The organism is Niallia nealsonii (assembly GCF_002835805.1).
Lineage (GTDB): Bacteria > Bacillota > Bacilli > Bacillales > Cytobacillaceae > Niallia > Niallia nealsonii.
Genome location: NZ_PISE01000009.1, coordinates 1 through 51997 on the forward strand (window position 1 = coordinate 1; position 51997 = coordinate 51997).

At 35.8% G+C, this 51997-nt stretch carries 48 protein-coding genes and 2 pseudogenes; all 50 read right to left on the bottom strand.

The genetic code is table 11. From position 1 onward, the window contains the following. Positions 1–57 precede the first annotated feature (57 nt). Positions 58–1296, bottom strand: a complete 1239-nt coding sequence (locus CWS01_RS04135) for a M16 family metallopeptidase (RefSeq protein WP_101175788.1) — start codon at positions 1294–1296, stop codon at positions 58–60. 318 nt (positions 1297–1614) lie between these two features. Beyond that, a complete protein-coding gene (locus tag CWS01_RS04140) occupies positions 1615–2571 on the bottom strand; it encodes a polysaccharide deacetylase family protein (RefSeq protein WP_101175789.1) in 957 nt (318 codons plus the stop codon). 280 nt (positions 2572–2851) lie between these two features. Beyond that, on the bottom strand, positions 2852–4972 hold the full coding sequence (gene pnp / locus CWS01_RS04145; protein ID WP_101175790.1) for a polyribonucleotide nucleotidyltransferase: 2121 nt from the start codon (positions 4970–4972) through the stop codon (positions 2852–2854). 600 nt (positions 4973–5572) lie between these two features. Beyond that, positions 5573–5842 (bottom strand): 30S ribosomal protein S15, encoded by a 270-nt coding sequence (gene rpsO / locus CWS01_RS04150; protein ID WP_101175791.1) that lies wholly within the window; start codon positions 5840–5842, stop codon positions 5573–5575. A gap of 209 nt (positions 5843–6051) precedes the next feature. Next, the gene (gene ribF, locus CWS01_RS04155) at positions 6052–6990 is read right to left on the bottom strand and encodes a riboflavin biosynthesis protein RibF (RefSeq protein ID WP_101175792.1); all 939 of its coding nucleotides are present in this window, start codon (positions 6988–6990) and stop codon (positions 6052–6054) included. A 110-nt stretch (positions 6991–7100) separates the two neighbouring features. Beyond that, entirely contained in the window at positions 7101–8015 is a 915-nt protein-coding gene (gene truB / locus CWS01_RS04160) for a tRNA pseudouridine(55) synthase TruB (protein WP_101175793.1), read from the bottom strand. Between the two features lie 202 nt (positions 8016–8217). Next, positions 8218–8577 (bottom strand): 30S ribosome-binding factor RbfA, encoded by a 360-nt coding sequence (gene rbfA, locus CWS01_RS04165; protein WP_101175794.1) that lies wholly within the window; start codon positions 8575–8577, stop codon positions 8218–8220. An 18-nt stretch (positions 8578–8595) separates the two neighbouring features. Further along, entirely contained in the window at positions 8596–8877 is a 282-nt protein-coding gene (locus CWS01_RS04170) for a DUF503 domain-containing protein (RefSeq protein WP_101175795.1), read from the bottom strand. Then, positions 8874–11045: a translation initiation factor IF-2 gene (gene infB / locus CWS01_RS04175; protein ID WP_101175796.1), complete on the bottom strand. Its 2172-nt coding sequence runs from the start codon at positions 11043–11045 to the stop codon at positions 8874–8876. The genes CWS01_RS04170 and infB overlap by 4 nt, the downstream gene beginning before the upstream one ends. 19 nt (positions 11046–11064) lie before the next feature. Next, positions 11065–11367 carry a YlxQ family RNA-binding protein gene (locus CWS01_RS04180; protein ID WP_101175797.1) on the bottom strand — a complete coding sequence of 101 codons (303 nt, stop codon included), beginning with the start codon at positions 11365–11367 and terminating at the stop codon, positions 11065–11067. Then, entirely contained in the window at positions 11364–11654 is a 291-nt protein-coding gene (gene rnpM, locus CWS01_RS04185; protein WP_407938533.1) for an RNase P modulator RnpM, read from the bottom strand. Before rnpM ends, CWS01_RS04180 begins: the two co-directional genes overlap by 4 nt. 9 nt (positions 11655–11663) lie before the next feature. Further along, on the bottom strand, positions 11664–12794 hold the full coding sequence (nusA, locus tag CWS01_RS04190) for a transcription termination factor NusA (RefSeq protein WP_101175799.1): 1131 nt from the start codon (positions 12792–12794) through the stop codon (positions 11664–11666). A gap of 51 nt (positions 12795–12845) precedes the next feature. After that, a complete protein-coding gene (rimP, locus tag CWS01_RS04195) occupies positions 12846–13316 on the bottom strand; it encodes a ribosome maturation factor RimP (RefSeq protein WP_101175800.1) in 471 nt (156 codons plus the stop codon). 398 nt (positions 13317–13714) lie between these two features. After that, positions 13715–15118 (bottom strand): annotated as a pseudogene (locus CWS01_RS04200) (PolC-type DNA polymerase III); the annotation flags it as partial. A gap of 630 nt (positions 15119–15748) precedes the next feature. Continuing rightward, positions 15749–16864, bottom strand: coding sequence for a group II intron reverse transcriptase/maturase (gene ltrA / locus CWS01_RS22860; protein ID WP_235851967.1), 1116 nt, complete (start codon positions 16862–16864; stop codon positions 15749–15751). Further along, positions 16845–17060 (bottom strand): hypothetical protein, encoded by a 216-nt coding sequence (locus tag CWS01_RS22865; protein WP_235851968.1) that lies wholly within the window; start codon positions 17058–17060, stop codon positions 16845–16847. The genes ltrA and CWS01_RS22865 overlap by 20 nt, the downstream gene beginning before the upstream one ends. Before the next feature lie 728 nt (positions 17061–17788). After that, positions 17789–20713 (bottom strand): annotated as a pseudogene (locus CWS01_RS04215) (PolC-type DNA polymerase III); the annotation flags it as partial. Positions 20714–20951: 238 nt separating this feature from the next. After that, on the bottom strand, positions 20952–22652 hold the full coding sequence (locus CWS01_RS04220) for a proline--tRNA ligase (RefSeq protein WP_101175802.1): 1701 nt from the start codon (positions 22650–22652) through the stop codon (positions 20952–20954). 103 nt (positions 22653–22755) lie between these two features. Further along, positions 22756–24024, bottom strand: a complete 1269-nt coding sequence (rseP, locus tag CWS01_RS04225) for an RIP metalloprotease RseP (protein ID WP_101175803.1) — start codon at positions 24022–24024, stop codon at positions 22756–22758. Positions 24025–24039: 15 nt separating this feature from the next. Beyond that, on the bottom strand, positions 24040–25182 hold the full coding sequence (dxr, locus tag CWS01_RS04230) for a 1-deoxy-D-xylulose-5-phosphate reductoisomerase (protein ID WP_101175833.1): 1143 nt from the start codon (positions 25180–25182) through the stop codon (positions 24040–24042). Between the two features lie 53 nt (positions 25183–25235). Beyond that, a complete protein-coding gene (locus tag CWS01_RS04235) occupies positions 25236–26033 on the bottom strand; it encodes a phosphatidate cytidylyltransferase (protein ID WP_101175804.1) in 798 nt (265 codons plus the stop codon). Between the two features lie 20 nt (positions 26034–26053). After that, positions 26054–26830, bottom strand: a complete 777-nt coding sequence (locus CWS01_RS04240) for an isoprenyl transferase (RefSeq protein WP_101175805.1) — start codon at positions 26828–26830, stop codon at positions 26054–26056. Positions 26831–27177: 347 nt separating this feature from the next. Then, entirely contained in the window at positions 27178–27735 is a 558-nt protein-coding gene (gene frr / locus CWS01_RS04250) for a ribosome recycling factor (RefSeq protein ID WP_101175807.1), read from the bottom strand. Then, on the bottom strand, positions 27735–28460 hold the full coding sequence (pyrH, locus tag CWS01_RS04255) for a UMP kinase (RefSeq protein WP_101175808.1): 726 nt from the start codon (positions 28458–28460) through the stop codon (positions 27735–27737). The genes frr and pyrH overlap by 1 nt, the downstream gene beginning before the upstream one ends. A gap of 79 nt (positions 28461–28539) precedes the next feature. Next, a complete protein-coding gene (gene tsf / locus CWS01_RS04260; RefSeq protein ID WP_101175809.1) occupies positions 28540–29424 on the bottom strand; it encodes a translation elongation factor Ts in 885 nt (294 codons plus the stop codon). 144 nt (positions 29425–29568) lie between these two features. Then, entirely contained in the window at positions 29569–30270 is a 702-nt protein-coding gene (gene rpsB, locus CWS01_RS04265; protein WP_101175810.1) for a 30S ribosomal protein S2, read from the bottom strand. A gap of 155 nt (positions 30271–30425) precedes the next feature. Then, positions 30426–31019 carry a hypothetical protein gene (locus tag CWS01_RS04270; RefSeq protein WP_101175811.1) on the bottom strand — a complete coding sequence of 198 codons (594 nt, stop codon included), beginning with the start codon at positions 31017–31019 and terminating at the stop codon, positions 30426–30428. Between the two features lie 77 nt (positions 31020–31096). After that, positions 31097–31861, bottom strand: coding sequence for a FliA/WhiG family RNA polymerase sigma factor (locus CWS01_RS04275; protein WP_101175812.1), 765 nt, complete (start codon positions 31859–31861; stop codon positions 31097–31099). 648 nt (positions 31862–32509) lie between these two features. After that, positions 32510–33007: a chemotaxis protein CheD gene (locus tag CWS01_RS04280; protein ID WP_101175813.1), complete on the bottom strand. Its 498-nt coding sequence runs from the start codon at positions 33005–33007 to the stop codon at positions 32510–32512. After that, entirely contained in the window at positions 33000–33641 is a 642-nt protein-coding gene (locus tag CWS01_RS04285) for a chemotaxis protein CheC (RefSeq protein WP_101175814.1), read from the bottom strand. Before CWS01_RS04285 ends, CWS01_RS04280 begins: the two co-directional genes overlap by 8 nt. A gap of 2 nt (positions 33642–33643) precedes the next feature. After that, complete coding sequence (locus tag CWS01_RS04290; RefSeq protein WP_101175815.1) at positions 33644–34114, bottom strand: chemotaxis protein CheW; 471 nt, start codon at positions 34112–34114, stop codon at positions 33644–33646. Positions 34115–34144: 30 nt separating this feature from the next. Then, positions 34145–36208, bottom strand: a complete 2064-nt coding sequence (locus CWS01_RS04295; RefSeq protein ID WP_101175816.1) for a chemotaxis protein CheA — start codon at positions 36206–36208, stop codon at positions 34145–34147. Between the two features lie 20 nt (positions 36209–36228). After that, on the bottom strand, positions 36229–37335 hold the full coding sequence (locus CWS01_RS04300; protein ID WP_101175817.1) for a protein-glutamate methylesterase/protein-glutamine glutaminase: 1107 nt from the start codon (positions 37333–37335) through the stop codon (positions 36229–36231). Between the two features lie 9 nt (positions 37336–37344). Then, positions 37345–38208, bottom strand: coding sequence for a MinD/ParA family protein (locus CWS01_RS04305; RefSeq protein ID WP_101175818.1), 864 nt, complete (start codon positions 38206–38208; stop codon positions 37345–37347). A gap of 1 nt (position 38209) precedes the next feature. Continuing rightward, positions 38210–39370, bottom strand: a complete 1161-nt coding sequence (gene flhF / locus CWS01_RS04310) for a flagellar biosynthesis protein FlhF (RefSeq protein WP_101175819.1) — start codon at positions 39368–39370, stop codon at positions 38210–38212. Continuing rightward, positions 39367–41403 carry a flagellar biosynthesis protein FlhA gene (gene flhA, locus CWS01_RS04315; RefSeq protein WP_101175820.1) on the bottom strand — a complete coding sequence of 679 codons (2037 nt, stop codon included), beginning with the start codon at positions 41401–41403 and terminating at the stop codon, positions 39367–39369. Before flhA ends, flhF begins: the two co-directional genes overlap by 4 nt. Before the next feature lie 125 nt (positions 41404–41528). Further along, the gene (gene flhB, locus CWS01_RS04320) at positions 41529–42614 is read right to left on the bottom strand and encodes a flagellar biosynthesis protein FlhB (protein WP_101175821.1); all 1086 of its coding nucleotides are present in this window, start codon (positions 42612–42614) and stop codon (positions 41529–41531) included. Between the two features lies 1 nt (position 42615). Further along, the gene (fliR, locus tag CWS01_RS04325) at positions 42616–43392 is read right to left on the bottom strand and encodes a flagellar biosynthetic protein FliR (RefSeq protein WP_101175822.1); all 777 of its coding nucleotides are present in this window, start codon (positions 43390–43392) and stop codon (positions 42616–42618) included. Positions 43393–43398: 6 nt separating this feature from the next. Next, a complete protein-coding gene (fliQ, locus tag CWS01_RS04330) occupies positions 43399–43668 on the bottom strand; it encodes a flagellar biosynthesis protein FliQ (RefSeq protein WP_101175823.1) in 270 nt (89 codons plus the stop codon). A 15-nt stretch (positions 43669–43683) separates the two neighbouring features. Next, entirely contained in the window at positions 43684–44349 is a 666-nt protein-coding gene (gene fliP, locus CWS01_RS04335) for a flagellar type III secretion system pore protein FliP (RefSeq protein ID WP_101175824.1), read from the bottom strand. Continuing rightward, positions 44342–45019, bottom strand: a complete 678-nt coding sequence (locus tag CWS01_RS04340) for a flagellar biosynthetic protein FliO (protein WP_235851969.1) — start codon at positions 45017–45019, stop codon at positions 44342–44344. Before CWS01_RS04340 ends, fliP begins: the two co-directional genes overlap by 8 nt. A gap of 26 nt (positions 45020–45045) precedes the next feature. Further along, complete coding sequence (locus CWS01_RS04345; protein ID WP_101175825.1) at positions 45046–45408, bottom strand: response regulator; 363 nt, start codon at positions 45406–45408, stop codon at positions 45046–45048. 27 nt (positions 45409–45435) lie between these two features. Then, positions 45436–46662, bottom strand: a complete 1227-nt coding sequence (fliY, locus tag CWS01_RS04350; RefSeq protein ID WP_101175826.1) for a flagellar motor switch phosphatase FliY — start codon at positions 46660–46662, stop codon at positions 45436–45438. Next, on the bottom strand, positions 46652–47650 hold the full coding sequence (gene fliM, locus CWS01_RS04355) for a flagellar motor switch protein FliM (protein WP_101175827.1): 999 nt from the start codon (positions 47648–47650) through the stop codon (positions 46652–46654). The genes fliY and fliM overlap by 11 nt, the downstream gene beginning before the upstream one ends. A 174-nt stretch (positions 47651–47824) precedes the next feature. Beyond that, positions 47825–48253, bottom strand: coding sequence for a flagellar basal body-associated protein FliL (gene fliL, locus CWS01_RS04360; protein WP_101175828.1), 429 nt, complete (start codon positions 48251–48253; stop codon positions 47825–47827). Then, positions 48243–48464 (bottom strand): flagellar FlbD family protein, encoded by a 222-nt coding sequence (locus CWS01_RS04365; protein WP_101175829.1) that lies wholly within the window; start codon positions 48462–48464, stop codon positions 48243–48245. Before CWS01_RS04365 ends, fliL begins: the two co-directional genes overlap by 11 nt. 59 nt (positions 48465–48523) lie before the next feature. Continuing rightward, a complete protein-coding gene (gene flgG / locus CWS01_RS04370) occupies positions 48524–49330 on the bottom strand; it encodes a flagellar basal body rod protein FlgG (RefSeq protein WP_101175830.1) in 807 nt (268 codons plus the stop codon). 77 nt (positions 49331–49407) lie between these two features. After that, the gene (locus CWS01_RS04375; RefSeq protein WP_101175831.1) at positions 49408–49791 is read right to left on the bottom strand and encodes a TIGR02530 family flagellar biosynthesis protein; all 384 of its coding nucleotides are present in this window, start codon (positions 49789–49791) and stop codon (positions 49408–49410) included. Positions 49792–49803: 12 nt separating this feature from the next. Beyond that, positions 49804–50433 (bottom strand): flagellar hook assembly protein FlgD, encoded by a 630-nt coding sequence (gene flgD / locus CWS01_RS04380; protein WP_101175832.1) that lies wholly within the window; start codon positions 50431–50433, stop codon positions 49804–49806. Between the two features lie 18 nt (positions 50434–50451). After that, positions 50452–51997: flagellar hook-length control protein FliK (locus CWS01_RS04385; protein WP_168714355.1), on the bottom strand; the 1546-nt coding region annotated here is incomplete at its 5' end.

Consider the following 51997-nt stretch of genomic DNA (forward strand, 5'->3'; position numbering starts at 1 on the left):
TAGAAAAAAGCTGCGGTTTTTGCGTAATTTTTATTTTTCAGAAACACTCCAATAAAATTATTGCAGTGTTTTTGGCAAAATGCCATCTGGACTGATAAGGGAAACAGAAAATTTATTTGTAAATATTTGATGCGCCATGTTATTCACATCATCTTTTGACACACGGTCAATTTGCTCAACAATTTCATCCAATGAGCGATGTTTGCTTAACAATAATTCGTTTTTGCCATTTCTGCTCATGCGGCTGTTGGTACTTTCCAAACTTAGCATTAAGCTTCCTTTTAGCTGTTCTTTGCTGTTGTATAATTCTTTTTCCATGATTCCTTCACGTTTTAATGTGGCAAGGCTGGTTTGAATGGTTTCATATAATTCATCCAATTGATTAGCGCCCGTTCCACCATAAATAGTGACGATTCCGCTGTCTTGAAAAGCTGAATGGTAAGAGAAAATCGAATAGGCAAGACCTTTTTGTTCCCTTACATCTTGGAATAATCTAGAGCTCATGCTGCCCCCTAGAATATTATTTAAAGAAATTAAACTATACATATCCTTATGGCCAACAGGCAATCCATTAAAGCCTAGACATAGATGAGCCTGCTCTGTTTCTTTTTTCCGCGCTATATTATTAGCATGAAATGTTGGAATAGTTAACTCTTGTTTTCTTTTTCCTGCCTCATAATTTCCGAAATATTTTTCTGCTTCGCTAATAAACGTTTCGTCTATATTGCCAGCAATCGAAATCACTACATTTTCAGGTGTATAATAGTCAAACATATACTCTCTTAACGTATCTCCATTAAAAGTAGCCAATGTTTTTTCTGTTCCAAGGATAGGATAGCCTAATGGATGTTTTTCATAAATGGCCTGACTTAATAAATCATGCACAATATCATCTGGTGTATCATCATACATTTTTATTTCTTCATACACGACATTTTTTTCTTTTTGCAACTCTTTTTCTTCAAAAGTAGAATTAAAAAACATATCTGCAAGAACTTCTAATGCCATAGGAGCATGCGCGTCCAATACTTTTGCATAGTAGCATGTATATTCTTTTGAAGTAAATGCATTGACTTGACCGCCAATGCTATCAAAAGACTCAGCAATTTCTCTAGCATTTCTTGTTTTTGTTCCTTTAAAAAACATATGCTCTAAAAAGTGAGAAACACCATTATTTGTTTCATCCTCTTTACGAGAACCTGTTCCAATCCATACACCAATAGCAACAGAGCGCACAGTCGGTATATTTTCTAACACAATGCGTACTCCATTTTGGCAAGTATACTTTTTAATCAAGTAGGTTCCTCCTGTTCTAAACGCCAATTAAATTAGCTTATGCGAATGATAGTATATCTTATTCTTATTATTTTTACCAAAAACTTGTTTCAGTATCAGAAATTTCGTATTAAATTATAAAGTAAAATTTAAATGAAAAAGTTTTTCCTTATCTCCACTAACCTCAATCCCTAAAGCAAGATAGGAGGATATAGATTACACAGACATTACTACAGGACGTTTATATCCTTTCACGGGCATTTCCACCTAGCTAGATTTCTCCTAATCTAATCTTTGAGATAGAGTCTTACTCTCATAAATAGGAATAAAATCTACTATTTACTTAAGGACTTTGCCATTCCGTTCTTCGCTTAATAGTTCTGTCACCGTATTTATTTCATATCCTTTTTCCTGAATTTGCTCTATTAATTGATCGAGTGAGCTGGTAGTAGATTCTGTTGGATGCATCAAAATCATTGCTCCATTATGTACTTTTTCCACTACCCTGTTAATTAGTTCCTCTTTCGAAGGTTTTCTCCAATCAATTGTATCAATAGACCACATCAATGTTCCCATTTTATGTTGGCTTGCGATATTTACGACTTCATTTGTATAACTGCCGCTTGGCGGTGCAAACCAAGTAACTGTTTTGCCAGTTGTCGCTTCTATCACATCATTTGTTTTCTTTAGCTCTTGGTTTATTTGTGCCGAACTGATTTTACTCATATCAGGATGAGAATAAGAATGGTTTCCAACTTCATGGCCTGCATCCACAATCATTTTAGCAAGTTCTGGATTTTTTTTTGTCCAGCGTCCTTCTAAAAAAAAGCTTGCTTTAACATGATGTTTTTTTAATGAAGCAAGAATATCTGGCAAATACTCATTGCCCCATGCCACATTGATAATAAAACTGACCATCTGCTTATTTGGATTTCCTTTATAAATGGGAGATGGCGGCAGATCTTCTAAATGCACAGATGGTTTCAGCTGCTTATATACAAGATTTTTCTCTTTAAAGGCACCAGAAGTCTTCATCTTTTTATAGGATGCATCCACATCCACTTCTAACCCATTAATGCCAGGAATCGCTTTCCAAACAGGATCTATTTTTGCATCTTCTGGTGCAATATTATAACTTTTGGCTTTTTTTTGGATTTCTTCATATAAAGGATCCTTATTTGCACCAACAAGCATTGTTTCCTCTTTCAAACTTGCTACATATGTATTAGATAAAGGATTATTTGCAATAAGCCATGATATTAGCACTAATATTATTAAAGGAACAACCTTTTTCATTTTACCTTCCCCTCCTTCTTAAATTTTTATGTTTAAAAAGGACAAGGTAGAACATATCTTATGAAGAAAGCCCAAACCTATGGGGAACTTTTAAAATTAGAATACTAGCATAATTAGCCCGTTAAAATATTACATTTTTTTCCATTTTTACATCTAAATAAAAAAGGTTGACTCTTTTAGAAAGAATCAGTTTCCAAGAAAATTAAATCAAGGAATAATTCTTTTTGAGTCAGCCTCCTATTTTTTTAAAACTACACTGTTGTCAGCATCATGATATGCCTTAATTTTTAGCATTTTCTGCTTGTTCTCTTTGTTCACGCAAAACAGCTTTACGAGAAAGATTTACTCTGCCTTGTTTATCGATTTCTGTTACTTTTACAAGTATTTCATCGCCTAAAGCAAGCACATCTTCTACTTTTCCAACTCTTTCTTCTGCAAGTTCAGAAATATGAACAAGTCCATCTTTACCATTAAAAATTTCTAAAAATGCACCGAATTTTTCAATGCGTTTTACTTTTCCAAGATACATTTGTCCTACAACTACTTCACGAACAATATCTTCAATGATTTGTTGCGCCTTTTTATTCATTTCATCGTCAACAGATGAAATGAATACTGTTCCATCTTGTTCGATGTCAATTTTAACGCCCGTTTCTTCGATGATTTTATTAATTTGTTTACCGCTTGGCCCGATTACATCACGGATTTTATCTGGATTAATGCTCATCATCAGAATCTTTGGTGCATAAGAAGACAATTCTTCTCTTGGTGTATTAATAGTATTTAGCATAGATTCTAAAATTTGCATACGTCCAATTTTTGCTTGTTGCAATGCTTCTTCCAGAATTTGTCTAGAAAGTCCATCTATTTTAATATCCATTTGCAGTGCTGTTACACCTTTTGCCGTTCCAGCTACTTTAAAGTCCATATCGCCTAAATGATCTTCCATTCCTTGAATGTCTGTTAAAATGCTGTAGAAGTCTCCAGATTTAATTAAGCCCATCGCAATCCCTGCAACTGGCGCTTTAATTGGAACACCTGCATCCATCATCGCAAGAGTACTTGCACAAATACTTGCTTGTGATGTAGAACCGTTTGATTCTAATACTTCTGAAACCAAACGTATTGTGTACGGGAAATCTTTTTCGGATGGAATTACTGGCTCTAATGCTCTTTCGCCAAGTGCTCCATGCCCAATTTCACGACGGCCAGGTCCACGCATTGGGCCTGTTTCCCCCACACTAAAGTTTGGAAAATTATAATGATGCATAAAACGTTTTTCTTCTTCAACACCTAAACCGTCAAGAATCTGTACATCTCCTAATGCTCCTAATGTACAAATGCTTAATGCTTGAGTTTGTCCACGTGTAAATAATCCTGATCCATGTGTTCGTGGCAGTAAGTGGACTTCTGAAGATAGTGGACGAATTTCTTCTAAACCACGTCCATCAGGTCTTACTTTATCTTCTGTGATTAAACGGCGAACTTCATTTTTCACTAGCTTATCTAAAATTTGTTTCACTTGTTTTAATTCTTCGTCGCTTACTTCTTCTGCCTCATATTTTGCGATAACAGAATCTTTAACTACTTTAATTGCTGCTTCTCTTGCATGTTTTTCTTGAACACGGATCGCATTAAGCATTTCTGTTTCACATAATGCGCGAACTTCGGCTTCAATTTTTTGATCTAATTCATACAGAACAACTTCCCTTTTTTCTTTGCCGATTTCTTCAACAATTTTTTCTTGGAAAGCAATTAAGCGTTTAATTTCATCATGTCCGAATACAATAGCTTGCAGCATTACTTCTTCCGGTACTTCATCTGCTCCAGCTTCTACCATATTAATCGCATCTTTTGTTCCTGCAACAACTAAATTAATATCGCTTTTTTCTGCTTGTTCTACTGTTGGGTTAATAACAAATTCTCCATCAATGCGGCCAACATATACACCTGCAATTGGTCCTCCAAAAGGTATATCTGATACAGACAATGCAAGGGATGATCCAAACATTGCTGCCATTTCTGTTGAACAGTCTTGGTCCACACTCATCACTAAGCTGACTACCTGCACTTCATTGCGGAAGCCATCAGCAAATAGCGGGCGAATTGGTCTATCGATTAAACGACTTGCTAAAATCGCCCGTTCGCTTGGTCTTCCTTCCCTTTTGATAAATCCACCAGGAATTTTCCCAACTGCATATAACCTTTCTTCATAGTTCACAGTCAACGGGAAAAAATCTAGATTTTTTGGCTCTTTTGATGCAGTTGCCGTACTTAATACAGCAGAATCTCCGTATCTTACCAATACTGCACCATTTGCTTGTTTCGCTAATTGACCTATTTCGACTGTCAGCTTCCTGCCAGCCCAGTCAATGGAATACACATGTTTCTCTTGTCCCATTCATAAACCCCTCTCTACTCATTCACTTATTAGAGGTTTTGGCTTTAAAAAAGTACTACCTAAACCTGCTTACTTTTTTGTTGAAGGAAAAATCCCCTCAACATGTATGTTTCTCTTCTGTGGAAAGCACAGCTGCCTTTTCGCAGCTTTCAAGGCGCCTTCGCTTTTCTTTGTCCAGCTGCTGCGCCTAGCTGCTTGATCACTTCGTTTCAGCAGATGAAGTCAAAGTACAACTTCTTCTACTGAAGCTCCAGTGTCTTTCACAGCTTTCAAGACGCCTTCGCTTTTCTTATAGTATACACAATTTGTGTTACTTAAAAACTATTCTTATGTAATCTTTAAGTTGGGTATATTATATAAGTATCAAGTATTTATCCAGCAGTAACGGGCAGTAAGACCACCACCTCAAAATTATGAGAAGAAAAAAGAAATTTCGGTGAGGGATAACTGCCCATAAAAGCCCAATTGGTTCAACTAACAATCAGTGGATAATAAAAAAACAAGGATTGAAGTTTCACTTTATTTAAACTGATTTGAACACCATTATTATGTTGTTCTTGCACAATAAAAAAGCGGGAAAAAGTATCCCGCTTTTTTAAACTATCTACGTAGACCAAGTTTGTTAATTAAAACACGGTAACGTTGAACATCTTTATTACGTAGGTATGTTAGTAGATTACGACGTCTACCTACCATTTTTAAAAGACCACGACGTGAGTGATGATCCTTTTTATGTGTACGTAAATGATCATTCAAATTGTTAATTGACTCAGTAAGGACAGCGATTTGAACTTCTGGAGATCCAGTATCGTTCTCATGCGTTTTGTACTCATTGATAAGTTCGTTTTTACGTTCTTGAGTGATTGCCATCCTGTTTCACCTCCTATATCCTATTACACTAATCCCCAATTACCGAGCAAGACGTTGGTGAATCGATTTGCCAAGCAATGGTTGTCTTTAGTACGTTTATAAGAATAACCTTTTTCTATAAAAAAATCAAGTTAAACATTCTTTTTCTTTAATTTTTAATTTCTTGTAAACAATATTCCCTAAAAGCTTTTAGGTTAAACCTAGGACCTTTAATTTTCATGAAAATATTCAAGAGCTTGTTGTTTATCTTTTTGAATTTGGTTCACCAATTCTTCAATTCCTGCAAATTTCTGTTCACTTCTTAAGCGGATATGCCATTCTACAGCGACTTTTTCGCCATATATTTCCCCCTTAAAGTCAAAGATGTGAACTTCTATCGATTGTCTGTTATTATCCTTTTTAAAAGTAGGTTTCGTTCCTACATTACAAACCCCGTTATGCCACACATTTCCTGCTTTAATTTTCACTGCATATACACCCTGCGGCGGCAAAAGAAGGGTTGAGTCACTTTCAATATTAGCAGTCGGAAATCCGATTGTTCTTCCTCTTTTATCTCCATGGATGACAATGCCCTCACTAATATAAAATCGTCCTAAAAGAGAAGGGACCTTATCCATTTCTCCTTTTTGAATATAAGAGCGAATAAGAGTAGAACTGACCTTTTCCCCATGGTAGGTTTCTTTTTTTATTATAGTCGTCTCGAAAGCATCACGTGACTGCTCCTTTAATGTTTCCGCAGTACCTTTAGCCAGTTTTCCATATGTGTAATCAAATCCTGCTACTACATGCCGAACATTTAAATTAATTAAACACTGATCAACAAATTGTTGTGGAAGAAGGTTTGCAAAGTCTTTGGTAAAATGAATAATAAAAACATAATCAATGCCGAGTCTTTCCATTTGCTCTATTTTTGATTGATAAGAAGTTAAAAGAGAAATAGACTTGGCATCTCCTAACACAGCAGAAGGATGAGGAGCAAATGTCATTACACCACTTTTCCATCCTTTTTTCTCTGCAATTTCTTTTGCTTTTCCAATCACTTTCTGATGTCCTAAATGAACACCATCAAAATAACCTAATGCCATGACTAATGGCGGAAAATTATTATTTTTAAAGTTTTCAGGGTTATTAATTCTCACAACTTCCACTACACTACTCACCTTTTCTAGCTATATAATTATATTTATCCTCAAATAATGTATTCTTTTCTTGAGACTCTAATCAGCGAGGTTCTTTTTGCCAATGAGACAAAGATAAATCAAAGTACTTTCAAAATTTTGCTTGGTTTGATTTTTCCTATCTTTGTAGGATGATGCACATAGATAGCTAATGCCTCTCCTTCTTCAGACTCCATGACAATCGGACCTTCTACTCCCTTTAATTCAAATGGCAGCTCAAGCACCATACCGTTTCGTACCTTCATAGCTAATGTATCATTTATTTGGAATTTCGGCAAATCACATAAAGCATCTTCTAATGGTCGCAAATCCTTTTCTATTGTCCCACTTTGCTGTTTTTCTGCTACTTCTTCTATTGTCAAACAGTCTTTTTTCGTCATTGTTGCTGATCGTGTCCTCGTAAGCTTAGACATATGTGCAGGATATCCCAGCATTTCTCCGATCATCACAGCTAGTGTTCGAATATACGTTCCTTTGCTGCAATCGACAATAAATCGAAAGGAAATAGTTTCCCCCACAAGTTCTTCCCAATCGTCCAATAAATTTAATGAATAAATGGTTACTTCACGTGTTGGGCGTTCCACTTCTATGCCTTGTCTTGCATATTCATAAAGTCTTTTTCCATTTACTTTCACCGCAGAATACATGGGAGGTGTTTGTTTAATAGGACCTGTTAATGTTTTTAAAACATCTTCCACCATTGCTCTTGTGATTGTTTGTGTAACCTCTTTTTGATTTACGACTTCCCCTGAAGCATCTTCAGTTGTAGTAGAAAAGCCAATGGTTACTTCCCCTTCATACGTTTTTCCCGCATCGGTAATATATTCTGCTACTTTTGTTGCTCTTCCTAAACAAATAGGCAGCACTCCGTCCACCTCTGGATCTAATGTACCTGTATGGCCTATTCGTTTCATATGTAGAATTTTGCGCAGTTTAAATACACAATCATGTGATGTCATCCCTTTTGGTTTCCATAAAGGCAATATTCCTTCCATTTCAAGAACTCCTTTTCCAAGTTATTGCAGTTATTTATTTTTCAGACCTCTTTTTAAAAAATTATCCGTACTTGCTATATAAAAAGGGCGGCTTTTTTATATCATTCTTCTCCATGCAATATCGAAAGAAGGGATGCCTCTTTCTTATTGCATGGGGAATTTGACATAATAAAAAGCCACCCCTCATGTAAGCAAAATTTGTTTAATTCTCTTCTGATTGTTCTTCTTTTGCAATTTGATGAAGCAATGTATCGATGCGATTTCCGTAATCAATAGATTCATCAAATTCAAACGTAATTTCAGGAGTTTTGCGCAAACGAATTCTTTGTCCAATTTCAGAACGAATAAATCCTTTTGCTTTTGCTAATCCTTTTAACGTATTTTCACGCTGTTCCTGATCTCCTAAAACAGAGATATAAACCGTTGCTTGTTGAAGATCACCTGTAACATTTACATCGGTTACAGTAACAAAGCCAATGCGAGGATCTTTAATCTTGCGACTAATAATCTCGCCAAGTTCTTTTTTCATTTGTTCTCCAACACGATTTGGTCTAAGGCTCATCTTATTCCACCTCTTTTATTAAAGCCATTCTATATCTGTTAGTGTTCTCTCCATTTCTGGAAATGAGTCAATAAATTTTAAAACATGTTGAAGCTCTTTTTCCACAGACACTTTAATAGAAGCAACAGCTGCAATAGCTATTTTTGTGCGCTGCCAAGTGTCCTGAAAGTCTACTTCCGATACAGAAATATTATATTTTTGTTTTAAGCGGGTTGTAATTCGCTGAAGTACAGCCCGCTTTTCTTTTAACGAATGGGCATCATAAATGATTGCTTCAACAGTTAAAAGGCCTATAATCATTTGCGTTCAATTTCTTCCATAATATAGGCTTCGATAATGTCGCCTTCTTTAACATCATTGAAGTTCTTGATAGTTACACCACACTCGTAACCTTGACTTACTTCTTTTGCATCGTCTTTAAAACGTTTTAATGCATCAATTTCACCTTCGAAAATAACAACACCATCACGAATTAAACGAATTCCGCTATCTCTTGTAATTTTTCCGTCTGTTACATAAGAGCCAGCAATTGTTCCAATTTTTGATACTTTAAATGTTTGACGGATTTCTGCTTGACCGATGATTTTTTCTTGGAATTCTGGATCTAGCATTCCTTTCATCGCTGCTTCGATTTCTTCAATTACTTTATAGATAATGCGGTGAAGACGTACATCTACTTCTTCAGCATCTGCTGCTCTTTTTGCATTTACATCTGGACGAACGTTAAATCCGATAACAATCGCATTTGACGCTGCTGCAAGCGTAATATCTGATTCATTAATTGCACCAACTGCTGTATGAATAATCTTAACGTTAACGCCTTCTACTTCAATTTTGTAAAGTGCTGCTGCCAATGCTTCTGCAGAACCTTGAACATCCGCTTTTAAGACGATATTAAGATCTTTCATTTCTCCTTGTTTCATATGCTCAAATAAATTATCTAAGCTAATGCGTGTTTTTTCAGATCTTTGTGCTTGAATGGCTTGCGTAGAACGCGCTTCCCCTACTTGCCTTGCTGTTTTTTCATCTTTAAAGACAACAAAACGGTCACCAGCTTGAGGCACTTCGTTTAATCCTGTAATTTCAACAGGTGTAGATGGTCCAACACTTTTCACACGACGGCCTAAATCATTTACCATGGCACGAACACGGCCAAATGTGCTACCTACTACGATTGGATCTCCAATATTTAATGTTCCGTTTTGAACTAAAAGTGTTGCAACAGAACCTTTTCCTTTATCAAGCTGTGCTTCGATAACTGTTCCAACCGCATTGCGTTTAGGATTAGCTTTGTATTCCTCTACTTCACCTACAAGCAAAATCATTTCCAATAATGTGTCAATTCCTTCACCTGTAAGAGCTGATAGAGGAACAAAGATAGTATCCCCACCCCATGCTTCTGGTACTAATGCATGTTCTGTTAATTCTTGCATAACACGATCAGGATTAGCTGATGGTTTATCCATTTTATTCACAGCTACAATAATTGGCACTTCCGCAGCTTTAGCATGGTTAATTGCTTCGATTGTTTGTGGCATTACACCATCATCTGCTGCTACTACTAAAATAGTGATGTCCGTGATTTTTGCTCCACGTGCACGCATCGTTGTAAATGCAGCATGTCCAGGTGTATCTAAAAATGTGATTTTTTTGCCATTTTCTTCTATTTGGTATGCACCAATATGCTGTGTGATACCTCCTGCTTCTCCAGCAGTTACTTTCGTGTTGCGGATGCTGTCAAGCAATGTTGTTTTCCCATGGTCTACGTGTCCCATAATTGTAACAACAGATGGACGCTCTACTAATTCTGCATCTTCATCATCTGTAAAGTATACTTCTAAATCTGTTGCATCGATTTTAACTTCTTCTTCTACTTCTACTCCATAGTCACTTGCAATCAGTTCAATAGAATCTTTATCCAAGTCTTGGTTGATAGTAGCCATTACACCAAGCATAAACAACTTTTTAATAATTTCAGATGGTTCACGATGTAATTTTTTTGCTAGTTCGCCAACTGTTAAAGATTCGCTAAATGTAATCTTTGTCGGTAATTCCTTTTCCTTTTTAGGAGCAGGCGGTGCAGCAGGCGCTTGATTTTGCGGCTTGCCTTTACGGTTATTAGTTTTATTATTATTATTAGGACGGTTATTAGTTTTTGATTTATTAAAGGTTGATTTATTATCTTTCGTATTCTTCACAGATTGATTTACTTTCCCCTTTTCGACCATTGCATTTGTCTCCTCCTCGTAGCTGTCTGCTATATTTTTCGCAGGATTTGTTTGCGATGGTTTATTTTGGCTGCTTCCAGCACTCTTATTATATACCTTATCCAACTGTTTCACTGCATCTTCTTCAAGTGTTGTCATGTGGTTCGATACTTCGACGTTCATCTCTTTTAATTGCGTAATAACATCTTTACTGGAAATATTGAATTTTTTAGCGTATTCATAAACTCGCATTTTACTCATCATTTCACCCCCGCTAGAATTAATCGAGCAGCGTTAAAAGTTTTTTTGCAAATCCATTATCTAAAACAGCGACAACTACTCTCGCCTCTTTACCGATAGACTGTCCTAATAATTCTCGATTTGGCACTAAACGTACCGGCACAGCATATGACTTGCATTTATCGGTAATTTTTTTCGTCGTGTTTTCCGACGCATCTTCTGATAATAAAATAAGCTTTGCAGTTCCGCTTCTAATTTCCTTAACGGTTAGTTCCTCACCTGAGGTAATTTTCCGTGCTCGATTTGCTAAGCCAAGTAATGACATCCATTGTTTTTGATTCATTTGGATTGTCTTTGCTCCTTCTCTATTAATTCCATGAGCTCTTCATAGATTGTATCTTCAATAGCAACTCCAAGCTGACTAGAAAGAATATTTTTTTTCTTGGCTAAAAGCACTGCGTCTTTATCCTTAGAAAGATATGCCCCACGTCCGGATTTCTTTCCTGTTAAATCCACAGTTACTTCTCCTTCTTTCGAGCGAACGATGCGAACTAGTTCTTTTTTCGGCCTCATCTCACCGGTAGCAACACATTTACGCATTGGAACTTTTTTCGGTTTGTTCACACACATTCACCTCAATTAATCCAAATCTTCTGTAGTTAAATGGAATTCATCTTGCTCATCTTCTACATCATCAAATGTGATTAGGGAAGACTCAGTCGGATAAATTCCAACTTCTCTTGCTTCACTTTCTGACTTAATATCAATTTTCCAGCCAGTAAGTTTCGCTGCTAAACGAGCATTTTGCCCTCTTTTCCCAATTGCTAAAGATAATTGATAATCAGGGACAATAACAGTTGTTGCTTTTCCCTCTTCGTTTACGATTACTTCTAGTACCTTAGAAGGACTTAGAGCATTCGCAACAAATATGGTTGGGTCTTCGGACCATTTCACGATATCAATTTTTTCGCCTTTTAATTCATTGACGATTGTTTGCACGCGTGTTCCTTTTGGTCCAACACATGAACCTACTGGATCCACTTCTTCATTAGCAGAATGAACAGAGATTTTGGATCTGTCGCCAGCTTCACGTGCAACGGATTTTATTTCTACTGTACCATCAAATATTTCCGGCACTTCCATTTCAAATAATCTTTTTAAGAGGCCAGGATGTGTTCTTGAAACATAAATCTGTGGTCCCTTTGTTGTTTTTTCTACTTTTGTGATAAAAACTTTAATACGATCATGAGGTTTGTAGAATTCATTTGGCATTTGTTCATTAGCAGGTAGGATCGCTTCAATTTTCCCTAAGCTGACATAAATAAACTTGCTGTCTTGACGTTGAACAATTCCTGTCATAATATCTTCTTCACGATCGATAAATTCAGAATAGATAATGCCTCTTTCTGCTTCACGAACACGTTGAGTCACTACTTGTTTTGCTGTTTGTGCAGCAATGCGGCCAAAATCTTTTGGCGTCACTTCCAACTCCACAACATCTTCTACTTCGTAGTTTGGATTAATTTTTTGTGCGTCCTCAATAGATATCTCAAGACGTGGGTCAAAAACCTCATCTACCACTTCCTTGCGAGCATAAACACGCATTGTACCAGATCCTAAATTTAAATCAATTCGAACATTTTGTGCTTGGTTAAAGTTGCGGCGATATGCCGAGATAAGGGCTGCTTCAATAGCATCCATAATCACATCGCGTGATATCCCTTTTTCTTTTTCAAGCAATACAAGAGCATCCACTAATTCACTGCTCATAAAGATTGTATCCCCCTTTTAATCTCCTAAAAACAAGGCTGCTTTCATTATTTACGAAAATGTTACTGCAAGGCGAGCTTTAGCCACTTTTTCGTATGGAATGACTACTGTTTTTTTTCTGGTTTTAATTTTTATTTCTACTGATAAGCTTGTTCCATCAAAACTTGTCAAAATACCTTCAAATGCCTTTTCATTGTCAATCGGTTCATAGGTTTTAACAAACACATTTTTTCCGATGGCTCTTTCAAAGTCCTTATCCTTTTTTAAAGGCCTTTCAGCACCTGGCGATGATACCTCTAGAAAATAATTTTCCGTAATCGGATCGACTTCATCTAGTTTTTCACTTAGCTTTTCGCTAACGGCTGCACATTCATCTATATCTACACCATTTTCTTTATCAATGGCAACACGCAAAAACCAATTAGGACCTTCTTTTACATACTCTACGTCCACTAATTCTAAATGAAGTTCTTCCAAAATGGGAGTCACCATTTCTTCTACTAATTCTGTTACTTTGCTCAACTTTTTCCCTCCTTGTACAAGGAACCGTTCTTTTGTAAAAAGTTCCTAAAATCAGGAATCCACTATACTTTTAGACAATACGCTCTTAGTTTCACCGGTTTTTAAAGGTCGATGATGTTCTTACTATACCTTTCCTTCAATAAATACATGCAAGTGGTATAAAGGTTTTTATGTAGTGCCACATCCAAGCATGTTGCCCATCATAAACAGGCAATCACTCTTTTCTTTTTGGAAAAAAATGTGAACACAATAGGAAAGAGTGGGTTGCCCCACTCTCATTTTGCGAAAGTTATCTTTAGTATCTCCAAACTAACTATACCATAACCATAGCTTTTATGCAAATAGAGCTCATGTTTCATAGGACTTTCTAGCCCTTCCTCCATTCACTTCCACTATCATCAGAATAAAGACAGTTGGTTTTGGTCTGGCATACCTGCTAAACATCCATGGTTATCTAGATATTCCATAATTGTTTTCGAAACTTTTCCACGCTGCTGCAAATCTTCTTTTGATAAAAATTCTCCGTCTTCCCTTGAACGAACGATGTTTAATGCAGCATTTGTACCCAATCCTGGGATACTATTAAACGGAGGTATCAATGCATTTCCTTCAATAATAAATTCTGTTGCACTTGATTTATATAAATCCACCCTTTGAAAAGAGAATCCACGTTCGATCATTTCATATGCTAATTCCATAACCGTTAACAAGTTTTTCTCTTTCGTAGAGGCATCAAGCCCCTTTCCGCTGATTTCATCAATTACTGCTTTAATGCTGTGTGAACCTTTCACCATGGCATCTACATCAAAATCTTCAGCACGAACAGTAAAATATGCTGCATAATAAAGCAATGGATGATGTACTTTAAAATACGCAATCCGAACCGCCATCAGTACATATGCAGCCGCATGCGCCTTTGGAAACATGTATTTTATCTTTTTACATGAATCGATATACCATTCCGGTACTTCATTTTTGCGCATTTCTTCTTCCATCTCATCTGATAGACCTTTCCCTTTACGTACGCTTTCCATAATTTTAAAGGCAAAACTCGGTTCTAAACCTTGATAGATCAGATAAACCATAATATCGTCACGGCATCCGATAACTTCACTGAGATTACAAATATTATTATGAATAAGTTCTTGCGCATTTCCAAGCCATACGTCTGTACCATGAGAAAGACCAGAGATTTGCACCAACTCGGAAAAAGTAGTTGGCTTCGTGTCCTCCAACATTTGACGAACAAATTTCGTACCAAATTCAGGGATTCCAAACGTACCTGTTTTACAATTAATTTGTTCTGCTGTTACCCCTAAAGACTCTGTTCCACTGAATATCTTCATTACTTCCGGATCGTCTGTCGGAATGGTTTTCGGATCAATGCCGCTTAAGTCTTGCAGCATTCTTATTACTGTTGGATCGTCGTGTCCAAGTATATCTAGTTTTAATACATTGTCATGAATAGAATGGAAATCAAAATGCGTTGTTTTCCATTCTGAGTTTCTATCATCTGCTGGAAATTGAATAGGTGTAAAATCGTATACGTCCATATAATCTGGTATAACGATAATACCGCCAGGATGCTGTCCAGTCGTTCTTTTTACCCCAGTACAGCCTGATGCTAGCCGGTCAATTTCCGCTCCCCTTATTTGCAGATTATTATCATTTTGATAGGCTTTTACATATCCATAAGCTGTTTTATCCGCAACTGTGCCAATCGTTCCTGCACGATATACATACTCCTCCCCAAACAATACTTTCGTATAATTATGGGCTTTAGGCTGATATTCCCCGGAAAAATATGATGATAGGTAAGCATTTGAAGTCATCTCCAGCTTTTCCCCCATCTCACACCGTACGTGACCCTTTCGGTGTCATACGGCATTCCATCGTTAACTTTGTCGAAGTTATTCAGTTAAGTTTTGGATTTCCTACTTCCGTTCTCAACTGATTTAGCTTTTTAACTGCTTTTAAATCAAAGATCTCAATTATTGCTTTATACTTTGGATTTTTTGTTGGGTTACTATTGTGGATTAACATATGATAATCCTCTTTGATAATGATTAGATTTTCGTAATTATCCGTTCCACCTTGAGCAGTTGGCTTTTTGTGGTGACATATTGCGTTGAAAGGAGTTAACCTTTCTCCTGTTATCCCACAACAGCCTTTCTGGGCTACGTATTTACTTAGACGGTTGTCTTCTTATTTAACGCTTTTGGATTTATATATACCTTTTCTAAACAATTCTATTTCAGTAACGGATACGTTTTTGATTTCTTTGTGTATGGCTTTACGGTCATTTGCTTTATATATTGTGAAATTGGGATTGCGTTGACCTCGTATATCGTGTTTAATTGCTTCCAGTGGATATACTAATATGCCATTACTCTTGAATCTTGGACAATTGTAACCAGTATAGAATTTTTCAATCACATTGTTTTTTTTTCGAATGTCGGGTTGAAGATGTTTCTATACAATAGTGATTTAATATTCTTGTGTACATTATGCCTAATATCGTTAAAGTCTTGGGAGACTCTTGTGGCTATTTTGTAATAGTTCTGCATCCCAAGAATGTTGGCGTTGTACATCATAATCTTCTCTGGTGTTGGACTTTTTCTTATCTTTATTAGTTTATGCCTAATAACTTCTTGTACCTTACTTTTGGATTTAGGACTCATTTTTGGGTTTACTATATATCCTGTTTTTCCAGTTCCCTTCTTAACAGCTCTGAACCTGACTCCAAGGAAATCTGTACCATTTTTGCGGAGATTTGTGATCTTGCTTTTTTCTTTACTGATTTCTAAGCCAAATCTTTCTTCCAACCATTTTTCAACGGCTATTTTGATTTTCTTGGCATTGTTATAAGAATTTGTAAAGATTTTAAAATCATCCGCGTATCGTACTAGATACATTGGTTTAAGTTTAGTCTTTTTAAGGGCATCTGTTTTGTTTCTTTTTAATTTGTAAGGTATCCTCGTAGGTTTTGTTTCCCATTGATTTGATATCCACCAGTCTAACTCGTTTAAAACTACATTTGCGAGCAGAGGTGATAGTATTCCACCTTGTGGCGTACCTTTCTCTGGTATTCCAATCCCTTTTATTTCCGCTTTCAGCATTTTCTTGATAATAGATACTACTTTTTTGTCCCTAATTCCAATTGTCCAAAGTTGTTTGATAAGTTTGTTATGATTAACGTTATCGAAAAATCCTTTGATATCAACATGTACCACATAATGATTAAAACTATGATTTACTAGATGATAGCATCTTGCAAGAGCGTCGTGGGTACTTCTTTTCGGTCTAAAACCAAAGTTGTTTGAGTTGAATTTTCCTTCCATAATAGGTTCAAGAATTTGCAAAAACATTTGCTGTATTAGCCTATCCTCTATTGTTGGAATTCCAAGTGGTCTCATATCACCATTTGGTTTTGGAATTAGTACCCTTTTTACTGAATGTGGTTTGTAGTCTTCTAGTCTTTTTCGTTTTAATGCAACAAGCTTATTTGTATCCATTCTTTGTAGATGTTTATTTAATGGTATGTCCATTAGTGCCTTTGGTTTTGCTTCCGGTATTACTTTTAATATTACGATAGGCTAATCTAATGTTCTCTTCTGAAATAATCAAGTCATAAAGGTTGTTAAAATACCTACCTTTTTCACTTTCTTCAAAAAGAGTATCCAACTGGTCTTGCATTCCAAAGTATTCATTATTTCTTAACTTTTGTATCATTAAGTCAGTCAACTAATCACTTCCTTTCGAAAGCTTTCATTTCTTTAAGTCTTACAAGAATCTGACTTTTGTAGGTTTGTTTCGACGTTAACGACTAATGCCCTTCCCTCGAAAATGTTTTATCCTCAGACTTATTGGTTATTCAGTCCTCATTGGCATTTTCTTCAATGGTACTACGGCATCACTGCCACTCCCGTTAATCTATGTTATAGCGAAAGCTTTTCCATAGAAACACCTTTAGCGAAGTGCAACCTTCTGAAGTGTCGGGAGCTTCTCACGTTCCACTATTTCTATCTGTACATAATCTACTTAGGTTCCCCCTAAATCCCGTTGAGCTTGACTGTGCCTGTAACACAGTATGGATTTTCATAACCAAACGTTTACTCATCCACACTCAAAATTCCTTATTGGAACCCATATCATTTCTGATATGTGACATTCACGAGAAGTCAGTCGAGGGTTCGTCCCAGTTATTCTACTGATTCTAACCATATAGATTTTATAGACACCAGACCTATCATCCACAGAAGCTTTATAGCTCCCTTTCCTCAGCCGTACTGTTAGGGTAAACTTCAGCCTACTTTAGCGGGCTTCAGACAAAATTTGTTTTTGCATTACTCCTTTTGCCTGCCGCAGCTTCAGTGAGTGTGTTTCAGGGCGTTACTCCATCATTCCACACTTCGAAAATAGCAGTTCTCCTAGGTATAAACCCTAGTGGCTAATCTTTTCAATTAGCAACGTGACGCACTCAAATCAATGTCGGGAACTTTATCGCCCTTAAATCCAAGAAACGTTTCAAAAGGAATATCATGGCCGTCTTTTTTGTATGGTATGCCACAAGTTGGACAATCTTTATCAGGCAAATCAAAACCTGAACCAATAGAACCATCATTAAAGAATTCCGATTGTTTGCATGCTGTACAAACATAATGAGGCGGCAGAGGATTTACTTCTGTTATTTCCGTCATAGTAGCAACAAAAGAGGAACCGACAGAACCACGGGAACCTACTAAATAGCCATCATCTAAAGACTTCTTTACAAGCTTATGAGAAATCAGATAAATAACCGCAAATCCATGGCCTATAATACTTTTTAATTCCTTTTCTAAACGCGCCTCCACTATTTCAGGAAGTTCCTCTCCATAAATTCTGCGTGCCATGCTATAGCTCATTTCACGCATTTCTTCATCAGAGCCCTCAATTTTTGGTGTATATAAATCGTCTTTAATTGGTTTAATGACATCTATCATATCTGCAATTTTATTGGAATTTGTGACAACAATTTCTTTTGCCTTTTCCTCACCTAAAAAACGGAAACAGTCAAGCATTTCATTTGTTGTCCTGAAATGCACATCTGGAAGCTTATGTCTATTAAGAGGGTTCGCTCCACCTTGTGATCCTACTAATATTTCCCGGTAAATTTTATCATTTGGATTCACATAATGAACATTTCCAGTCGCTACTACTGGAATTTCCAGCTTATCCCCTAAGCGAACAATATTTGCAATAATCTCTTCTAATGACTTTTCATCATTAACAAGCTCCCTCTCGATTAAATGTGCATATACCTCTTTTGGCATCACTTCCATATAATCATAAAATGGTGCAATTTCTTCTACTTCTTCAGGGGCCTTTTGCATCATCGCCTCAAAAACTTCCCCTTTATCGCAAGCAGAACCAATCAAAAGTCCTTCTCGATGTTTTTGCAGTACAGAGCGGGGAATTCTTGGCACTCGGTAAAAATAGTTTATATGAGCAATTGATACTAATTTAAACAGATTTTTTAATCCTACTTCGGTTTGAGCAAGCACCGTGCAGTGATATGGACGGGCTCTTTGATAAGCATTGCCTTGTCCCATATTGTCATTGAGCTGATTATGATTTGTAATGCCCTTTTCTCCTGCATCTTTCAGCATTTTAAGCACAAGATATCCTGTCGCTTCTGCATCATAAATGGCTCGGTGATGCTGGGTTAATTCGATATCAAATTTTTTCGCTAATGTATTTAAACGATGATTTTTTAATTCGGGATATAAAAATCGTCCGAGCTCCAGTGTATCAATAACTGGATTTGTTGATTTCTTAAGGCCTGCCTTTTGATAGCCAACATTAATAAAACCAACATCAAAAGACGCGTTATGAGCAACAAGAATGCTGTCCCCTGTCCAATCTACAAATTTACGCAGCACGATATCTATCTCTGGTGCATCTTGGACCATTTCATCTGTAATGCCCGTTAAATTAATGGTCGTTGCAGAAAGACGATGATGTGGGTTGGCAAAAGATTCAAACCGATCAATTATTTCTCCATCATGAATTTTAACAGCTGCAAGTTCAATAATGGTATTGTAAACAGCAGATAGACCGGTTGTTTCCACGTCAAAAACAACATATGTTGCATCATCAAGCAAAATATCTTGTGGATTGTAGGCAATGGGCACTCCATCATCAACTAGATTCATTTCCACGCCATATAAAATTTTAACATCATTTTTTTTACCTGCGCCAAATGCTTCAGGAAAACTTTGGGCAATTGCATGATCCGTTATAGCAATAGCTTTATGGCCCCATTTTTTTGCTTGACCGACCAAATTTGCGACAGAAGAAACGGCATCCATTTGACTCATTGGTGTATGAAGATGAAGTTCTACCCTTTTTTCATCTGCTTTTGCTGTATCTTGTCTTTCAATTGGCTTTATTTCATTTAGGTCATTACCAATCATCACTAGATCGCGGACAAATGTATCATTTTGAATACTTCCACGAGCTCTAAGCCACATTCCTTTTTTTACTAATTGAAATAATGCCGCATCCTCTTTATCACGAGAAAACATTTTAACCAAAATAGAGCTTGTATAATCCGTTATTTTAAATGTTAAAAGTGTTCTGCCACTCCGAAGCTCCTTCGTCTCCGCAAAGAATACATATCCTTCTACTGTAATTCGTCGTTCTTCATCAACGATTTCTTCTATACGACGGTAGTCGCTGTCATCCTTAATCGTTAAACCAATTGTAAGAGGACCGGATGGAATTCCTATATCATTTGCTTCTTTTTCGGCTTCCATCTTCTGAATATCAAGAAGAGCTTGTTTCCCTCTCTCTTGATCTTCTAGTCTTTTCGCCTGCAAAAATTGTTCATACTCAGCATTGGATTCTTCTTGTTTTATTTCTGTTTCTAAAACAAGGGGAGGAAAGCCAAAATACTGGTAAGAGTCTGTAATCATTTGTGCATATTTTCTTTTAATAGCAAGGCCTTCCATCTCATTGCGAACATGGATGGTTAGTTTATTTCCTTGTATTTTTGGAACTTGTTCGTTTAATAATTTAACAAGAGGAGGTGATATGCCTTGCATTTGTTCAATCACACTAGACCAATAATCTCTAATTAAACTATCTGTGACAAGTGCATTCTGAACATTTATAGAATACGTAATAGACGCAATATGAGAAAAGCTATTCATTAATTTCGTTGTAAAAAGCTGATAAATTTGAAATGGAATAATTTCATCAAACAAAAAATAAAAATGCCATTTTTTTGCTCGTTTTTCAATGACAAGCTTATCAATCTTTGCATTGCGAAAATGGCTGACATATTGATCATCCGTTAATCCCAATTGCTGAAGTAGCAGTTGAAATCGATCTATTCGATCGTTTATATCACTCATTATCCCTCTCCTTTCTTCTCTTTTCATTCCATTATTTGCATACCTGCAAAAGATAGGATAACTATTATTATACCATATGGTTTGTTTTTCCCTTCTCTAACTTGTTAGAAATAGGTGGAAGATGAAAATACAACTTTCTACTTTAGCATAAGCCTGCTTGTTTCCTCTAGTTTTTTGATTTTTGCATAGAAAAAGGAGCTTTCTGATAGGAGGAAAGCCCCTTTTTCTATGCCTTAGCTTATTTTTTTAATAAATTAGCGATAGTTTCTACTAATTCATTTTCATGCACCTCTAGCATTTCTCCAGTAGCCCTTACTTTCACTTCTACAATACCTTCAGAAGCTTTTTTCCCGACTGTTACGCGGATTGGCAATCCAATTAAATCAGAGTCGGCAAATTTAACGCCAGGACGTTCTGCACGATCATCTACCAATACATCTAAACGGTCCGCTTTTAATAGAGTGTACAGCTTATCTGCCAATTCCGTTTGGGTTTGGTCTTTTGTATTAACCGGAATAACATGTACATCAAATGGTGCGATATCATGTGGCCATACAATACCTTTATCATCATGGAACTGTTCCACAATAGCAGCCATTGTTCTTGATACGCCAATGCCATAACAACCCATTATGATTGGCTGCGTGCGGCCGTTTTCATCTAAATAAGTTGCCCCCATTGCTTCACTGTAGCGAGTTCCTAATTTAAATACATGTCCTACTTCAATTCCTTTTGCAAAAGCAATCGTTCCTTTGCCGTCTGGTGATGCGTCGCCTTCTTGGATAAAACGAAGATCTGCATATTGAGAAACTTGAAAATCACGTTCTGGATTTACATTGATATAATGATAGTCTTCTTCATTTGCACCGCAAACACCATTAACAATCGATTTTACTCCATTATCGGCAATAACTTCAACATCTTTTACATTAATTGGCCCAAGTGAACCTACACTACAGCCTAATGCACTTGCTGTTTCACCAGCTTCTGCTAGTTCAACAACGTCTGCTTCTAATAAATTTTTCACTTTAATGTCATTTATTTCATGATCGCCACGGACTAATACTAATACATATTTTTCATCTACTTTAAATAGCAATGACTTAATGCATTGATCTGCCGTAGTGTTCAAGAAGCTAGATACTTGCTCAATTGTTTTTTGATTTTCTGTTTTTACTTTTTCTAAATCAAAGAGTGGCTTGTCCTCTTTTTCATAGGTTGCAACAACAGGCGCCATTTCAACATTCGCTGCATAATTAGATTCTGTTGAATAGGCAATTGTATCTTCCCCAACATCTGACAATACCATAAATTCATGGGTATCTTTCCCGCCCATTGCCCCACTGTCCGCAATTACGGCACGATAGTTTAAATCACAGCGTGCAAATACATTGCAGTATGCTTGGAATAAAGCATCATACACTTCATCTAAACTGTCATGTGAAGAATGGAAAGAATAAGCATCTTTCATAATAAATTCCCGTCCACGCAAAATGCCAAATCTTGGTCTTTTTTCATCACGGAATTTTGTTTGAATTTGATATAAAGCAAGAGGCAGGCGTTTATATGATTTCACCTCATCACGAACAAGGCTTGTAATTACTTCCTCATGTGTAGCTCCTAAAGCAAACTCACGATTATTGCGGTCTTTTAAACGCATTAATTCAGGTCCATAAGTATACCATCTGCCAGATTCTTGCCAAAGTTCTGCTTGCTGCATCGCAGGCATCAATAATTCAACTGCACCTGCTGCATCCATTTCTTCTCTAATAATTTGTTCGATTTTTTTCAGCACTTTATTTGCTAATGGCAAATAAGAATAAATCCCACTTGCATTTTGACGAATATATCCAGCACGCAAAAGCAGCTGGTGACTAGAAATCTCTGCATCTGCTGGAACTTCCCTTAATGTTGGGATAAGCATTTTACTTTGTTTCATCTTCATGACACCTCTATAATAATTGGTTGGTTTGATGTTTTTTATATAGTTAATTTTAAAAAATAACTAACATGAGGAACACTCTTCCTCATGTTAGAAATACTTATCTTAGAAAAAATCGTTGAATATCGTTCCATGTTACCACAATCATCAATAACATAAGAAGGGCAAATCCTACAAAATGAACCATGCCTTCTTTATGGCGATCAATAGGTTTTCCACGAACAGCTTCTATTGCAAAAAACAATAATCTGCCACCGTCAAGGGCCGGAAATGGAAGCAAGTTCATAATACCAAGGTTGATGCTCAAAATACCTGCCCACTTCATTAAATAATAGATTCCTGATTGAGCTACAGTATCTGTTGATTTATATATCCCAACAGGTCCACTCAATGCATCAATTGAAAATTGGCCTGTAACTAGCTTGCCGACAGCTCCAAGAATTTCTTTTGTCCATGTATATGTTTCCGTTGCTCCATATTGAACTGCTTTTAAGGGCGATTTTTCCATTGGGCTATAGACTCCAATTAACCCAATTGTTTTTCCATCTTCTGCTTCCGTTGCTTTTGGCGTAACATCAACAGTCATTTCTTTTCCATCTCGAAGCAAGTTCAACTCCAAGTCTTCTCCAGGACTCTTCTGAATGATGGCTACGACTTCATTCCAGCTGGTGACAGAATCTCCATCAATACTTATAATCGTATCGCCTTCTTTTAAGCCTGCTTGAATTGCTTCCCCATCATCTATCAATTTTCCAAGCTTTGGCTGATCAGATGGGATGCCTTGAATAAGAGCGATTAGTACAAATACTACAAACGCCAAAATAAAGTTCATCATTGGTCCTGCAACAATCGCCATTGTTCGTTGACCTAGTGTTTTACTAGCAAATTGGCGGTCATATGGAGCTATTTGTGATGCAGTGCCATTTTCCACTATTACTGCATCTTTTTTTATTGGAAAAATCATTAATTTTTCATCGATATCATCTTCGGCATATCCTTTAATAAATAAATCATGCTCTAAATCCGCTGCTTCTACATTTATAATGCGAGCATTGGGATATTTTTCTTTATTATTGATAATGATTTTTGTCACTTCTTCGTTTTTATCCAGAATAAGACCTATGCGGTGGCCTGCTTTAATATCGACCATCTCCGGGTCTTCGCCAGCCATTCTAACGTATCCTCCTAAAGGAAGAAGCCTAATGGTATACGTTGTTTCTCCTCTTTTTTGCGAGAATATTTTCGGCCCAAAACCAATTGCAAATTCCCGACACAAAATTCCTGCTCTTTTAGCAAAAATAAAATGGCCTAATTCATGAAAAAAAACTAATGCACCAAAGATAATAATAAACGCTACTACTGTATTCAAAATATAACCACCTTTTTATCGAAGTGTGCTTACTTTTTTTCTTGTTTCCAAATCAACCTCTTGTATAACAGCAAGACTTGGGTTTGCTATATTTTGATGATCGTTGATAGCTTGTTCAATTAGCTCTTCTATTTGCAGAAAGCTAATTTCTCCTGCTAAAAATTTAGCAACAGCTATTTCATTTGCGGCATTTAATACTGTTGGCAATGTTCCTCCTGCTCGGCCTGCTTCATATGCATAACGAAGACAGCGAAATCTATCTAAATCCATCTCTTGAAAATGAAGCTTCCCTATAGTAGCTAAGTCTAATCTATTAGCGCCCTTGAGAGGAATACGATCAGGATAAGTTAAAGCATATTGAATTGGCACTCTCATATCAGGAGATCCCAATTGAGCCATCACACTGCTATCATGGAACTCTACCATAGAATGGATAATGCTTTCCTTATGGAGCAACACATCAATTTTATCGTATGAAAGAGAAAATAGCCAATGTGCTTCTATTACTTCTAACCCCTTATTCATCATTGTAGCAGAATCAATCGTAATTTTCGCCCCCATTGACCAATTAGGATGATTTAGAGCATCTTCTCGTGTTACATGCTGCAGGTCCGCTCTTGTTAACTCTCGAAAACTTCCTCCTGATGCCGTGATGATAAGACGCTCAATGTTTTTTTCATATTCTCCTTGTAAGCTTTGAAAAATTGCAGAGTGTTCACTATCAACAGGCAATATCGCCACATTATTTCTTTTAGCTGCTTCCATTACTAAATGACCTGCCGTTACCAATGTTTCCTTATTAGCAATGGCGATTGTTTTTTTCGCTTCAATCGCTTGCAATGTTGGCTGCAAACCGACACTGCCTAATACAGCATTCACAAGTATGTTTGCTTTATGGTAAACCGCAACTTCTATTAGCCCCTCTTGTCCATAAGAAAAACGAATAGAAGGGAATTCCTGTTTTAATTGATCACAATCTTGTTTATCTGCGACTGCAACAAAAAAAGGCTGAAATTCTGAAATAATGCTTTTTGTTAATTCTATATTTTTCCCTGAGGAAAATGCAACTAGCTGAAAGCTTTCTGGATTATTTTTTATCACATCAAGTGTTTGTGTTCCAATGGATCCAGTTGCTCCTAACAAACTAATATACTTCACTATCTCACTCTCTTTTCCTACTATGTTTCTTTCAAATGATGTCGAAGTACAAATTAAATAACCTGAAAGGCATCCAATATGAAATAAAGCAATGGCCAAACAAATAATAAACTATCAAATCGATCTAATATGCCACCATGCCCTGGCAAAAGGTTTCCTGAATCTTTCACATGAAAATGCCTTTTTAATGCAGATTCCGCTAAATCGCCAATTTGTCCAAAAGCAGATAAAATAATCGTGATAAATACCATGATATACCATTCTATGTTGCCAAACAGGCTAAATAGAACAGAAACGATACATGCACAAACAATTCCGCCAATTGCTCCTTCTATTGTTTTATTTGGACTAATTTCCGGCCATAGCTTCCTTTTTCCAAAAGCTCTTCCAATAAAATAAGCACCTGAATCTGTTGCCCAAATAATAAATAGGGAATAAATAAGCATCCATAATCCGGCTGTCTCGCGAATCTCTACAAAAAAGAGAAAGCCGACTCCCATATAGATCACAGATAAAATAGAATACGAAAGCTCTTCAATTGTAAATTTATTTTTAGATGCGACCATATATGTTAAGTAAAAAAGAACAGCAAATAAACCAATTTCTATCTTAGATAACGAGATTGCATTCAAAAAGCCATCGTAGTTATTGGGCAAAATCCATAGCCAGACAACTAGCAAAGAAAAAATTCCTGGCAAAGAAAACAGGCGAATATGGCGCATTCTTAATAATTCAAATAATCCAATTGCTGAAAGTAAGAATGTAAATAATACTAAAGGCCAGCCTCCCATACACACAAATGGTATAAATACGGCGATTGCAATTATTGCTGTTATGATTCTTTGTTTCATTTATCTATTCACAACCCTTATTAGACTCCTCCAAAACGCCTTTGTCTGTTTTGGAATACTTCAATTGCCTCTACTAAATGTTCTTCACTGAAATCTGGCCAAAAAACTTCCGTAAACCATAATTCTGTATAAGCCAGCTGCCATAACATAAAGTTGCTGATTCTTAGTTCCCCGCTAGTGCGGATCAGCAGATCTGGATCTGCCATACCTTCTGTCATTAAATATGAGGAAAAAAGTTCATCTGTTATATCATGCGCATCTATATCATTATTTTTACAGTCATTTACTAAATTTTTCACAGCATAAAGAATTTCAGATCTACTGCCATAATTTAAAGCAAAGTTTAAGATTAAGCCAGTATTATCCTTTGTTTTTTCCTTTGCATTTTCCAATGCCTTTAATGTATGGGCAGGCAATTGCTCCGTATAGCCGATTGATGTAACTTTTACATTTTTTTCAATCAATTCCGGCAAAAATGTGCTAAGGAATTGTTCAGGCAAGGACATGATATACTCTACTTCTTTTTTGGGTCTTTTCCAATTTTCTGTAGAAAACGCATATAAAGTCAGAACTTTTATTCCCAATTCATCTGCCATTTTTGTTATTCTTTTTACACATTTCATTCCCTCATGATGGCCTGCAATTCTTGGAAGATTTCGTTTTTTAGCCCAGCGACCATTACCATCCATTATAATTGCAATATGTTCTGGAATACTTTGTTGCTTTAGGACATTTATCCGTTCTTGCAGACTTGAAGAAATAGCCCTCTTCTTCCAAAACGTTAGCTTGTTAAACATACAAATAGCTCCTCCAAAATAAATCCTCTCATATCTTCTATTAACAAATTAAACTTTCCAGCTGCTTCCTTATGTATAATGTTTAATAGAAGTTTCCCTTTATATCTTAAAGGATAGGGTGGCGCATAAGCAACTACCAGTTTTATCTGGCAGCCGCAAATAGTTAAAAAACCCCCTAAAATTAGAGGGTTCGATCTATTTGCAAACGTCCACTTTCTTTTTAGTTGTAAAAAATTTATTGATGCTAAATTGTCCAAATGATATTTGCTCCATTTAGCATTTGTATTCTTTTTTAACAAAAAAGTTTGCCGTTCCACTACAAGAAAGTTCTAATTAAAGAAAAATCCTTACACTTCTAAGATTTCTTTTTCTTTTTCTTTTGTTAAAGAATCCACTTTTGCAATGAACTCATCTGTTAATTTTTGAATATCTTCACCATATCCACGAAGTGCATCTTCTGTAATATCGCCATTTTTTTCTAGCTTTTTCAAATCATCGTTTCCATCACGGCGAATATTGCGAATCGCTATTTTTGCCTCTTCGGCTTCTTTTTTTACATTTTTCACCAATTCTTTACGACGTTCTTCTGTTAACATGGGAATGGATAAACGAATAATGCTTCCATCGTTAGACGGATTTAACCCAATGTCAGACTTTAAAATTGCTTTTTCAATTTCGCCAAGAACACTTTTATCATATGGTTGAATAACTAAAAGCCTTGCTTCTGGTACACTGATGCCTGCTAGTTGATTAACAGGTGTTGGCGCCCCGTAGTAATCAACTGTTATTCTATCTAAAAGAGCGGCATTTGCTCTTCCTGCACGAATGCTTGCTAATTCACGTGAATAGCTTTGAATTGCTTTATTCATTTTTTCTTTTGTTTGATCCATAACTTGTTTAGGCATTATTTTTTCCCCCTTACTAGAGTTCCGATTGTTTCACCCATAACCGCTCTTTTAATATTACCGTTTTCCATAATAGAAAAGACAATTAAAGGAATATCATTGTCCATACATAAAGAAGATGCTGTTGAATCCATTACTGCTAAACCATCTTTAATTACATCAAAATAAGTTAATTCATCAAATTTAGTAGCATTTTTATCTACACGAGGATCAGCTGAATAAACTCCATCCACATTGTTTTTTGCCATTAAGATTACTTCTGCTTCAATTTCAGCAGCACGCAAAGCAGCAGTTGTATCTGTTGAGAAATAAGGGTTTCCAGTTCCAGCAGCAAAAATAACCACGCGTTTTTTTTCTAAATGACGAATAGCACGTCTTCTAATATATGGTTCTGCAACCTGTCTCATTTCGATAGATGTTTGTACACGTGTTTCAATGCCTAACTGTTCTAAGCTATCTTGAAGGGCCAATGAGTTCATTACCGTTGCAAGCATGCCCATATAGTCAGCGTTAGCACGGTCCATCCCCATTTCTTCGCCAATTTTGCCACGCCAAATATTTCCGCCGCCTACAACAACAGCTGCTTCTACACCTAGCTCTGCTACTTCTTTCACTTGCTCTGCTACATTTTTAATTACCGCAGGATTTATGCCAAATCCAGCTTCTCCAGCTAATGCTTCACCACTTAATTTAAGAACAACACGTTTATATTTTGGATTACTCATGAAAACCTCCGCTTAAGTTAAATATCTTGAAAAATAGGGAACACCATGGTGTTCCCTATAAAAAGCTTTTATCATTCACTTATTTTTTGTTTACTTGGTTCATAACTTCTTCTGCAAAGTTATCTTCGCGTTTTTCAATTCCTTCTCCTACTTCATAACGAACGAATTCACGGATTGTAGCACCTTTTGATTCTACAAATTGGCGAACTTTTTGATCAGGATTTTTTACGAAAGTTTGGTCAAGTACACAAACATCTTCAAAATATTTGCCTAAACGGCCTTCAACCATTTTAGCAACGATTTTTTCTGGTTTGCCTTCATTTAAAGCTTGTTGTGTTAATACTTCTTTTTCATGCTCTACTTCTTCTTGAGAAACTTGATCACGAGAAACATATTTAGGGTTTAATGCAGCGATGTGCATTGCAACATCTTTTGCAGCTGCTTCTTCTGTTGTTCCTTCAAGAACTGTTAACACACCAATGCGTCCACCCATATGAAGGTATGCACCAAATGCATCATTGTCTGTTTTTGTTTTGATTTCAAAACGGCGTAAAGATAATTTTTCGCCAATTTTAGCGATTGCTGCATTAATATGCGCTTCTACTGTTGTACCTTCTACAATGTTCTGAGCAGTTGCTTCTTCAACAGATGCAGGTTTGTTTGTTAATAAATGATCAGCTAATTCCTTAACTAATACTTGGAAACCTTCGTTTTTAGCAACGAAATCTGTTTCTGAGTTTACTTCAAGAATAATTGCATCATTTCCATTTACTGAGATAAAAGTTGTACCTTCAGCAGCGATACGATCTGATTTTTTAGCAGCATTTGCAATTCCTTTTTCACGCAAGAAATCGATTGCTTTTTCGATATCACCGTTTGTTTCAGTTAGTGCCTTTTTGCAGTCCATCATTCCAGCACCAGTTTTTTCACGTAGTTCTTTAACCATTTGAGCTGTTACAGCCATAGTAGTTATCCTCCTTGTATGAATATGTATTATTTTTTTATCCAATAATAGGCTTTTTTAAGCAGTGTTCTTTAAAAAAAGGTGATAAGAGGGATGCCCTTTATCACCTTTTATTTTTTGCAACATGCAAAATCCGTTTAAAAATTAAGCAGTAGTTACTTCTTCGCCTTGTTTAGCTTCTAAAATAGCATCTGCCATTTTTGCAGTTAATAATTTAACAGCACGGATTGCATCATCATTTGCAGGAATAACAACATCAATCTCATCTGGATCACAGTTAGTATCAACGATACCTACAATAGGAATGTTTAATTTATGTGCTTCAGCAACAGCAATGCGCTCTTTGCGTGGGTCTACAATAAACAAGCAATCCGGAATTTTTTTCATGTCTTTAATTCCGCCTAAGAATTTTTCTAAGCGTTCTAATTCTTTTTTCAATTGAACTACTTCTTTTTTAGGAAGTACTTCGAAAGTTCCGTCTTCAGACATTCTTTCGATATCTTTTAAACGCGTAATACGTTTTTGGATTGTTTCAAAGTTTGTTAAAGTTCCACCTAACCAGCGTTGGTTTACAAAGTATTGACCAGAACGGATAGCTTCTTCTTTAACTGAATCTTGAGCTTGTTTTTTTGTTCCTACGAAAAGAACAGTTCCGCCGTTACCAGCAAGTTCTTTTACATAGTTGTAAGCTTCGTCAACCTTTTTCACTGTTTTTTGAAGGTCGATAATGTAGATGCCGTTACGCTCTGTGAAAATGAATTTTTTCATTTTTGGGTTCCAACGGCGAGTTTGGTGACCGAAATGTACACCAGCTTCTAATAATTGTTTCATTGAAATAACTGACATGTTTTTTCCTCCTAATGGTTTTGATTTCCTCCGCCTTTTTCATTTTTAATCAAAACTGTACAGTCGTACAGCACCAATGATTAAATCCAAAAGCGTGTGTATTAACACCATTTGTTAATATAGCATATGTAAGTAAGACAATCAAGTTATTCCTGCTATTTTTGTCTAAATTTCAGCAATAATTCTATTTCTGTTTTGCCTTTATTTAATATTTTAGCAATTTCATCTATTTTTTTGCCTTGTTTCTGTAAATCGACAGCTTGATCCAACAAAGTTTTTTCCTCCGCTGCATTAGGTTGGATTAACTCTAATAAATTTTCTGTGATATCTTCTTCTAAATTTTTTGTATTTTGAGCTGTGTTGTTATATGCTTTTACCATCTGTTTATTAAGCAAACTTTTCTGAAGATTACCTCTATTTTTCTCTGCGGGCTGCTTAAAGGGAATAGTAGAGTTTTCCTCTTCTTTTCCCTTTTTTGCTTTTCCCCCTTCTACCTTGGTAATCTTCCGAATAAATTGATCGTTTTCTTCTTTCACTTCTGCAATAAAAGTCGAAATTATTTCTTCCATTTCCTTCATTATTTGCTTCTGTTGTTTTTCTATAGTGACAAAACGATTTTGCCTAATATACAAAAGAGCAATAAATAAAAATGCCAACATATTTAAAGTAATACTTAAAATCAATAAAAAAGTAATCAAAATAATCCCTCTCGTATTTAATCCTGTTTTTTTTAGAACTATTGTTTTCATGTTTATTTATCTTCTCATATTCCCCTAAAAAACCTCTATTTTTTTTATGTCAGATCTTCTTTAACAACAATCCTTGCTTATATTATTTTTTCTAAAGATTGTCTTAATCTATAGATGGCCTTTGAATGGATTTGAGAAATTCTTGATGTCGAGAGATTCATAACTTGTCCGATTTCTGTTAAAGTCAACTCTTCCTTATAAAATAAACTGATGACCAATTGCTCTTTCTCATTTAATTGCTCAATCATCTCCGCCATTTCTTTAATTAATTCATCTTTTACAATTTTCTCTTCTGGAATAGCTGTTTTATCATCTCGTATTGCATAGGTTGATCCTTCTTTTTCCTCTTGATCATTTAGCTGTTCATCAATAGAAAGTACATTTGCAAAAAAATGTTCATTCATCGTCGTATACACTTCTTCTGGCGTAAGGTCCAATTCAGATGCAACTTCTTCAATTGTTATATTCCTCATTTTTTGCTGTTCCAGTTTTTCTATTGCCGCTTCAATCTTTTTGGACTTTTCTCTCGTGCCTCTTGAAAGCCAATCTTCTTTTCTTAATCCATCTATTATGCTGCCTCTTATCCGAAATGAAGCATATGTATCAAATTTCAAGTCTCTTTTTGGATCAAATTTTTTTAACGCATCATAAAGCCCCATCAAACCTAGACTATTTAGTTCTTCTTTTGAAACGCTTCTTGGAAGGCCTACAGATATTCTCTGAACATGAAAACTGACTAAAGGCATATATTTTTTAATTAAAACATTGCCTGCATCAGCATCTCTTGTTTCACTCCATAAATTCCAGGCATTTTGATCTTCTGTTGTCAATTCATTGCCCATCCTATTTCCTCCTAACAAACAACATGTACCGCATCAGTTTATCCCTCTACTTTAGAAGAAGGCAGTCCATCAGATTTATATACCCTGTTCCCTTATTATAACCAAAAACTTTTTTGTTAGCTGTAAATCAACTCTATCTTTTTTCCCATTAACATCCACTATTTTATAGATTCATTACATATTACCTTGTCATCCAAACAGTACATTATTCCTAATATCATAACAAAAAATCAGCTAGCTTTACATTTTTTTCATTGATCTTGTTTTCAACTGATTAGTAGTTAGAGAAAATATCCCCTTGTTTTAGCCTAACAGTACACTGTTTCTATTCTATCAAAAGATTCAACATTAAACTGTATCAAAGCTATCTTTTTTTAGATTATATTAGTCCACTTAAATCTAGTAGCTCTGCTCCTCTCAAGACTTCACAACTCAAAAGACAGACGTTTTCCATGAGCCTGAAAGTGTACGTTTTTGACTTTATCTACACTCTCCACCATTATAAATTGTTGTATTAATAATACGGAGAGCATCCAGCAACAAAAAAAGGGAGTGTTCGTCAACAGCCTGATGAACAATTTATAATGGTGTTCTTTTTTAAACAGGAAAAATAAACCTAAAAAAACCATCCTCCAGCGAGAACGGTTTTTATAGAATACTTGTTCCTTTATTTACAGTTCGAATGGTTAACTGACAGTTTTCTGGGTTAAACTCAATCGTTCTGCCACTATTTCCTCCAACATCTTCGGCAAAGATTTGAATATTTAATTGCTGCAATTCCTTTTTTACTGCTTTCACATTTCTAGGCCCTATTCTCATAATGTCAGTTGTTCCTGAAAATTGAAACATTTGAGCTCCACCTGCAATTTTTGCTTTTAAAGCTGTTTTTTTAGCGCCTAACCCTTCTAGTTTTTTTACAAGGGCAATAATAGCTGTATCAGCAAATTTCGCTATATTTACTGGAGTCGTCTTCGATAAGGAGGAGTCTGGAAGCATAATATGAGCTAATCCTGCAACTCCTCTTAATTGATCGTACAACACTACTCCAACACAAGAACCTAAACCAGACGTTCTAATCAAATTCGGCACTTTTACCATGTTCATATCGGAAATACCCACTTTAACCACAGTTATTTGTTCAGTCATCAATAGTCACTCCAAGTGCCTTAAATATGGTATGGAAAGAATCTGGGTCGGGCAGTAAAAAAAAATGACCATTAACACTTTCGGATACACCTGTATTTTCTTCATTGATGGATGTATTAATAACAATCGCATAATCACTTACTTGCGACAATTCAATTAAACCATAGCTAACAATCGCACCAGCCATATCAATGGCCAGTGCAGGTACAGATGGGTATAAAGACAAATTTGTAAAATCTGATAAAGACGATAAATAGGACCCAGACAAAATATTACCTAGCTCTTGCAGAGCTGACAAAGGCAATTCATCAAATGGAGGGTGTCGTAAATCGATTGATTCATCGCCAATCATGTCTTTAACAAAATTAGTTGCTTGCTCAATAGGCAGCATAAAAAACATGCTTCCAGAAACATCCCCTTCAATTCTCAAGAACACTCCTGCCACAATATTTTCGCTTCCACCAGCTAACTCCATAATTTCACCAAAAGATACAATTTGGACATCTGGCACTTGCATATCAATTTTTTTATTTAGCATTTTTGATAAAGAAGTTGCAGCATGTCCTGCTCCAATATTACCAATTTCTTTTAATACATCCAGATGCAAGGATTGAATATTATCTATAAACGCCATGGTTATCCTTCACTTCTCATATAAGTTTTTAATACTTCCCTATCAAAAACTTTTTCTAGATTCACAAGAATCAGCAATCTTTTTTCTAATTTTACAACACCATTTATATAATCTACTTCTGTGCCGAAAGCAGCTTCTGGAGATGGTTCAAATGTGTCCTCATAAACATCTACCACATCATTTGCACCATCTACAATTAATCCTACATCCATATCATTTAATGTGATGATAATAATGCGCGTTCGATCCGAATATTCTAGCTCATCAAGGGCAAATCTTAAACGAAGATCAATAATTGGTGTAACAACACCTCGAAGATTTATCACACCTTTCACAAATGGTGCGATATTTGGTATGCGTGTAATATGCATCATTTTTTCAATTGAACGAACTTGATGTACTGGGATTGCATACTCTTTTCCCTTTAGCTCAAAAATGATTAATTTTATATCTGTTGCAACAGATTCTGCCATTATTTTCATCCCTTTCTATCAGCCTATTAACTATTTAATTAGTGCATTGCAATCAACAATTAATGCTACTTGACCATCTCCTAAAATAGTAGCACCAGAAATAGCAAAGGCGTAAGAAAGATAGCTACCTAATGATTTAAGTACAACTTCTTGCTGGCCAATAAAGGAATCTACCACAAGAGCCGCTAATTTATCTCCTTTTCTTACAATAACTACGGAATAAAATTCATCTTCTTCTTTTGTTACTGGAACCTCAAATAAGTCTTTTAAGAATAAAAGTGGAACCACTTTTCCCCGGAAATCAATGACGGTCTGATTATGTCCTTGCAATACATCCTCTTTATGCACAATCGCTGTTTCTATAATAGAAGAAAGAGGAACTGCATATTTTTCTGCTTGAATTTCAACTAACATGACAGAAATAATAGAAAGTGTTAATGGCAGCTGAATAGAAAATAAAGAACCTTTGCCTTCTTGTGATTCAATTGTAATATTGCCGCCTAGCGCTTCAATAGTGCTTTTTACAACATCTAATCCGACGCCCCGCCCTGAAATATCAGAGATTTTATCAGCTGTTGAAAAGCCAGAAGCAAGAATTAATTCTGCTATCTGTGAATCTGTTAAACTATTAGCTGCTTCTTTTGAAATAATCCCTTTATTTAATGCTCTTTCTAAAACCTTCTTTTTATTTATCCCCGCACCATCATCTTCTAGCTCAATAAAAACATGATTCCCGCTATGGTATGCTCTTAATATTACAGTTCCTTCTTCATTTTTATTGTTTGCTCTGCGAATTTCTGGCGTTTCAATGCCATGGTCTAGAGCATTTCGAATAAGATGGACAAGTGGATCGCCTATTTCATCAATTACTGTCCGGTCTAACTCTGTTTCGGCTCCCACTATTTCTAAATTAATTTTTTTATTTAAATCTCTTGCAAGCTGGCGAACCATGCGTGGAAAGCGATTAAACACCGTTTCTACAGGAACCATTCTCATATTTAAAATAATATTTTGCAGATCTCCTGTCGTACGAGACATTCTTTCTACCGTTTCATGAAGTTCTTGATCTTTTAAATCTTGAGAAATTTGTTCCAGTCTTCCTCTATCAATCACTAATTCTTCAAATAAATTCATTAAGATATCTAGTCGTTCGATATTTACTCGAATTGTTTTGCTTGATTGTTTTGCAGAAACCACAGTTGCTGCTTTTTCTTCTTGATTATTTTCTTCCTGCTGATTTTGACTTTCAAAAGTATCTCTTGACTCACTCTCTGCTGCACCACTGCTTTGCAATGCAGAAATACTTTCTCTATTCACAATTGTTTCTTCTAAAAATACAACTGGTTTCACTTCTACATTGTCCACTTCAGAAACTTTCATAACTCGCGATTTAATCATGTCCGCTTCTTCTTTTGAAATAAATGTAATATTAAAATTATAATCAAATTTCTCTTCTTCTAACTCTTCCACAGAAGGATTAGCTTTAATTACTTCACCTAGGCTTTCTAAAGCTTCAAATATCATAAATACTCTTACTGCCTTTAATAAACAATCTTGTCTTAAAGTAACGCTGATTTCATAAGGGAAAAATCCTTGTTCAAATGATTGCTTCATTACTGTTATTTCAAATTCATCATAGCTTGCAGCAGCATTTTTTTCTTCTATTGCAACACTTGCTGCAACTTCTTCTTCAGCGGCTACATCAAAGATAACTTCACCTTTCTCAATAGCAACCAATTTTTTGACTACGCTCTCTACATTTTTTTTCCCGTCTCCACCTGTTTCAATCGATGCTATCATTGCCTCTAAATCATCTACTGCTAAAAAAATCACATCGAGTATTTCAGGAGTAAATGCAATTTTTTGGTTGCGAATTGCATCAAGAACGTTCTCCATTTGATGAGTGAGACTTGCTAAATCTTCATATCCCATTGTTGCAGACATTCCTTTTAAAGTATGTGCAGAACGGAATATTTCATTTACTATTTGAATATTTCCTGGATTTTTCTCCAATTCTAGCAAATGTTCATTGCATGCTTGTAAATGTTCCTTGCTTTCTTCGATAAAAACTTCTAAATATTGATTCATCTCCACTTGCTTCACACCCCTTGGCGTTATACATATTTCATGATTGTCTCTGCAATACTTTCTACATTCTCGATATTATTAATATAATTAGTTGCAATCGCAGCTTTTGGCATTCCAAATACAATTGAGGTTTCTTTTGATTCTGCAATTGCTTTTATTTCTCCCCGACTAGCTAATTCCACTAGACCATTTTTTCCATCTGAGCCCATCCCAGTCATTATAACGGCAATTTTTTCATAATTATTGATCGTGCTTGCGGATTGAAACATAACATCCACAGACGGTCTGTGACCATTAATTGGTTCAGTCTGATCAAGTTGAACAGCAATATTTCTGCCAATAGACTTTGCCTTTAAATGGAATCCACCAGGAGCAATATATGCTACACCTTTTTGAATGATTTCTCCGTGAACAGCTTCCTTTACCGTTATCTCAGAAAGAGAGTCTAATCGGCTTGCAAGTGACTTTGTAAAATTTGGCGGCATATGCTGCACTATTAGTATAGCCGCATTAATATCTCTCGGCAGTTTGGTAATAACATGCTGAAGCGCCCTAGGTCCCCCTGTAGATGTTCCGATAAGTATAAGCTTTTGTTTATTGCTGTTCCACTTTTCCGTAGAGAGAGACTTTTGACTTTGTTTCTCTTTATCTTTTGGTTCTATTTTACTATAGTTTCGTTGAGGAACAATAGTACTTTGTACCTCATTAGACAAATTTAAAATCGTTTTTACCTTTACCGAACTGGCAGAAACTACTTTATCCAATAATTCCTTTTTTACTTTATATAAATCAAGAGAAATAGATCCAGATGGTTTTGCAATAAAATCAATGGCACCTATCTGCATAGCATGGAGGGTATTATCTGCCCCTTCAAGCGTTGTGCTAGAAAGCATAATAACGGGAACCGGATTTTCTTCCATAATCCGTTTTAATGCAGAAATGCCATTAAGAACTGGCATTTCTACATCCAATGTTACAACATCAGGCTTTAGTTCTTTAATTTTCTTAATTCCGTCTTCACCGTTTCTTGCTGTACCAGCAACTGTAATGCGAGGATCTTCCGAAAGAAACTCAGTAATAAGCTTGCGCATAAATGCCGAATCATCCACTATTAACACTTTTATTTTTTCCATGTTAACGCACTACCTTTCAAACAGAAACCTCTTCAATTTTGTCACAAATGGAGGTTTATTTATTGTCGTTAGTTCAGAAAACTGTTGTTTACAATATCTATCGGCAATTTCAAACAATGCTTTAGCAGCTGTAGACTTTTCATTAAAGGAAACTAAAGGAATTTGACTTCTAACGGCCTTTACGACACTGTGATCTTCAGGTATCATTCCTAGACACAATACTTCTTTTCCAAGAAAACGATTCAATACATTTTTTAGCTTCTCAAACGTTTCTATGCCGTCGGTACTTGTTATTGTTCGATTGATTATTAAATAAAAAGGCATATCCTTTTTATTTAAATAAATAAATTTCATCGCTGCATATGCGTCGGTTATGGACGTCGGTTCGGGTGTTGTAATAACCATTACTTCATCTGCAGAAAGAATAAATTTCAAAGAATCTGTGCTGATTCCTGCTCCCATATCGAACAGGACATAGTCATACATGCTTAATACATTTGTGAAATCATAAAAAAATTTTTCCAGACCTTTTTGCTCCATATGGACAAACTTAGTTAAACCAGATCCACCTGCAATAAAATGAACTCCTTCTTTTCCTTGATTAATAATCTCTGATAAAGGCGTATTATTTTCAAAGTAATCAACAATGGTAGCATTTGTTTGTGTTCCCATTAAAATATCAATATTGCCCATTCCAATATCCATATCTACTAACAAAACAGAATGTCCCTTTTTTATTAATGAAAGGGCAAAATTAAGAGAAAAGTTAGATTTTCCAACTCCTCCCTTTCCACTCACAACAGCTATTGTTTTTTGCTGTCGAATACGTTGATGTTTAAATCTTTCACGTAAATTTGCAGCTTGATCTGTCATATTATTCGACCTCGATTATCCTATTTACAATCTCGTGGGGGGCTGCTACAAGCATATCTTCTGGAACACTTTGTCCGGTTGTGATATATGCAACGCCTTTTTTATATTTCATAATTAAATTTAGCATGCTCCCAATGGCAGATGTTTCATCTATTTTTGTAAAAATAAAATGATCAATACGTATAGTTGAAAATTGCTGATAAATTACTTCCATGTCCCTTTGTTTTGCTGTTAAAGATAAAACAAGCAATGTTTCCATCTCTCTTTTATAATCGACCACTTTTTGCAAATCTTCAACATACTTTTGATTGCGGAAATTTCTTCCTGCTGTATCAATTAAAATAATATCGCACATAGCTAATTTTTTTGTGGCATTTTCAAAGTCTTCTAGGTTATAGCACACTTCTAAAGGAACATTTAAAATATTAGCATATGTTTTAAGCTGCTCAATCGCTGCAATCCGATACGTATCTGTTGTGATAAAACCAATTTTTTTCTGATGCTTTAGTATTAATTCTGCAGCCATTTTGGCTAATGTAGTAGTTTTTCCTACCCCTGTCGGTCCAATAACATTAACATATTTTTTGCTGTAGGTAATATCTCCAAAAGAGTATGGCGACAATTTTTCTAGCAGCATATCTCTTATCCATATTTTCACCTCTGCTGCTGTTTTATTGCCGCCTTCTGCATACCACTTTTCCATAACATTTGCTAAAATAGTTTCCCTTATTTCTTTATCAATTTCTTGCTTTTCCAGTACATTTATCTCTTCAAGTACTACACTGGGTATATGCAAATGATTTGCTGCATTTTTTTCAGATATTTCTTTTACAACACGACTTAGTTCATTCAGCTGCTTTAATACTTGATCTGGTTTCTCTACGCTTGAGTGTACTCTATTTTCCTTTGAATCGTTACTCTTAGCGACAAAATGAGAATGGGGAAGAGAGTTTATTTTATCTGTTTTCTTTTGAATTTTTTCTTGCTTCGTTTCCGGATCAATTGCCGCTAATACTTCAATATTTCTTTTTTTAAACACCCCTAAAAAGCCGCCTGTATAAATTACCTTTGAATGTAATATTACAGCTTCCGAACCTAGCTGCTCCCGTACTTGCTTCATCGCTTCTGGCATACTTGTTGCAATAAATTTTTTTATTTTCAATCGACATTCACCACCCCTACGCTTTGCACTTCCACATCTGCCTCTAATTCGTTATACGATAAAATTGGCACTTGCGGGAAATAACGCTCTGTTAATTGTCTTACATACATCCTTACTGCCGGCGAGCATAATATAATCGGAATTTGTTCCATGATGGAAAGCTGTTCCACCTGATTTGCGATTGCTTCTAATATCGCTTGAGACGTTCCAGGATCAATCGCTAAATAATTGCCATGTTCTGTTTGCTGAATATTATCTGCTATTACTTTCTCGACTCTTCCTGACAAAGTAATAACCTTTAATGAACTCCCTTTTGCTGTATACTGATTGGTTATTTGCCGTGCCAATGCTTGTCTTACGTATTCTGCAAGCAGATCTGTATCACTTGATAACTTTCCGAAATCCGCCAATGTTTCAAAGATTATCGGCAAATTGCGGATAGATACATGTTCCTTTAATAATTTTGCCAATACTTTTTGAATATCTCCAATCGACAATGGATTTGGAGTCACTTCTTCAATTAGAATCGGATAGGATTCCTTCACATGATCTACCAATTGTTTCGTTTCTTGTCTTCCTAATAATTCATGTGCATTTGCTTTTATCACTTCTGTAATATGCGTCGATACGACAGAAGGAGGATCCACTACTGTATATCCAAAAATCTCTGCTTGTTCCTTTACTTTTTCTGTTATCCATTTTGCAGGCAGTCCAAAAGAAGGTTCAATTGTATCGATTCCTTCAATGGAATCATCCTCCATTCCAGGGCTCATCGCCAAATAATGGTCAAGCAGAAGTTCTCCCCGCGCCATTTCATTTCCTTTAATCTTTAATCGATATTCATTTGGCTGAAGCTGAATATTATCTCGAATGCGAACAACAGGAATAACAAGTCCTAATTCAATTGCCAGTTGTCTTCTGATCATGACCACACGATCCAAAAGATCCCCACCTTGATTGGCATCTGCAAGAGGAATCAATCCATAGCCAAATTCAAATTCAATCGGGTCAACATTAAGCAGTGACACAACATTTTCCGGACTCTTTAGTTCTTCTGTCTGCGCTTCTTCTTCCATCTCCTGCATTTCTTCTAGATTTTCCTTTGGTGCTTTGGATAGTTGATATCCACCAAAACATAACAACCCTGCAATTGGTATCGTCATCAAGTCGTTAATAGGCGTGACGAGCCCTAATAGAAAAATAGTTCCTCCTGCTACATAAAGCATTTTTGGATAAGATAGTAACTGACTAGTAATATCGGATCCTAAATTGCCATCAGAAGCTGCTCTTGTTACCACAATTCCTGTTGCAGTGGAAATTAATAATGCCGGTATTTGACTTACTATCCCATCTCCTACTGATAATAAGGAAAAGTGATTTGCTGCATCTGCAGCAGCCATATCTAATTGGGTCATTCCAATCACTATTCCAAAAATCAAATTAATAAGAACAATGATAATACCGGCAATAGCGTCTCCTTTAACAAACTTGCTTGCCCCATCCATAGAGCCGTAAAAATCTGCTTCTCTGCTTACTTTTTCCCGTCTTGCTCGTGCTTCTTTTTCCGAAATCATGCCTGCATTTAAATCGGCATCAATGCTCATTTGTTTCCCTGGCATTGCATCCAATGTAAATCTTGCCGCAACTTCTGAAACACGTTCCGATCCTTTTGTAATAACAATAAATTGAATAATGATTAATATTAAAAAAACAACTAATCCTACAACAATATTTCCCCCAACTACAAATGTACCAAAAGTATGAACCACCCCACCAGCATCGCCTGTAGACAAAATGGATCTGGTAGTCGATACATTTAATCCTAAACGAAACAATGTCATCAATAAGAGTAGGGATGGAAAAATGGAAAATTCTAATGGCTCCTGCATATTCATTGTTAATAATAATATTAGCAAGGCCAACGAAATATTTAAAAGAATTAATATGCTTAAAAGCCATGTTGGAAAAGGGATGATCAGCATTGCCACAATTAAAATAACACTAAATACTACGGTTAAGTCTCTACCAGACATATGTTTCGCTCCTAACTAGTCACACTTCCATCATTTCTTGCTTTGTCGTCTTATGCTTCATTTAATAAAGGGACACTTCCACCAAAAAAAATGAACGCCTATGAAATAAGACTAAGGAAAAGCATTTATATTTTTTCATTTCTTGTACGATAAACAAATGCGAGCACTTCTGCTACTGCTTTAAAAAATTCTTCTGGAACAATATCCCCAATTTCCACTTGGCTATATAAAGCTCGTGCAAGTGGGCGATTTTCTACTATTGCCACATCATTTTCCTTTGCAATCAGCTTTATTTTTTGAGCAACAAAGTCTACTCCTTTTGCCACAACATATGGTGCATCATATTTATTCTCATCATATTTTAAGCAAATGGCATAATGGGTCGGATTCGTTATAACAACATCCGCAGTAGGAATGTCCTGCATCATTCTTCTCATGGCCATTTCTCTCTGCTGCTGCTTAATTTTGGATTTTATTAATGGATCCCCTTCCATATTTTTATATTCATCTTTAATATCTTGTTTCGACATCCGAATATTTTTTTCATAATCATAACGCTGATACATAAAATCTAGCAGGGATAAAAACAATAAAGCTCCTGACGCATATAATCCCATCTGTATCGTTAATTTAGCCAATGTGATTAAAATGAAATACGTCGACTTTTGTGACAAAACAAGAAGTTCACTAAATTTAGACCATAATACAGCAAACGTAATGATGCCAATAATGCTTATTTTTAAGATTGATTTTAATAATTCAACAATCGATCTTATAGAAAATATTCGTTTAAATCCTGATAACGGATTAATTTTATCCAATTTAAATTGAATGGTTTCTGTTGAAAACATAATTCCAACTTGCATATAGTTGCTAATAAGACCTCCCACTAAGGCTGCAGCCAAAATAGGCGTCAATAATAGAGACATCTCTTTTAAAACGTCTAAAAATACTCCCCTAATAGATTCATCTGTTATGTTGATTAATAAAACATCCTGAAGAGAATGATTCATTAAAGAAACAAAGCCTTTAAGCATATAACTTCCTGTAAAAGAAAGAACCGCAAACACTGCAATTAAGACAATTGCTGTGTTAACATCTTGACTTTTCGCAACTTGTCCCTTTTTGCGTGTATCTTGCCTTTTTTTCGGGGTTGCTTTTTCTGTTTTTTCTCCAGCAAAGTACTGCAAATCTAAAACTAGAAGCTTCACATTATGAACCTCCCAATATGTTCATTATTCCCCGCATTGCTTTCAGAATAGTTGTAAAAAGATTGGAAACAGATGCCATTAATACACCCATCACAATCATTAATATCACTAACCCAGCAATAATTTTTATCGGAACACCGACAACAAAAATATTTAATTGAGGAACCGTTCTTGCTACTATTCCCAAGGCTACATCCACCAAAAAAATACTTGCTACAACCGGAATAGACATTTGAAAAGCAACGGCAAACATAACAGAAAACGACTTTATTAAATACAGGGAGACATTCTCATGGCCAAATGCTATCCATGCTTGATCCAATGGAATAAATTGATAACTGTAATAAATGCCGTCTAATAAAAGGTGATGCCCATTTACTGATAATAAAAAAAATAAGGCCACAATATTTAAGTATTGCCCTGTAAGAGGGCTTTGGGCACCTGTTTGCGGATCCATAACATTTGCCATTGCAAAACCCATTTGAAAGTCAATTAAGCCTCCAGCAATCTGGACGGCAGAAAATAGCATATAGGCTAAAAAACCAATAAATAATCCCACAAGCGCTTCTTTTAAAATAAGTAAATAATATGTACCATCAATAGTTAAGGTAGGCGCATCCATATTAAAAAAAATAAGAATCGAAAGAAAAAAACCTAAACCTATCTTATGATTTGTTGGAATCGTCCGATAAGAGAATAAAGGAAGCATAAGAAAAAATGATGTAACACGCACTAATACAAGTAAAAAACTTGGAAATTCCGGCAGAAAATCAATCATCTCGCATTACCCTATAAACCTTGTTAAATTTGAAAATATATCGGAAGTGTAAGATAGCATATGGCTTAGCATCCAAGAACCAAAAAAAACAATTCCAAGTAGTACTGCTACTATTTTTGGAACAAAAGCTAGAGTTTGCTCTTGTATTTGGGTAGTAGCCTGAAAAATACTAATAACTAATCCTACAACTAATGCAATAATAAGCAATGGTCCACTGACAATTAGTACGGTTAGTATTCCCTTTTCTGCAACGGATATAACCATTTCTTGCGACATCTAATTCACACCTTCTTAAAAACTTTCTAATAAAGATTTAACAACTAAATACCAGCCATCTACAAGGACAAACAGCAATATCTTAAATGGCAGGGAAATCATAACTGGCGGAAGCATCATCATCCCCATCGACATTAAAATACTTGCAACAATCATATCGATTACTAGAAAGGGAATAAATATCATAAACCCAATCTGAAAGGCTGTTTTTAATTCGCTAATAGCAAAAGCCGGAATAAGTGTTGTTAAAGGAATGTCTTCTATAGATTTAGGCTTTTCTGCACCAGAGTATTGTAAAAATAGCGCCAAATCTTTTTGCCTTGTCTGTTTGCTCATAAATTCTTTAAAAGGCACTGCTGCATTATCATAGGCTTGTTCTAACGTTATTTTTTCATTAAATAAAGGAGTCAAAGCCTTATCGTTTACTTCTTGAAATGTCGGTGCCATAATAAAAAAAGTTAAAAATAAAGATAAACCGACAATCACTTGATTTGGAGGCATTTGTTGGGTAGCAAGCGCCGTTCTGACAAAGGAAAGAACAATCACAATTCTTGTAAAACAAGTCATTAAAATTAAAATGCTTGGTGCTAAAGAAAGGACAGTTAACAACAATAACAGCTGTACTGAAGTAGAAACATTTTCAGGAGAACTATTATTAAAAAATTGCATAAATTCATTCATCTTTTTCTGACCCTTTCTTTTCTTTATCATCTAATGCTTCTTTCCGGCGATTAGAAATTTCTTGTAATTGTTTTTTTAAATGTGCGGCAAAAGGCTCTTTGCTATTTGTTTCTACTGATGTTTTGTTTACCTTCCCCATTACCTTTGTCACAATATCGCTTGGAATAATCAACTGATCGATTTTTCGATTATAGTCCTCTAAAATCTCTTTATACTCTGCTTCATCTTCTATTTCTTTAATTAAATGAATATTTTCTCCTACTCCAACAACTAATAAGCGCTTGCCAAGCTTTACAATTTGAATGGAACGGTTTGCTCCAAGAGACGCCCCGCCTAAATTTTCGATTAATTGTGAGCTTTTATAAGAATGATTGCGCTTATTAATAAATTTCAAAAGGATATACAAAAGTGCCACAACAAACACAGTAGCAAATACCATTTTTACAATATCAAAAAAAGAAATTCCAATATCAGCTGTATCTTGTGCTATATTTGTTTCTTTTTGTGTTTGATCCTGATTTTCTTTTGTACTTTCTTTTGCATCATTCGTTGAGTCTTCAAACATATCATGGACACTATTATCAAGCTGCTCTGCATAGGCTTGATTTCCCAAGCCTATGAGAACAAAAATGAGTAGTGAACTTGTAAATAAATACTTTAATCTATCCACTAAAGGCACCCTCTACTTTTTTTAACTTAACCTAATGTTTTGCTGATAGCTTCTAATACACGGTCTGCTTGAAATGGTTTCACAATAAAATCTTTTGCCCCTGCTTGAATGGCGTCTATTACCATCGCTTGCTGCCCCATAGCAGAACACATAATTATTTTTGCATTTGGATTAATTTTTTTGATTTCTTTTAATGCTGTAATGCCATCCATTTCCGGCATTGTAATATCCATCGTAACTAAATCTGGCTGGGTTTCTTTGTATTTTTCGATTGCTTGCATACCATCAGCAGCTTCTCCAACAATTTCATACCCATTTTTTGATAGTATATCTTTAATCATCATGCGCATAAATGCTGCATCGTCCACTATTAAAATCTTTTGTGCCATAAATCTCTACCCCCATTAAAATGATAATTATCTTAGTTTATTTAAACGATCGCTTTGACTAACAATATCGGTTACTCTCACACCGAAATTTTCATCAATAACGACTACTTCCCCTTGTGCAACAAGCCGATTATTTACCAATATGTCGACCGGTTCACCTGCTAATTTATCCAATTCGATGATCGAACCTGCTGTTAATTCTAAAATTTCTTTTACGGAGCGCTTTGTTCGTCCTAATTCTACTGTTACTTGAAGAGGAATGTCCAACAGCATATTTAAATTTTTTGTCTCCGATTCTGCAGGTGTAAATGGTTCAAAATTTGAAAATACAGCTGGTTGCACATTCGGTTGTGAGCCATTCGGGAAACTTGCCCCAAAATGTTGTGTTGGATGATTGGCTGGCTGTGGAGCAATCGGTTGAGCTGCTTGATTTACTTGAGCATACTGATTGTATCCTCCACCGTTTCCTTCCGAATAAGCGGGAGAGGCTAAAGCTTCTTCCACAGTTGGTTCTTTTGGCTCATAAACAGAATTATAATCTAAATTAGATGGATTGGAAACTTCTTCTGTACTATCTGATGTATTTAATAAGCCTTCTACTAATTTTTTGGCGAAAGGCAGCTGTAATAATTGCATGATCTTTGAGTCAATAAGTGTTCCAATTTTTAAACGAAAAGATATTTTCACAAAAATATCATCTGTTGGAAATTTATCTGTGCCTTCCCCTTGTGTTAAATCAAGTAGATCAATCGTAGGCGGTGATATATCCACCCTTTTATTAAAAATAGTTGACATGGAAGTCGCAGCAGATCCCATCATTTGATTCATTGCTTCCTGGACAGCACTCAGTTGGATTTCTCCCATTATCTCTGATGGGTTCAGCCCGTCACCACCAAGCATTAAGTCCGCAATGATACTAGCATCTGATTGCTTTATTACTAATAAATTCATTCCTGAAAAACCTTCTGTATAATTGACTCGAATAGCAACATACGGATGAGGAAATTCTTCTGGAAGCCTATTTCTTAACACAGCACCCACAGTAGGTGTTGTAATATCTACCTTTTGATTTAACAGAGTAGACAATGCAGTAGCAGAACTTCCAAACGATATATTGCCAATTTCCCCCAAAGCATCTTGCTCCATTGCAGATAAATAATCTTCTACTACTAATTCTATCTGTGGTTGTTCAATATCTTCGCCTCTTAATAAAGCATCTATTTCATCTTGTGAAAGCATATCCTTACTCATCATCTTCTTTCCCCCTCTCTAAAGCTCCTAAGATTTGAACAGCTAGTTTTTTATTTACTTTACCTGGCTGTCCATAAAATTTAGGAATATCTCCTACTTTAATAAGCAGAGGTTCTTCTATTGTTTGATTCATTTCTATAACATCGCCAACATCTAGCATTAAAAAATCTTGTATAGAAATCTCCGACGTTCCCAATTGCGCGCATAACGGGATAATCGATTTTTTCACACCTTTTTCTAATTGTTTTGTCACTTCTGGTTCTGGAGACTTTTTTTCGTTTTGCATCCAATAGTGTCCAGATAATTTTTGGATAATTGGTTCTAATACAACGTGAGGGATGCAAATATTAATCATTCCACTTGTATCACTGATTGTGGTATTTAACGAAATAACCACAACGGTTTCATTCGGAGAAACCATTTGCAAAAATTGAGGGTTTACTTCAAATTCCTCTAAAGATGGTTCAATATCAACTAAATCTTCCATCGCTTCTCGAAAATAATCAAAGGCATTTTCAAATGTGCTAGACATTATTTTTGTTTCTATTTCTGTTAAATTTTCCACTTTATTAATGCTTGATCCCCTGCCGCCCATCATACGATCCATCATTGCATACGCAATATTAGGATTTACTTCCATAAGAACTCGCCCATTTAAAGGTGATACATCAAATACATTTAATATGGTCATTTTTGGAATTGAGCGAATAAATTCTTCATATGGTATTTGATCAGCAGAAGCAACATTAAATTGTACATACGTTCGCAATTGTGCAGAGAAAAACGTCGTCAGCAATCGAGCAAAATTTTCATGTATGCGTGTTAAACTTCTGATTTGATCTTTCGAAAACCGGAGTGCCCGTTTAAAATCATACACTTTTACCTTTTTTTCTGATTGCTCCTTTTTTAGCTCATCTGCATCCATTTCACCAGAAGTTATAGCAGATAATAGTGCATCTATTTCATTCTGGGATAGTACATCTCCTGACAAAAAATCCTCACCCCTTAAATATGATGATTCCATCATTTATCACAGCTAACGGCAGTATGTTCTCGTTATTTCTAAGAGGAAATGGAGGTTATACTACTCATTAATTTGATTCGTTCCATTAGCCGACACGGATTAGGTTCAGACAAAATTTTTCCCTGCCTTAAAAGTTTCACATTATTGAAGTAAAGAGCTGGTAATATAAACCTGCACCACTTTACCTTCTTGCATATGCTCATTTATTTGTTCTTTTAAGTCATTCTCTAATATAGTTTGTCCTTTTTTCCCTTTCATATCTTCCGCAGTTTTTTCCGAAAGTTCTTGAATTATAATATTTTTCACTTGGAAATCTCTTTTTTCTAATTCCTCTTTTGCTTTTTTGCTGTCTGTTTGGATTTTGAATGATATTTTAATGAAATTATCAGTTGCTAAATTTGTAGTCATTTCCTCTATATCTACTGAGGATTCAATGACTTCATCAATAGAAGGTTCTTTTTCTTTTTGATCTCCAGTATACTTCCACAAATAAAAAAATGCTCCCGCACCAACAATGGCAATTGTAAGTAGTAGTATTAGCATAATCATAAGTATTTTATTATTCTTCATTGTGCTTCTCTCCCAAGTTCGGTAATCCGAAAAGGCTCACAGATCGATAAAATTGATGTATTAATTCCATCAGTTCTTGCTCCGTCTCTTTTACAACATATTTATTTCCATTTGACAGCATAATTGTTGTATCTGGAAATAATTCAATTGTTTCAATAAACAAAGCATTTAATTTAAATTTTTTACCATTTAATCGCGTTACAGTTATCATCAATTATTTTTTAGAGACTAATGAATAAGTATCCACTAGCCTCTAAATCCCCCTTCTACTTATCGTTTTAAGTTAAGAAGTTCTTGCAAGATTTCATCAGATGTTGTAATAATCTTTGAATTGGATTGGAATCCCCTTTGACCAACAATCATTTCTGTAAATTCATCTGTTAAATCAACATTGGACATTTCAAGGTATCCGCTGTTAAGGGAGCCAGTGCCATTTTCTCCGGCAAAGGTAAGTGTTTCTGGACCAGAGTTAGGAGATACTTGAAATGTATTTCCTCCTGTTTTTGTTAACCCTTCAGGATTTGAAAATTTAGCCATTTGAATTCGTCCTGCTGCTTGATTTACCCCAGCTGCATCAATATAAGAAATGGAACCATCATTACCAATACTAAAACTTTGAGAATCTGTAGGAATATTTCCCATTCCTTGCGTTCCATTATTATCTACTACTACAGTTAAACCACTCGATGTTACAATGTTTCCTTTATCATTTAAATAAAAATTCCCTGCTCTTGTATAAGATTTTGTGCCATCAGCATTTTCCAGTATAAAATAACCAGAACCTGAAATGGCTAAATCCAATGTTCTTCCTGTTGTCTGCATGCTTCCTTGTGTGGCAATCGTATCAATGGATGCCACTTGTGAACCTAATCCAACTTGTTTTGGATTTGTACCTCCAGTTCCTGTAGCAGCCGATCCAGTTGCTCCAGCTGTTGTTTGGCTGATTAAGTCGCTGAATGCTGTTCTGCCCTTTTTAAAGCCATACGTATTTACGTTTGCAATGTTATTCCCGATAACATCTAATTTTGTTTGAAAATTTTTCATTCCTGTAACACCTGAATATAATGAACGTAGCATTTGTTTTTTCTCCCTTCGAGTTCACTGCTTCTATCCTTCCACAGTGATAAGCTTCCAATATTGGTCCAGCTAAATTTTTATTCATTCATAACAATTGTGCCATTTATATTTGTAAATATTTGTTCCGTTGCTTCTTGTCTGTCCATCGCGGTAATAACCGTATTATTTTTGGCGCTGACAATCAGTGCAGCATCATTCAGCAGAACTAATGATTCTTTTACACCCATTTGCCTTGCCTGTTTAACTTTTGCTTCTATTTGCTTCCATTTCGCATCATCAATTACAATGCCTCTTTGCTGCAAGCGTTCATTCGCATGTTTGCTGATATTTAATTTATCGAATGCACCAATAGATACTTGTAGATGTGCAGAAAATGAAGCAGTTTTTTGAGCTTTAATAGCATTTAAACTATTTTTAATTGCGGCTTGTGATTTAAAAGCAGGATAAATGGATTTATCCATTTTAATCACTTCCTATTCAATTTTAGTTATTTGCTTGGAAGTGATCTGGGTGTTATTTGCATCATTTAATGTATATTGCATCACACCATTTTTTAAGGAAACAGATTTCACTTCCCCGCTTTGCTCTTCCTGATTATCATTTAAGTAAGTGACTATTTTTCCAATCATTTGACTTGCTGATGCCAAATTACTTGTTTCTGCACTCATACTAGAAATATTAGCAGGAGACAAAGTTGTCCCATCTTCTAATGTAAATTCAACACTGTCATCTTTGTAAGCTACAGAGACAACTTTTCCTGTTCCAGAAGTTGTCGTGTCTGCACCAGAACTGTCTGTTTCTGTTTTGTTCCAGTCGACTACCTTACCAACAAATTGACCATACGAAATTAAATTCGATTGTGTTTGCAAGGTGGTAAAACTCTCCATCGTTGCATTCATATTAGTCATTTGTTCAAGAGAGGAGAATGTTGCCATTTGTGCAATAAAATCTTTATCCTCTAACGGTTTAGTTGGATCCTGGTTTTGCAATTGTGTAATTAATATTTTCAAAAAATCATCTTTTCCTAGACTAGAATTTCCAGTTGTTTTTGTCTGCTCTTGATAATTTGATAAATAAAGAGACGAATCAATTGTATTTGCCATGCTTTCACCTCCTCACGTTTATTCCATATTAAGAAGCTCCTCCAAAAAGGTTTTTCGTTGTTTTTCTTGCTCTTTCTGCTGGGAAGACTGCTCTTCTTTTTGTTGTTGCTGTTGCTGTTGCTGTTGATTATCTTTTGTCGTTTTATCTTGCTGCGATGGGGTATACGCAATATCTAATTTATCGACAACAGCATTTTGCGGACCAAGGCTATGTTTAATACTTGTTAAATGGCTTTCTAATATATCTTTTGCCTCTTGTGAAGCAGTAAGAATTTTTGCTGAAATATTGCCTTCATTTTGATAGATTTCTATTTTAATAGACCCTAAATGATCTGGCGCTAATCTTAGCGTAAATGTTTGATTATCTCCATTATTCACAAACTTTCCATTTACAAGCACCTTCTCTAGTTGTTCTCGCAACTGATGTGCTGAAACTGGATTGCCGCTTGCGGTTAATAATACTAAAGGTTCTTGTTTAGTCGAGACAACTGTTTGCATTTGTCCTACAACAATAGTTTTAGCATCTGTTTCATTCTTTTCCACTAGCGGTTTAATATTTTCCATTCTAGTAGGTTTCACATCATTTGTGTTTTTAATAGAACCTACCATTAGCGGATTTACCATTTTCGCAAGCATTGTATTTGGTTTTTCTTCTTTTTTTGCAGCTGTATTTAATTTATCTACCACGCTCGAGACCAATGACTTGATACTATTTAACGGCAATAGAGAGTCTTGTCCTTTTGTTGCTGCTTCTGCTAGCTTCACTGCTTGACTAGAAGATTTTGTTTGATTATCTGCTCTTCCTAGAAAAGTGTTGTAATGAAATGGATTGATTAGCTGCTCCTGATTTGCTGCATGCCCTAATTTTGCTCCAGCCCCATCTATTATCACTGCTGACGTCGCTTGGATGCCATTTGCAATGATTGCATCCTGATTTATTGCATTTATCGCATCTGCTGATTTTTCTGCCGTTTGCGCCGGTGATTGATAAAGCAATGGATTGATCAATTTTACGGTATCAAGTGCGATTGTTTGATTTGCAGGCATCGCCTTTTTGTGTTTGGACTGAGAATCCGACTGCACTACATTTGTTTCTCCAAACATCTTGCCATTATTGGTCGGCATCACTTTTTCCACATTCACCGTTGTGCCCGTTTGCCCTATTGCTACACTAGTAGCTGTTAGCGTTTCTTGTGATAAAGTGGCCTCATTACTGATATTTCCATTATTAGCTTCTGATGCAAGACTTTTGTTTGCAGGCTGGTTTTTTAGACGACTTAATAGATTGCCTTCGCGTACAGGCTGCAATTGTCCAAATAAAGGGTTTATTCTAGTCACTGAGTTGCTTGTATTAGTCTCTTCCTTTATTCTTCCCTTTGTTTCAATTATTTGAGCATTAGGATCTTTTCCTACTTCACCTGAGCGGTTAGCATCATCTTTATTCTTTTGTACTAATTGACTGGTACCCTGACTGAATTTTAATGTTTCTCGAAGTGGGATTGCCTGCCCATTTCCTTCCGTTATGAACGTTCCTTCATTCAATCCTGCCTCGCCTAAAGAATTG

What these genes read in the sequence shown, in the direction of transcription:
- CWS01_RS04140 (WP_101175789.1), bottom strand. Translation starts at nt 2,571, where the DNA reads ATGAAAAAGGTTGTTCCTTTAATAATATTAGTGCTAATATCATGGCTT.
- pnp (WP_101175790.1), bottom strand. Translation starts at nt 4,972, where the DNA reads ATGGGACAAGAGAAACATGTGTATTCCATTGACTGGGCTGGCAGGAAG.
- rpsO (WP_101175791.1), bottom strand. Translation starts at nt 5,842, where the DNA reads ATGGCAATCACTCAAGAACGTAAAAACGAACTTATCAATGAGTACAAA.
- truB (WP_101175793.1), bottom strand. Translation starts at nt 8,015, where the DNA reads ATGGAAGGAATATTGCCTTTATGGAAACCAAAAGGGATGACATCACAT.
- rbfA (WP_101175794.1), bottom strand. Translation starts at nt 8,577, where the DNA reads ATGAGCCTTAGACCAAATCGTGTTGGAGAACAAATGAAAAAAGAACTT.
- CWS01_RS04170 (WP_101175795.1), bottom strand. Translation starts at nt 8,877, where the DNA reads ATGATTATAGGCCTTTTAACTGTTGAAGCAATCATTTATGATGCCCAT.
- infB (WP_101175796.1), bottom strand. Translation starts at nt 11,045, where the DNA reads ATGAGTAAAATGCGAGTTTATGAATACGCTAAAAAATTCAATATTTCC.
- CWS01_RS04180 (WP_101175797.1), bottom strand. Translation starts at nt 11,367, where the DNA reads ATGAATCAAAAACAATGGATGTCATTACTTGGCTTAGCAAATCGAGCA.
- rnpM (WP_407938533.1), bottom strand. Translation starts at nt 11,654, where the DNA reads ATGTGTGTGAACAAACCGAAAAAAGTTCCAATGCGTAAATGTGTTGCT.
- nusA (WP_101175799.1), bottom strand. Translation starts at nt 12,794, where the DNA reads ATGAGCAGTGAATTAGTGGATGCTCTTGTATTGCTTGAAAAAGAAAAA.
- ltrA (WP_235851967.1), bottom strand. Translation starts at nt 16,864, where the DNA reads ATGGACATACCATTAAATAAACATCTACAAAGAATGGATACAAATAAG.
- CWS01_RS04220 (WP_101175802.1), bottom strand. Translation starts at nt 22,652, where the DNA reads ATGAAACAAAGTAAAATGCTTATCCCAACATTAAGGGAAGTTCCAGCA.
- CWS01_RS04235 (WP_101175804.1), bottom strand. Translation starts at nt 26,033, where the DNA reads ATGAAACAAAGAATCATAACAGCAATAATTGCAATCGCCGTATTTATA.
- CWS01_RS04240 (WP_101175805.1), bottom strand. Translation starts at nt 26,830, where the DNA reads ATGTTTAACAAGCTAACGTTTTGGAAGAAGAGGGCTATTTCTTCAAGT.
- frr (WP_101175807.1), bottom strand. Translation starts at nt 27,735, where the DNA reads ATGCCTAAACAAGTTATGGATCAAACAAAAGAAAAAATGAATAAAGCA.
- pyrH (WP_101175808.1), bottom strand. Translation starts at nt 28,460, where the DNA reads ATGAGTAATCCAAAATATAAACGTGTTGTTCTTAAATTAAGTGGTGAA.
- tsf (WP_101175809.1), bottom strand. Translation starts at nt 29,424, where the DNA reads ATGGCTGTAACAGCTCAAATGGTTAAAGAACTACGTGAAAAAACTGGT.
- rpsB (WP_101175810.1), bottom strand. Translation starts at nt 30,270, where the DNA reads ATGTCAGTTATTTCAATGAAACAATTATTAGAAGCTGGTGTACATTTC.
- CWS01_RS04270 (WP_101175811.1), bottom strand. Translation starts at nt 31,019, where the DNA reads ATGAAAACAATAGTTCTAAAAAAAACAGGATTAAATACGAGAGGGATT.
- CWS01_RS04275 (WP_101175812.1), bottom strand. Translation starts at nt 31,861, where the DNA reads ATGGGCAATGAATTGACAACAGAAGATCAAAATGCCTGGAATTTATGG.
- CWS01_RS04280 (WP_101175813.1), bottom strand. Translation starts at nt 33,007, where the DNA reads ATGACTGAACAAATAACTGTGGTTAAAGTGGGTATTTCCGATATGAAC.
- CWS01_RS04285 (WP_101175814.1), bottom strand. Translation starts at nt 33,641, where the DNA reads ATGGCGTTTATAGATAATATTCAATCCTTGCATCTGGATGTATTAAAA.
- CWS01_RS04290 (WP_101175815.1), bottom strand. Translation starts at nt 34,114, where the DNA reads ATGGCAGAATCTGTTGCAACAGATATAAAATTAATCATTTTTGAGCTA.
- CWS01_RS04300 (WP_101175817.1), bottom strand. Translation starts at nt 37,335, where the DNA reads ATGGAAAAAATAAAAGTGTTAATAGTGGATGATTCGGCATTTATGCGC.
- CWS01_RS04305 (WP_101175818.1), bottom strand. Translation starts at nt 38,208, where the DNA reads ATGACAGATCAAGCTGCAAATTTACGTGAAAGATTTAAACATCAACGT.
- flhA (WP_101175820.1), bottom strand. Translation starts at nt 41,403, where the DNA reads ATGTCTGGTAGAGACTTAACCGTAGTATTTAGTGTTATTTTAATTGTG.
- fliR (WP_101175822.1), bottom strand. Translation starts at nt 43,392, where the DNA reads ATGATTGATTTTCTGCCGGAATTTCCAAGTTTTTTACTTGTATTAGTG.
- fliQ (WP_101175823.1), bottom strand. Translation starts at nt 43,668, where the DNA reads ATGTCGCAAGAAATGGTTATATCCGTTGCAGAAAAGGGAATACTAACC.
- fliP (WP_101175824.1), bottom strand. Translation starts at nt 44,349, where the DNA reads ATGAATGAATTTATGCAATTTTTTAATAATAGTTCTCCTGAAAATGTT.
- CWS01_RS04345 (WP_101175825.1), bottom strand. Translation starts at nt 45,408, where the DNA reads ATGGCACAAAAGATTTTAATAGTGGACGATGCAGCATTTATGCGCATG.
- fliY (WP_101175826.1), bottom strand. Translation starts at nt 46,662, where the DNA reads ATGATGAGTAAGGATATGCTTTCACAAGATGAAATAGATGCTTTATTA.
- fliL (WP_101175828.1), bottom strand. Translation starts at nt 48,253, where the DNA reads ATGAAGAATAATAAAATACTTATGATTATGCTAATACTACTACTTACA.
- CWS01_RS04365 (WP_101175829.1), bottom strand. Translation starts at nt 48,464, where the DNA reads ATGATAACTGTAACGCGATTAAATGGTAAAAAATTTAAATTAAATGCT.
- flgG (WP_101175830.1), bottom strand. Translation starts at nt 49,330, where the DNA reads ATGCTACGTTCATTATATTCAGGTGTTACAGGAATGAAAAATTTTCAA.
- CWS01_RS04375 (WP_101175831.1), bottom strand. Translation starts at nt 49,791, where the DNA reads ATGGATAAATCCATTTATCCTGCTTTTAAATCACAAGCCGCAATTAAA.
- flgD (WP_101175832.1), bottom strand. Translation starts at nt 50,433, where the DNA reads ATGGCAAATACAATTGATTCGTCTCTTTATTTATCAAATTATCAAGAG.